This is a genomic window from Pseudomonas sp. PAMC 29040, assembly GCF_003994535.1.
In the GTDB taxonomy this organism is placed as follows: Bacteria; Pseudomonadota; Gammaproteobacteria; order Pseudomonadales; family Pseudomonadaceae; genus Aquipseudomonas; species Aquipseudomonas paraversuta.
Genome location: NZ_RZAA01000003.1, coordinates 230,687 through 286,514, shown reverse-complemented (window position 1 = coordinate 286,514; position 55,828 = coordinate 230,687). Strand labels below are relative to the sequence as shown.

Here is a 55,828-nt window from a genome sequence, read left to right as displayed (position 1 = left end):
GTAACGCTGGTTACCATATCCAAACTCCCGCCAGAACAATCATCACTACAGAAATGACGATTACGATTTTCGAGCCCAGTCGGCCGCCTTCAAGCGTCTCACCGATGCCCATGTCCATGATCAAGTGGCGCACACCGGCAACCAGGTGATACAGCAAGGCAGAGAGCAGGCCCCACGCAACGAATTTGGCCAGCGGGCTGGTCAAGCATGCCTTCACCTCGGCAAAACCTTCTTCGGAACCCAGGGATTTGCTCAATGCATAAAGCATGAAGCCCAGGCCGAGAAAAAGAATGATGCCCGATACACGGTGCAGAAATGACGTAACGCCGGTGATGGGGAGTTTGATGGTCCTTAGGTCTAGGTTTACAGGTCGTTGGCTATTCACGGCTTTTTTCACACTGAAGAGCCCCTAACAATCAGGGCAAGTTTGTTGGGATGTGCACTGGTCAGGTACCCACCACCCGGGAGTGACGACCCCCATCTAAACAGGCCCAAAAGCCCCTGGCGGTCGGCTGCCGAGTATAGACAGTTAGGTCACTAATGACAACGCAATCACCTTCCCCTAATAGCGCATTGCGCTTCGGGCATAAAAGGCGTAAACGGCAGGGATATTCGCTAAAAATCGCGGTTCAAAGCCTTGTACAGCAAGACTTTAGGCAAATTGACATTCGAATTTATCTCACTATAGTGGTGCGGGCCCTGCGTGGGGGGTCTGTCTGATGATTTCAAGCATAAATAGGAGGCCACATGGCTGACAAAAAAGCGCAGTTGATCATCGAGGGCGCAGCCCCCGTCGAGCTGCCCATTTTAACTGGCACCGTGGGTCCCGATGTAATCGATGTGCGAGGCCTTACGGCCACGGGCCGGTTCACATTTGACCCTGGCTTTATGTCGACCGCATCTTGCGAGTCGAAGATCACCTATATTGATGGTGACAACGGTATCCTGCTGCACCGCGGCTACCCGATTGAACAGCTGGCCGAACACTCTGACTATCTTGAAACCGCTTACCTGCTGCTGAACGGCGAACTGCCGACCGCAGAGCAGAAGGCTCAATTTGTCAGCACCGTGAAGAACCACACCATGGTTCACGAGCAGTTGAAGACCTTCTTCAACGGCTTCCGTCGTGACGCCCACCCGATGGCGGTCATGTGCGGTGTAGTCGGCGCCCTCTCGGCCTTCTACCACGACTCCCTGGACATCAATAACCCGCAGCATCGCGAAATCTCCGCGATCCGTCTGGTTGCCAAGATGCCTACCCTGGCAGCGATGGTTTACAAGTACTCCATGGGTCAACCCATGATGTACCCGCGTAACGACCTGACCTACGCCGAAAACTTCCTGCACATGATGTTCAACACGCCGTGCGAGATCAAACCGATCAGCCCGGTACTGGCCAAGGCAATGGATAAGATCTTTATCCTGCACGCTGACCACGAACAGAATGCTTCGACCTCCACCGTACGCCTGGCAGGTTCTTCGGGTGCCAACCCGTTCGCCTGTATCGCTGCCGGTATCGCTGCACTGTGGGGCCCTGCCCACGGCGGCGCCAACGAAGCCGTGCTGACCATGCTCGACGAAATTGGCGATGTGTCCAACATCGACAAATTCATCGCCAAGGCCAAGGACAAGAACGATCCGTTCAAACTGATGGGCTTCGGTCACCGGGTTTACAAAAACCGCGACCCGCGCGCCACGGTCATGAAGAAGACCTGCGACGAAGTACTCAAAGAGCTGGGCATCAAGAACGATCCGCAACTCGAACTGGCCATGCGCCTGGAAGAGATCGCCCTGACCGACCCGTACTTCATCGAACGCTCGCTGTACCCGAACGTCGACTTCTACTCGGGGATCATCCTCAAGGCGATCGGCATTCCAACCAGCATGTTCACCGTGATCTTCGCCCTGTCGCGTACAGTTGGCTGGATCTCGCACTGGAAAGAAATGCTCTCCAGCCCGTACAAGATTGGCCGCCCGCGCCAGCTGTACACCGGCTACGAGCAGCGTGACCTCACCAAGCTGGAAGACCGCAAGTAAGGCCTGTCCCACGATAGCGTCCTGATTGCAGCCAATACGGCCCCTGCCTCTTGATAAGAGCAGGGGCCGTATTAGTTTGGGCCGAATGTAACTGCCTGCCTGCAGGAGCGAGCTTGCTCGCGAGCTCTTGAAGCGCCGACCAACAGCCCTCGCCTACGCATCACTGAACAGCGACACAAACAAAAATCCCCCGGTCTTGCGACAGGGGGATTTTTTACATCTGCCGTTTATAGCGGATCAATGATCCACCGCCCCGCTCGCCCCCAGACCGGTCTGAGACCGTACAAATTGCGGGAAGAACAGTGCACGCTCCTTCTCTGCCGCCTTGGACTTGTCGGTGATGGAGAAGAACCAGATACCCGCGAACGCGATGATCATCGAGAACAACGCCGGGTACTCGTAAGGGAAGATGGCTTTTTCATGATGCAGGATCTGCACCCAAATGGTCGGACCCAGAATCATCAGGCCAACAGCACTGACCAGCCCCATCCAGCCGCCAATCATTGCACCGCGGGTGGTCAGGTTTTTCCAGTACATGGAAAGCAGCAGTACCGGGAAGTTACAACTGGCAGCGATGGAGAATGCCAGGCCCACCATGAACGCGATGTTCTGGCTTTCGAACAAAATACCCAAGCCAATCGCCAGCACGCCGAGGATTACGGTAGTGATTTTCGAAACGCGGATTTCATCCTTGTCGTTGGCTTTGCCTTTCTTGATCACACTGGCATACAGGTCATGGGACACCGCCGAAGCACCTGCCAGGGTCAAGCCCGCAACCACGGCCAGGATGGTGGCAAAGGCCACTGCCGAGATAAAGCCCAGGAAGATACTGCCGCCCACTGCATCGGCCAGATGCACGGCCGCCATGTTGTTGCCGCCCAGCAAGGCACCGGCCGCGTCCTTGAAGGCAGGGTTGGTGCTCACCAGCAGAATCGCGCCGAAGCCGATAATGAACGTCAGGATATAGAAGTAGCCGATAAAGCCGGTCGCGTAGAGCACGCTTTTACGGGCTTCCTTCGCATCACTGACGGTGAAGAAGCGCATCAGGATATGGGGCAGACCTGCAGTACCGAACATCAGCGCCAGCCCGAGGGAGAATGCCGAAATCGGATCCGTCACCAAGCCACCGGGGCTCATGATCGCCTCGCCTTTAGGGTGAACCTTGACGGCTTCGGCAAACAGCGAGTTGAAGTCAAAGTTAACGTGCTTCATCACCATTACGGCCATGAACGTTGCACCCGACAACAGCAGAACTGCCTTGATGATCTGTACCCAGGTGGTCGCCAGCATGCCGCCGAACAACACGTACAGGCACATCAGGATGCCAACCAGAATCACCGCAACGTGGTAGTCCAGACCGAACAGCAACTGAATCAGCTTGCCCGCCCCCACCATTTGCGCAATCAGATAAAACGCCACCACCACCAGCGAGCCACAGGCCGACAGGGAGCGAATCTGGGCCTGGCCCAATCGATAGGAGGCCACATCGGCAAAGGTGTATTTGCCCAGGTTACGCAGACGCTCCGCAATCAGGAACAGAATGATTGGCCAACCCACAAGGAAGCCGATGGAATAGATCAGACCGTCGTAGCCAGAGGTGTAAACCAGCGCGGAAATACCCAGAAAGGAGGCGGCAGACATATAGTCGCCTGCAATCGCCAGGCCGTTCTGGAAACCGGTGATTTTGCCACCGGCAGCATAATAGTCCGCTGCCGATTTATTGCGCTTGGAAGCCCAATAAGTAATGCATAGCGTTGCCCCGACAAACAGGACAAACATAATGATCGCCGAAATGTTCAGCGGCTGTTTTTGAACTTCCCCGGTCAAGGCTTCGGCTGCCCAGACGCCAGGGGCCAGGGCAGCAACGCCCAGTGTTGCCAGTAGACGCCCGATCATTGCCCCGCCTCCTTGAGAATTGCATTGTTCAGGTCATCAAATTCGCCATTGGCCCGGTGCACATAGATGCCAGTCAGAATAAAAGCCGAAACAATCAGCCCCACGCCGATAGGTATTCCCCAGGTGATGGACGAACCGGGGCTTAGTTTGGCCCCCATGATGTGTGACCCATAAGCAATCAACAGGATAAAGATGGCGTACAACCCGAGCATGATTGCCGAGAGTATCCAGGCGAAGCGTTCTCTTTTTCTAACCAGCTCCTTGAAGAGCGGACTGTTTTGAATAGAGAGGTAAATGCTGTCGTTCATTATTTTTGTCCTCGCAGCACAGATGAGATGGAACGTTTTCACTATTAGGGGGCTTCAAATTCAATTCCAGACGACTTTAGTAGTAGAGCGCCAGATTCGCTCAAGGCCCCGGTTTCTCTAGTCTGCAAGGACGATGTGCAGCCGTGCCGAACCCCGGATATGCAAAAACCGCTTGGTGTAAACACCAAACGGTCTTGTGTGCTGCGAGCTAGACACCTCGTGTTTATTTAGCGGTCCATTCGGCAACTCGCTCAGGGTGCTTGGCGACCCACTCTTTTGCCGCTGCTTCAGGTTTTGCGCCCTCCTGAATGGCCAGCATTACCTCGCCAATCTCGTCTTTGGAGTTCCAGGCAAATTTTTTCAAAAAGGCCGCAACTTCAGGGGCTTTGTTGTCCAGCTCTTTGCTGCCGATGCTGTTGACCGTTTCCGCAGCGCCATACACACCTTTCGGATCATCAAGGAAGCGCAGCTTCCACTTGGCAAACATCCAGTGCGGTACCCAGCCAGTGACGACGATCGGCTCGTTTTTAGCGTAAGCGCGACCCAGCTCCGAGGTCATGGCCGCCCCGGAACTGGCCTGCAGTTTATAGTCCAGCCCGTAGTCCTTGATCGCCTCGTCGGTTTTGAGCATGACGCCGGATCCTGCATCAATGCCGACGATTTTCTTTTTATAACCGGCATCGTCCTTGAGGTCGGCAATGGACTTGGCTGCCACATACTCAGGCACGATCAGACCAATTTTTGCGTCTTTGAAATTAGGCCCGTAATCGACAACCTTGTCCTTGTTCTTGGCCCAGTACTCGCCGTGGGTAACCGGCAACCAGGCCGACAACATGGCATCCAGCTTGCCCGTCGCTACGCCCTGCCACATGATCCCGGTGGCGACCGGCATCAGCTTCACGTCATAGCCCAGCTTCTGCTTGATCACTTCAGCCGCCACATGGGTGGTCGCCACGCTGTCGGACCAGCCGTCAACATAGCCAATATTGAGCGTCGGCTTGCTCTGGGCGTTCGCCAGCCCCGCACTCATCGCCAGCACCAAGGCAGCTCCCGCGCTCAAAATTCGTCGCATCTTCATTAGTGATTCCCCGCAGTGCAGGGCCCGACGAGTGCCGGGCCACATCAACTATTTCAGGGCCCGCCCTGCACCCCGACCCAATATGCCCCTCGATAATCAACCCCGCCCGTTCGCCGGCCTGCTCTGACGACGACCCCCAGGCACCCGCTAGCGACATCGACCGCACTGCGGCAACAGGAACCCCCATTGAATAGCGGGATGCCATCAAGGGTTACATGTCCAAACTTTACCGGGCGCGCTACGCCCTCCAATTGCAGGTAAGATGCGCGGCTTTGCTCCCATACGGCCTGACCATGTCCGCGACTGCCCGCTCCCCCGTCCTGCCCTATCTGTTCGCCTGTGTACTGGGCGTGTTTGCCATTGCCGGTTTCTGGTACGGCCTTGGCCAACCGGTGATCTTGCCCGATGCCGCCACCCCGACCCACAAACTGCAATGTGCGTCTTACACCCCGTTTGACAAGGATCAGTCGCCGTTCGACCAGCCCTTCGTGCCACGGGTTGAGCGGATGGACGCGGATCTGGCATTGCTGGCCACCCGCTTCGAATGCCTTCGCACCTACTCCCAGACAGGCCTTGAACAACTGCCCGAACTGGCACGCAAGCACGGCTTGAAGCTGATGATGGGGGCGTGGGTGAGCAGCAATGCGCAAGCGACCGCCGAAGAAGTGAAGGCACTGATTGCCTCGGCCAATGCCAACCCGGACGTGGTCACGTCTGTGATCGTCGGCAACGAAGCCTTGCTGCGCAAAGAAGTCACCGCGCCACAACTGGTCAAGCTGATCAATCAGGTCAAAAGCCAGATCAAGCAACCCGTTACCTACGCCGATGTCTGGGAGTTCTGGCTGCAACATCCGGAAATTGCCCCGGCCGTGGACTTCCTGACTATCCATCTACTGCCTTATTGGGAAGATGACCCTGCGGGCATCGACCAGGCAGTGAAGCATGTGGCGCAGATTCGCCAGGTGTTCGGCAACAAGTTCGCGCCCAAAGATATCCTGATTGGCGAAACCGGCTGGCCAAGCGAAGGACGCCAGCGTGAGACCGCCCTGCCGAGCCGGGTCAACGAGGCCAAGTTCATCCGTGGCTTCGTCAATCAAGCGGAACAGAATGGCTGGAAGTACAACCTGATCGAAGCCTTCGACCAGCCCTGGAAGCGCGGCAGCGAAGGCGCTGTCGGCGGCTACTGGGGCTTGTTTGATGCCGATCGCCAGGACAAGGGCATTCTGGCCGGACCTGTGTCCAACCTTCCGCACTGGCCCGTCTGGCTGGGACTTGGTGTGGCACTGTTCTTAAGCACCCTGGTGGTTGGCGGGCGGGCTCGCAGCACTCGCTCTGCCCTGCTGCTGCCGGCCCTGGGCGCTATTGCGGGTTGCAGCGTCGTGGCATGGGCCGAACTGGCTTCGGTCACCAGCCGTTACGCCGGAGAATGGCTATGGGCAGGCATTCTGCTCGGCTTGAATCTCATCGTATTGACCCATGGCGCTTTGGCCCTGGGTCAAAAGGATGGCTGGCGCGAGCGCCTGTTCAATGTGCTGGAACGCCGGGCCGGATGGTGGCTTGCCGCCGCGGGCTTCGCCGGAGCCGTGATGATGCTGGGGCTGGTTTTCGAACCGCGCTATCGCAGCTTCCCGAGTGCTGCACTGCTGCTGCCTGCACTGGTTTATCTGTTGCGTCCGGTACGGGGCCCGCGCCGGGAGCTGGGCCTGCTGGCATTTATCATTGGCGCCGGGATACCGATGCAGCTATATCGCGAAGGGCTTGATAATCAACAGGCCTGGGTCTGGGCACTGGTCTGCGTATTGATGGTAGCGGCGCTGTGGCGCAGTCTCAGGATTCGCTGAAAATCTGCAACGGATCGCGGGCAGGCAAGCTTCTACAAAGTGTGCTTGCCCGCGACAGTTCAGGCGCCTAGCGCGCCCTGACCAGGCGCAACCCCGCGATCACCACGGCGAACACCGCCAGACTGGCGTTATACAGCGCCAGCGCAGGAAACCCGAACAGCAAGGCCAAAACTGCCAGCGCACTGCCAACCCGCCCGCGAACAAAAAATGCGATCACCGAGGTGGCCACAGCTACCCAGCCCAGCACCCGGAAATGAATCAGCCAACCCATATTCGCCCGCAACTGGCACTCCCAGCGCGCCGCCTCTGCAACACAGGTCCCGACCCATTGCGAGTCTTCCATAAAGCCATAGCGCAGGCCATAACTGGCAGCCAGCCAAAGAGCCAGGACGGGAAGCAGCAAGATCAACGGCATACGAGCACGCATAAAAAACTCCAAGAGGCAAAACGGCGCCCAGCTTAATCTCCCCTCTTCTGTATGCAAGCCTTGCAATCAGATATCTGTTCACTAAAGTCATTCAACGTGTATCGTCTGCTAGCTTTTTGCCTGCTCTAAACGGAATCGGGGATTTAATCGTGCTGCTCAATGGCACTTTGACGGTAGCCCTGTGGTCATAGCCTGCGAATCTTCTGCGCACCTTCTTAGGGATAGTCTCCATGCTTCGTTCTCTGCCTTTCGCCGCCTTGCTCTGCGGCCTTTTATTGAGTGCGTCCGCACAGGCGGTCGATGTTGACCCCGCCACCTATGGCTACCCCCTGACCAACCCATTCGAAGCCACAATTGCGACTACACCTCCGGAAATGCGTCCGCTGCTTCCGGACGATGACGATATCGACCAGTCGGATTACAGCCTCAAGCTGCGCCCTGAACGCGAGTTCACCTTGCCCGCCAACTTCTGGGCAGTAAAAAAGCTCTCCTACCGCATGGCCAAACAGGATCATCCGGCCCCGCTGATGTTTCTGATTGCAGGCACCGGCGCGCCCTATGACAGCAGCCTCAACGAGTTCCTGAAAAAGCTCTTCTACAAGGCCGGCTACCATGTGGTGCAACTGTCATCGCCGACCAGCTATGACTTTATGAGCGCCGCTTCACGCTACGCCACGCCGGGCATCAGCCAGTACGATGCCGAAGATTTGTACCGGGTAATGCAGGCCGTGCGTGCGCAGCAGGCTAACGTCCCGGTCACCGACTACTACCTGGCCGGCTACAGCCTGGGAGCGCTGGATGCAGCGTTCGTCAGCCATCTGGATGAGACCCGAAAAACCTTCAACTTCAAAAAAGTGTTGCTGCTTAACCCGCCGGTCAATCTCTACACCTCCATCAGCAACCTCGACAAGCTGGTGCAGACCGAGGTTAAAGGCATCAACAACAGCACCACTTTCTATGAATTGCTGCTGAACAAACTGACCCGCTACTTCCAGCAAAAAGGCTATGTCGATATAAATGCCGCCCTGGTCTACGACCTGCAGAACTCCAAGGAACGCCTGACCAACGAACAGATGGCAATGCTGATCGGCACTATGTTCCGCTTCGCATCGGCCGACATCGTGTTCACCTCGGACCTGATCAACCGCCGCGGACTGATTACCCCGCCGAACTATCCGATCACCGAAGGCACCAGCCTCACACCGTTCCTCAAGCGCTCGCTGCAATGCGACTTCGACTGCTATCTCACAGAGCAGGTGATCCCGATGTGGCGCGCCAGGACTGATGGCGGCAGCCTGTTGCAACTGATCGATCAGGTCAGTCTGTACGCGCTCAAGGATTATCTGCAAAACAGCCCGAAGATCTCCGTCATGCATAACGCTGACGACATCATCCTCGGGCCTGGCGATCTTGGATTTTTGCGTAAAACCTTCGGCAATCGCCTGACGGTCTACCCGTATGGTGGCCATTGCGGCAACCTCAACTACCGTGTCAACGCTGACGCTATGCTGGAGTTCTTCCGTGGCTAAACATATTTTGCTTCTCGCCGCCCTGCTCAGCGCCGGCTATGCCCAGGCAGACAACGGCAAGACCCAGACCGAACGCACTCAGGACATCGACGGCTTTACCCAGCCGTTGAAGATGCTGCAGTTCAATCCCGGTCTTGATCAGCGTGAATTTGAACGCGCGACCATGAACGCCCTGAGCGTGTATGACCCGCTGGAGTCCATCAACCGCCGGATTTACCACTTCAACTACCGCTTCGACCAATGGGTCTTCCTGCCAGTGGTTGATGGTTACCGCTATGTCACCCCGAGTTTCCTGCGTACCGGGGTGAGCAACTTTTTCAACAACCTGGGTGATGTACCCAACCTGTTCAACAGCCTGCTGCAACTCAAGGGACATCGCTCCCTGGAGACCACAGGACGCTTGCTGCTGAACACCACGCTGGGCGTGGGCGGCTTGTGGGACCCGGCAACTGCCATGGGCCTGCCACGCCAAAGCGAAGACTTCGGGCAAACCCTGGGCTTTTATGGTGTACCCGGTGGTGCTTACTTGATGCTGCCAATCCTCGGCCCTTCAAACCTGCGTGACACCACGGGCCTGGTGGTTGACTACGGCGTGAATCAGGAAATCAACTTCCTCAACGTGCCTCACGAAAGCACCCGGCATCCGGAAATCTGGGTACTGGGCGCTGTCGACAAGCGCTACAACACCAGCTTCCGCTATGGGCAGTTCGACTCGCCGTTTGAGTACGACAAGTTGCGCTACATCTATACCGAAGCCCGCAAACTGCAGATCGCTGAATAATCAGGTTCACAGGGCTGCATGCCAGTGCAGCCCTGCCCTGAGGTTAAACCCGCAAAAATCGGCATAGCGCTTCGCGCTTGGCCATCGCATCACGCCGCCCAAGCTCAATCAATTCCCGACAATAGCCTGACTCAAACAGCAAGTAGCTCAGCACCCCTGCGCCGCTGGTTTGGGTGGCGCCCGGACCGCGCAAAAACATGCGCAACGCCGACGGCAGTTCATGCCGGTGGCGGGCCGCTATTTCGTCGATCGGCTGACTCGGGGCGATGATCAGCACCTCTACCGGCGCCAGCCCCAGATTGTCTGACTGATGCGGCAACAGGCGGGCGAAGTGGTTCATGCGCTCGAGCAGTTCAATATCACTCTCGAGGCTGTCAATGAAGGTACTGTTGAGCATGTGCCCGCCAATCTGCGCCAGCGTGGGTTGCTGAGCGTTGGAGTAGAGTTGCTGGTCGACTTGCGGGTCAGGCCCGCGCGGATTGCCGCTCACCCCCACCACCAGTACACGACTGGCCCCCAGGTGCAGGGCGGGACTGATGGGCGCAGATTGACGCACCGCGCCGTCACCGAAGTACTCCTGCCCGACCTTGACCGGGGCAAACAATAGCGGGATGGCGGAGCTGGCCAGCAGATGATCCACCGTCAATGCCGTAGGCAAACCAATACGCCGGTGGCGCAACCAGCCATCGATTGCCACCTGCCCTTGATAGAAGGTCACCGCCTGGCCCGAGGTATAACCAAACGCCGTCACCGCCACAGCCCGCAACTGCTGCTCGGCAATTGCCTGATCAATCCCGGCGAAATTGATTTTATCGGCAAGCAAACTGCGCAAGGGTGAACTGTTGAGCAAGGCCACGGGAACATGGGAGCCCAGCCCGAGCAGGCTGTGACTCAGAAAGCGGGCAGCCTGGTGGATCACCCCCGGCCAGTCGCTGCGCAACACCAGATGGCTCTCGAAGCCCTGCCAGAACTCAGTCAAGTGCTCGACCGCCCTGGCAAAGTCCAGCGCCCCGCTCGCCAGACTGACCGCATTTATTGCCCCGGCCGAAGTGCCGACAATGACCGGGAACGGATTAGCGCAACCGGCAGGCAGCAACTCGGCAATCGCTGCCAGTACGCCAACCTGATAAGCCGCCCGCGCACCACCTCCGGACAGGATCAGGCCCGTAACCGGAGCCAGCGGCCTCAAGGCAGCTCGCCCTTGCAGCAGACAGGCTCAACGGCGCTTGTCGTAGAGCTTGGGCTCGCCCGGCGGACGGGTTTTGAAGCGTCTATGGGCCCACAGGTATTGTTCCGGACATTCGCGTATCGCGCGCTCGACCCATTGATTGATTCGCAGGCAATCAGCCTCATCGCTTTCTCCGGGGAAATTGCTCAGGGGCGGATGAATCACCAATTTATAACCACTGCCATCCGCCAGTCTCTGCTGAGTAAAGGGCACAACCTGCGCTTTGCCCAGTTTGGCGAACTTGCTGGTAGCGGTCACAGTTGCGGCCTGAATCCCGAACAGCGGCACAAAGATACTTTGCTTGGCGCCATAGTCCTGGTCAGGTGCGTACCAGATAGCCCTTCCTGAGCGCAGCAGCTTGAGCATGCCGCGCACATCGTCGCGCTCCACTGCCAGCGAGTCGAGGTTATGTCGCTCACGCCCGCGGCGCTGGATAAAATCGAAGAGCGGGTTTTTGTGTTCGCGGTACATGCCATCAATGGTGTGTTGCTGGCCGAGCAAGGCGGCACCGATTTCCAGTGTGGTGAAGTGGAACGCCATTAAAATAACGCCCTTGCCATCCCGTTGCGCCTGCTTGAGGTGCTCCAGGCCTTCAATATGGGCCAGCCTGGCCAGGCGCGGCCTGGACCACCACCAGCTCATGGCCATTTCAAAGAAAGCGATACCGGTCGAGGCAAAATTGTCTTTGAGCAACTGCTCGCGCTCGGCGGCAGATTTCTCAGGGAAACACAGCTCAAGGTTACGCGCGGCAATGCGCCGACGCTCACCGGCTACCCGATACATCAGGGCACCCAGCACCCGGCCGATGCACAACTGCGCTTTATAGGGCAGTTGCACCACCAGCCACAGCACGCCTAAACCCAGCCACAGCAGCCAGAAACGCGGATGAAAAAAAGCAGCACGAAATTGCGGGCGATCCATTAATGATTCCGGACAGACACATGGCCGACCATTCTACATCGTTCGACCCCGCTTGCGGCCCGCGGGCGATCTCGTTATAAGTCTCAGCACTTTAAGTTACAAGCCGCGTTAAACAGACCATGAGCCCAACCGAATCGCTAGACCAAGCCCCTGTGTTCCAGCTAAAGGGCAGTATGCTCGCCATTACGGTGCTGGAACTGGCCAAAAACAACCTTGAAACCCTTGATCGCCAACTGGCAGCCAAAGTGGCTCAAGCGCCGAATTTTTTCAGCAACACCCCACTGGTGCTGGCCCTGGACAAACTGCCAGCCGGTGAAGGCGCGATCGATTTGCCCGGGCTGATGCGCGTGTGTCGCCAGCATGGCCTGCGCACCCTGGCCATTCGGGCCAGCCGCATCGAAGACATTGCCGCAGCCATCGCCATCGACCTGCCGGTCTTGCCGCCTTCAGGCGCCCGTGAGCGACCGATCGACCCGGTCGAAGTCGTAGAGCCGAAGAAACCCGAAAAACCGCCTGAACCCGTGATCAAGCCGACCAAGATCATCACCAGCCCGGTACGCGGCGGCCAGACCGTTTATGCAGAAGGCTGTGACCTGGTAGTCATCGCTTCAGTCAGCCCCGGTGCGGAACTTATGGCCGATGGCAACATCCATGTTTACGGGCCAATGCGCGGTCGTGCGCTGGCTGGACATAAAGGCAACACCAAGGCACGGATTTTTTGCCAGCAGCTGAGCGCCGAGCTGGTGTCCATTGCCGGCAAGTACAAGGTTTCGGAAGATTTGCGTCGCGACCCCTTGTGGGGTTCAGGGGTGCAAATCAGTCTGTCAAGTGACATGTTGAACATCACCCGTCTTTAACGGATACTCTCGCCATTTTCCAAGCATCTCCAAAGCGTAGGAACTCAGACTCAACCTTGTAGGAAATCAATACTCAGGCAGTGCTTATGCTGTGTAAGCCTGACCCGCAAAGATGACCCACCAGGGCTGCTCACCTGCCGTCGTGTACAGAGATGTTATTCAGGGGCTAAAAAGTCCTTTTTCCTTAGGGGTGAAACACCTTGGCCAAGATTCTAGTGGTTACATCCGGCAAGGGTGGTGTGGGTAAGACCACCACCAGCGCCGCTATCGGTACCGGCCTCGCTCTGCGCGGCCACAAAACAGTGATCGTCGACTTCGACGTCGGCCTGCGTAACCTCGACCTGATCATGGGTTGTGAGCGCCGCGTGGTGTATGACTTCGTTAACGTAGTCAACGGCGAAGCCAACCTGCAACAGGCCCTGATCAAAGACAAGCGTCTGGAAAACCTGTACGTGCTGGCTGCCAGCCAGACACGCGACAAGGATGCCCTGACCAAGGAAGGCGTCGAAAAAGTTCTTATGGAACTTAAAGAGACCTTCGAGTACGTGGTCTGCGACTCACCTGCAGGTATCGAAACCGGTGCTCACCTGGCCATGTACTTCGCCGATGAAGCGATTGTCGTGACTAACCCGGAAGTATCCTCGGTGCGTGACTCCGACCGCATGCTGGGCCTTCTGGCGAGCAAGTCGCGCCGCGCCGAACTGGGCGAAGAGCCGATCAAGGAACACCTGCTGCTGACCCGCTACAACCCTGAGCGTGTAAGCAAAGGCGAAATGCTCGGCGTTGAAGACGTCAAAGAAATTCTGGCCGTGACCCTGCTCGGTGTCATTCCCGAATCCCAGGCAGTACTCAAGGCATCCAACCAGGGCGTGCCCGTGATCCTCGATGATCAGAGTGACGCCGGACAGGCCTACGGCGACGCAGTTGATCGCTTGCTGGGCAAAACCGTGGAGCATCGGTTCCTCGATGCACAGAAGAAGGGATTCTTCGAGCGCCTGTTTGGAGGCAACTAAGCAATGAATATTTTTGACTTCTTTCGTGCCAACAAAAAGGTAAGTACCGCGTCGGTCGCGAAAGAGCGTCTACAGATCATCGTGGCGCACGAACGCGGCCAACGCAGCACCCCGGACTACTTGCCGGCTCTGCAAAAAGAGCTGGTGGAAGTAATCCGCAAGTACGTCAATATCGAGTCTGATCAAGTACAGGTTGCGCTGGAAAACCAGGGCAGCTGCTCGATTCTGGAACTCAACATCACGCTGCCAGATCGTTAATCAATCCGGCTGAAACCACGGCGACCTGGAAGTTTCTCTGCAAAGGGAAACATCCAGGTCGCCGTTGGCGTTTGTTAAGAGGCTGTTTTAATGCCGTTGTCGAACATCCACATTATCCATCAGGACGCTGGCGTTCTGGTCGTCAACAAGCCGACCCTGCTGCTTTCCGTGCCAGGCCGGGCTGAAGACAACAAAGACTGTCTGATCACCCGCCTGCAAGAGAACGGCTATCCCGAGGCGCGCATCGTCCATCGCCTGGACTGGGAAACCTCGGGGATCATTTTGCTGGCCCGTGATGCCGATACCCATCGCGAGTTGTCGCGACAGTTTCACGACCGCGAAACCGAAAAAGCCTACACCGCGCTGGCCTGGGGTCAGCCCGAACTGGACAGCGGCAGCATTGACTTGCCATTGCGTTACGATCCGCCGACCAAACCCCGGCATGTGGTCGACCACGAGTTCGGCAAAAACGCCCTGACCTTCTGGAAAGTGCTGGAGCGATGCGGCGACTACTGCCGGGTTGAACTGACGCCGATCACCGGTCGCTCGCACCAGTTGCGCGTGCATATGCTGTCTATCGGCCACCCGTTGTTGGGCGACGGCCTGTACGCCCACCCCCAGGCACTGGCAGCCTGGCCGCGCCTGTGTCTGCACGCCAGCATGCTCAGCTTCACCCACCCGCAAACGGGCGAGCGCCTGCGCTTTGAGTGCCCGGCACCTTTCTGACCGATGATGCAATCGCTGGCAAGCCGGCTCCCACAGGTGGTGTCGGCCTACCAAAAGCACCTCATTGCGGGAGCTGGCTTGCCAGCGATTCAGGCGGCGCGTCCTGCCTGAAAACAAGGTAAAGCCATCACACCCAGGCCTGCGCCCAAAGAGCCCCGCGCAGGTTTTTACACAGCAACAAATCTTCTGATCAATGCGCTAAACTCGCGGCCTTGCTGTCTGGAGTAACTTATGCGCGAAGAGTTGAACCAAGGCCTGATCGACTTTCTGAAGGCCTCCCCTACCCCGTTCCATGCCACTGCCAGTCTTGTTCAGCGTCTGGAGGCCGCCGGTTATCAGCGCCTCGACGAACGCGAAACCTGGTTCACCGAAGCCAACGGTCGCTATTACGTCACCCGCAATGACTCTTCCATTGTTGCTTTCAAGCTGGGTCGCCACTCGCCCCTGCAAGGTGGCATCCGCATGGTGGGTGCACACACAGACAGCCCGTGCCTGCGGGTCAAGCCACAACCGGAATTACAGCGCCAGGGCTTCTGGCAACTGGGCGTCGAAGTCTACGGCGGTGCCTTGCTGGCCCCCTGGTTCGACCGCGACCTGTCGTTGGCCGGGCGCGTCACCTTCCGCCGCGATGGCAAGGTCGAAAGCCAGCTGATCGACTTCCGCGCGCCTATCGCCACCATCCCCAACCTGGCCATCCATCTTAATCGCACCGCCAACGAAGGCTGGGCGATCAACCCGCAGACCGAACTGCCGCCGATTCTGGCCCAGGTTGCAGGGGATGAGCGCGCAGACTTCCGCGCCCTGCTCACTGATCAACTGGCCCGCGAGCACGGCCTGAACGCTGACGTGGTGCTGGATTACGAGCTGAGTTTCTACGACACCCAAAGTGCTGCGGTCATCGGCCTCAACGGCGATTTCATTGCCGGTGCACGCCTGGACAACCTGCTGTCGTGCTACGCAGGCCTGCAAGCCCTGCTCAACACCGAAACCGAAGAAAGCTGCCTGTTTGTGGCCAACGACCACGAAGAAGTCGGCTCGTGCTCGGCCTGCGGTGCCGACGGTCCGATGCTGGAACAAATCCTCCAGCGCCTGCTGCCTGAAGGTGACGAGTACGTACGCACCATTCAGAAATCGCTGCTGGTTTCGGCTGACAACGCCCACGGCGTGCACCCGAACTACGCCGACAAACACGACGCCAACCACGGCCCGAAACTGAATGCCGGACCGGTGATCAAAGTCAACAGCAACCAGCGCTACGCCACCAACAGCGAGACAGCCGGGTTCTTCCGTCATCTGTGCATGGCCGAAGAAGTGCCGGTACAAAGTTTCGTAGTGCGCAGCGACATGGGCTGCGGCTCGACCATTGGCCCGATTACCGCCAGCCATTTGGGTGTTCGCACCGTGGACATCGGCCTGCCGACATTCGCCATGCACTCCATTCGCGAACTGGCGGGCAGCCATGACCTGGCACACCTGGTCAAAGTGTTGAGCGCGTTTTACGCCAGCAACCAACTGCCATAAGAACTGCCCCGCAGGAGCGGGCTTGTCTGGCGATGATCTCGAGAGCGACGTTTTTAACCTGTAAGCACGTATTCTCGTAAACCATCATCGCCAGACAAGCTCGCGCCTACAAAGGCAGGGTTTACTGATGTGAGCATCATGCACCCTGGGGCAGTTGATTCATTTTTGATATATGTCACCGCACTTTCCGGGAAAGCGACCTAGACTCATGGGCATTAATTCCTTCAGGTCATTACCCATGATTGAGCTGTCCGCGTTTCACTCCATGATGATTCCAATTGTCTGCGGCATGCTGTTGCTGACCATTGGCTTCACCCTCCGTGACCGGCCCAGCGGCGTCGGCGTATTGATGATCTGGTGCGGCATGCTGCTGATTTTCGGCACTATCATCTTCAAGATTGTGGCCAAGCTCAACGAATCCTCGCTCTGACTTTCACCCTGGATCCGCGATCACTGATTTATACAAATGAATGATTGCGGGCCCTAGCGTACACTCGGCAAATCCGCACCCCTCGAGGTTGATCGCCCAGTGTTTCTTCGTCTTTTAGCCCTGCCCTATTGCCTGCTTGTCTGCTTGCTGACCCTGCTGCCCATGTCTTCGGCCCAGGCCGCCGGCATCACCAGCCTGCTCGGCAGTTCAGATAAAACCCAGGCGCAACCGACCGAGCCGCTGGGCCAGTCGCTGGACGAGGTGATCAAAAATCTCGAAAACGACCAGCAGCGCAGCAAGTTGCTGACTGACCTGAAAAAACTGCGCGACGCCACAAAAAAAGCCCAGCCCGAAGCTGAAATCGGCGTTCTGGGCCTGATCGGCAGCACCCTTTCCGACCTTGAAAAACAGTTCTCGGGCGCAGACAGCCCCACCTCTCGCTGGTCCAGGGAAATTGGCCTGGCCAAGGACGAACTGGTGGCCTTGATGCTGCCGGCAAGTCAGTGGCTGCCGATCATTTTTGCCTTCGCCTTGATCATCATGGTCTGGAGCCTGCTGGCAGCCCTGCTGATCTGGGTCAGCCACCGCGTACGCCTGCGTTTTGGCCTGAGCGAAGAACTGCCGCAACATCCCAAGGCTGTGGACATGCTGCGCTTTGCCTTGCGCAAACTGGGGCCGTGGCTGGTGGCGCTGGTGATCACGGTTTACGGCAGTTACGCCCTGCCGTCTTCGCTGGGTAAAGACCTGGCCATGGTGCTGGCCTACGCACTGGTGATCGGCACCTGCTTCTCGGCCATTTGCGTCATCGCCTTCTCGCTGCTGGACGGACCGCACCGCCATCGCGCCTTGCATATTCTGCGGCATCAGGCCTTTCGCCCGTTGTGGTGGATCGGCAGCTTCGCGGCCTTTGGCGAAGCCCTGAGCGACCCGCGACTGGTGGCCACCCTCGGCGTGCACCTGGCCCACACGGCCGCCACCTTTGCCAATGTGATGGCGGCACTGTCCACCGGTTTGTTCATCATCCGTTTCCGCCGGCCCATTGCCCACTTGATCCGCAACCAGCCATTGTCCCGGCGCCTGACCCGGCGCGCCTTGAGCGACAGCATCGAGATACTCGGTACTTACTGGTATATCGCGGCGCTGATCCTGGTGGGCATTTCTCTGTTCGCGACCTTTCTGTCAGCAGGCGATACCAGTACCGCACTGCGCCAGTCACTGATCTGCACGGTGCTGGTGGTGTTGTGCATGGTCATCAACGGGCTGGTACGACGGCATTCGCAAAGGCCCCAGCGCGGGCACAAACGCCACGCACTGTATTCCGAGCGCCTGAAAAGCTTCATCTACACCCTGGCACATCTGGTGGTGTGGCTGGTCTTCATCGAGCTGGGACTGCGGGTGTGGGGTTTGTCACTGATCAGCTTTACCGAAGGTGAAGGACATGAGATCAGCGTCAAACTGTTCGGCCTTGCCGGCACGTTACTGTTTGCCTGGCTGATCTGGATTCTCTCCGACACCGCGATCCACCATGCCCTGACCCGCTCACGCAAAGGCCTGGCCAATGCGCGTGCGCAAACCATGATGCCGCTGATCCGCAACGTTCTGTTTGCGACAATTGCCATCATTGCCCTGATCGTCGCCCTGGCCAACATGGGCATGAACGTCACCCCCCTGCTGGCTGGTGCGGGTGTGATCGGTCTGGCCATTGGTTTCGGTGCACAGTCACTGGTAGCCGACCTGATTACCGGTCTGTTCATCATCATCGAGGACTCGCTGGCCATCGACGATTACGTGGATGTCGGCGGGCATCTGGGTACGGTTGAAGGCCTGACGATCCGTACCGTGCGCCTGCGGGACATCGACGGCATCGTGCACACCATTCCGTTCAGCGAAATCAAAAGCATCAAGAACTACTCCCGTGAATTCGGCTACGCGATCTTCCGTGTGGCGATCCCCTACAACATGGAAATCGACGATGCGATCAAGCTGATGCGCGAGGTCGGTCAAAAGATGCGCACCGATCCGCTGCAGCGCCGCAACATCTGGTCGCCGCTTGAGATCCAGGGGGTTGAAAGTTTTGAATCGGGCAGCGCGATTTTGCGCGCCCGCTTCAAGACTGCGCCGATCAAGCAATGGGAAGTGTCGCGGGCGTTCAACCTGTCACTCAAACGCCATCTGGACGAAGCCGGACTGGACCTGGCCACACCGCGCCTTAGCGTACAGGTGGTGACGGCCGGCAGCGGCATATTGCAGAAGGATTGATCCATACACCAACCCGGTAACCTGTCGACGCTCGCTTGTAGACGCTGAGGGAGCTGGCTTGCCAGCGATGGAATCCAGCGAATGCCATCGCGAGGCAAGCTCGCTCCTGCAGAGTACGGGGCGGCGCTTGCAGATCCTGTGGGAGCTGGCTTGCCAGCGATGGAGTCCTGCGAATGCCATCGCGAGGCAAGCTCGCTCCTGCAGAGTGCGGGGTGTCGCTTGTAGCTCCTGTGGGAGCTGGCTTGCCAGCGATGGAATTCAGCGGTTGCCATCGCGAGGCAAGCTCGCTCCTGCAGAGTGCGGGGCGTCGCTTGCAGATCCTGTGGGAGCTGGCTTGCCAGCGATGGAATCCAGCGAATGCCATCGCGAGACAAGCTCGCTCCTGCAGAGTGCGGGGCGTCGCATGCAGATCCTGTGGGAGCTGGCTTGCCAGCGATGGAATCCAGCGAATGCCATCGCGAGGCAAGCTCGCTCCTACAAAGTACGGGGCGTCGCTTGCAGATCCTGTGGGAGCTGGCTTGCCAGCGATGGGATTCAGCGGTTGCCATCGCAAGGCAAGCTCGCTCCTGCAGAGTGCGGGGTGTCGCTTGCAGACCCTGTGGGAGCTGGCTTGCCAGCGATGGAATTCAGCGAATGCCATCGCGAGGCAAGCTCGCTCCTGCAGAGTGCGGGGCGTCGCTTGCAGACGCCTGTGGGAGCTGGCTTGCCAGCGATGGAATCCAGCGAATGCCATCGCGAGACAAGCTCGCTCCTACAAAGTACGGGGCGTCGCTTGCAGATCCTGTGGGAGCTGGCTTGCCAGCGATGGGATTCAGCGAATGCCATCGCGAGACAAGCTCGCTCCTACAGAGTGCGGGGCGTCGCTTGTAGCTCCTGTGGGAGCTGGCTTGCCAGGGATGGGATTCAGCGAATGCCATCGCGAGGCAAGCTCGCTCCTACAGAGTGCGGGGCGTCGCTTGCAGATCCTGTGGGAGCTGGCTTGCCAGCGATGGGATTCAGCGGTTGCCATCGCAAGGCAAGCTCAATCGGGGTTCAACGTTCGGCGACGTCCACTCCGATATGAATTGCATCATGTCGCCAGTACTCCAGATCGCAGTCGATCAGACGCTCGTGCTGGTCGTAATTGATCCGGGCAATTCTCAGGCCCGGACTGCCCGCAGATACTTTGAGCGTGGCCGCAGCTTCCAGCGGCAATGCGGTGGGCACTATCTCAAATCGCACCCGACCGTAATGCAAGTCGTAATGCCGGGCATACAGCTCGGTGATCGACTGCGTGAGGTCATACGCCAGGATCTGCGGGAAGTATTGCGGGTTCAGGTAGTGCTCTACATACAACACCAGGCGACCATCAATCCGCCGCCCCCGACATATGCGGATCACGCTGGACAGCGCCGGCAGTTGCAGGCGCTCACACACCGCAGCAGAAGCCGGCTGCAAACGCGCCGAAATCACCTCGGTGGTCGGCACCCTGCCCTGGGCACTGACCATGGCGTGAAAGTGACTGCGCTGCATAAGGTTGTAGGCCAGGCGCGGCGGCGACACAAACCAGCCACGCCGTTCCTCACGATAGACCAGGCCCTGGGATTCGAGCTGTAACAACGCCTCGCGCACGGTGACCCGGGTGGTGGCAAACAACTCACTGAGTTTGCGCTCCGCCGGCAGTTGGCTGCCACACGCCAGCAGGCCGTGTTCAATTTGCTCTTGCAGCGCGCGGCCGATCGCTGTCACCGCTTTGGGTGCACCCTCTCGCATCAATGTTACCTATCTGGACTAGTCCAGCACCAAATGTGGGCAGGCTTGGCCTGCGAAACCATCAACTCTTGAAGCTAGCAGCCTAGGCAGTGCAGATGACTGTTGGATGACACTCACCTTCAGTTTATCCGCCAAGGCCATACCATCCGGGGCTTTAGCCATGGTCTACGCTAAGCCGGTGCCTCAGGAAGGGCCATTAAATCGAGTTGCACAATCAATGCCGACATCAAAGTGTCATGACCGCCCCTTAACTTGGCTCAGGTATTGCTGACCTAGACCAACCCACCGCAAAAGAGCAATAAAACCCAGCGTTGAAAACGCCCAAGGAGCTTCGGATGAAACAGTTTTTCCTGGCATCACTGTTAGGCACCAGCATCGCCCTATGCACTTCGGCCATGGCTGGCGATGTGGACTTGAAAACCCTCGAAGCCGCTGCTAGGGCCGAAGGGGCAGTCAACAGTGTCGGCATGCCCGATGACTGGGCCAACTGGAAAGGCACTTGGGCTGACCTGAACAAGCTGTATGGCCTCAAGCACATCGACACCGACATGAGTTCGGCCCAGGAAGTGGCCAAGTTCGATGCTGAAAAAGACAATGCCAGCGCCGATATCGGTGACGTCGGTGCTGCCTTCGGCCCCATTGCCGTGGCCAAGGGCGTGACCCAGCCGTACAAGCCGACTACCTGGGAGCAGATCCCCGAGTGGGCCAAGGACAAGGACGGCAACTGGGCCCTGGCGTATACCGGCACCATCGCGTTCATCATCAACAAAAAACTGCTGCATGGCTCCGAAGCCCCCACCAAGTGGTCCGACCTGAAGACCGGCAAATACAAAGTCTCCATCGGTGACGTCAGCACCGCAGCCCAGGCGGCAAACGGTGTACTGGCGGCAGCCCTGGCCAACGGCGGGGATGAAAAAAACATTCAGCCTGCCTTGCTGATGTTTGCCGACATTGCCAAGCAAGGTCGCCTGTCGCTGGCCAACCCGACCATCGCCACCATGGAAAAAGGCGAAGTGGAAGTGGGCGTGGTCTGGGACTTCAACGGTCTGAGCTACCGCGACAAGATGGTCAAGCCGGATGACTACATTGTGCTGATCCCTTCTGATGGCTCGGTGATTTCCGGCTACACCACCATCATCAACAAGTACGCCAAGCATCCGAATGCCGCCAAGCTGACCCGGGAATTCATTTTCAGCGATGCCGGCCAGACCAATCTGGCGCGGGGCAATGCACGGCCGATTCGCGCCGAGCACCTGAAGCTGCCGGCTGAGGTCCAGGCCAAGTTGCTGCCTAACGAGCAGTACAAAACCGTGACTCCGATCAAAGACCCCGCCGCATGGGAAAAAACCTCCAAGGCGCTGCCACAGCAGTGGCAGGAAGAAGTCATTATCAATATGCAGTAACCCTGCAGCTTTGATCTGTGCAGGAGCGAGCTTGCTCACGAGCTCTTTCAACGCAACAACGTAAAGCTCGCGAGCAAGCTCGCTCCTACAGGTTTTGTGGAGTCGTCGTACATGAAACACAACGTCATCCTGGTTGTACTCGACGGCCTGAACTATGAGGTCGCCCGCCTGGCCATGGGGCATTTACAGGCCTATGTCGGGGCAGGACGCGCCGCCCTTTATAAACTCACCTGCGAACTGCCTGCTCTGTCGCGGCCGCTCTATGAGTGCATCCTCACCGGGGTGCCACCCATTGCAAGCGGCATCGTGCACAACAATGTGTCGCGCCTGTCCAGTCAACGCAGCGTGTTCCATTACGCCCGTGAAGGTGGACTGACCACCGCAGCGGCGGCCTATCACTGGGTCAGTGAACTGTATAACCGCTCGCCCTTCGTGATCGCGCGCGACCGTCATACCCGGGGCGCCGATTTGCCGATCCAGCACGGGCATTTCTACTGGAGCGACCATTACCCCGACTCTCACCTGTTCGCCGACGCTGAAAGCCTGCGTCTTGAGTGTTCACCGAATTTTCTGCTGGTCCACCCCATGAATATCGACGACGCCGGGCACAAGCACGGTCTCGACACCCCGCAATACCGCAACAGTGCCCGCTCGGCCGACATCATTCTGGCCGACTACCTGCAAGGCTGGCTTGAGGCCGGCTATCAGGTACTGGTCACCGCCGACCATGGCATGAACAACGACCGCTCGCACAACGGCATCTTGCCCGAAGAGCGGGAGGTACCGCTGTTCGTGCTCGGCGAGGCGTTCAGCCTGAACCCGGATGTCACGCCCGGGCAGACAGAGCTGTGCGGCACCATCTGCGAACTGCTGGGGGTTACCCATGACAAACCGGTCTGCCGCGACTTGCTGAGGCCCACAGCATGAGCCGGGGTAAATGGCTGGCGCTGTTGTGCTTGGTACCCTTCGCAGTATTTTTTTTCGTATTTCAAATCGCTCCGCTGCTGTGGGTACTGATTCACAGCGTGCAATCGCAGGACAGCGGCTGGGGCCTGGCCAACTTCAACAAGATTTTCAACTCGAAGTTCTACTTGCAAGCCATCCAGCACAGTCTGGAAATCAGTTTCTGGTCCAGCCTGTTCGGCATCGTGATCGCCGTTCTGGGCAGTTACTCGCTGCGCAAGGTGGACTCGCGGCTGCGCAACTTCGTCAACGCATTCGCCAACATGACCAGCAACTTTTCAGGGGTGCCGCTGGCTTTCGCATTCATCATTTTGCTGGGCTTCAACGGCAGCATAACGATCATGCTCAAACAGGCGGGGATCATCGAGGATTTCAACCTCTATTCCAAAACCGGCCTGATCATTCTGTACACCTATTTCCAGATCCCCCTCGGCGTATTGCTGCTGTATCCGGCGTTTGATGCCCTGCGCGAAGATTGGCGCGAATCGGCTTCATTGCTGGGCGCCAGCAGCTGGCAATTCTGGCGGCATATCGGCCTGCCGGTATTGACTCCGGCCCTGCTCGGCACCTTTGTCATTCTGCTGGCCAACGCCCTTGGCGCCTATGCCACGGTCTACGCCCTGACCACCGGCAACTTCAACGTATTGCCAATCCGGATTGCGGCAATGGTCTCGGGCGACATCAGCCTTGATCCCAACATGGCCAGCGCCCTGGCGGTGATTCTGCTGGGGTTGATGACTCTGGTAACCCTGGTGCATCAGTGGCTGTTAAAGAGGAGCTACCATGTCGCGCGCTGAATCCGCCCCGGCCAGCCTTTACCACCGCAGCGTGGTGTATGTGCTGCTGCTCATTCTGATCCTGCCGCTGGCCGGCACCCTGATTTACTCCATCGCCAGCAGTTGGTCGGCGACCGTATTGCCCAGCGGTTTCACCTTCAAGTGGTACAACCAGCTATGGGGCGATCCGCGTTTTCTGGCGGCCTTCGGCCAGTCACTGCTGGTCTGCGTGGCAGCGCTGGTGCTGTCGGTGATCCTGATTTTGCCGTTGCTGTTTGTGGTGCATTACCACTTCCCCAAACTCGACGCGCTGATGAACATCCTGATCCTGCTGCCCTTCGCCGTACCACCGGTGGTGTCATCGGTGGGCCTGCTGCAACTCTATGGCTCGGGCCCGCTAGCCATGGTCGGTACGCCGTGGATTCTGATTGGCTGCTACTTCACCGTGGCGCTGCCGTTCATGTACCGGGCAATCACCAACAACCTGCAGGCGATTAATCTGCGCGACCTGATGGATGCCGCCCAACTGCTCGGCGCCAGCACCTGGCAGGCCGCCTTCCTGGTGGTTCTGCCCAACTTGCGTAAAGGCCTGATGGTGGCCCTGCTGCTGTCGTTCTCGTTCCTGTTCGGCGAGTTTGTGTTTGCCAATATTCTGGTGGGCACCCGCTACGAAACCCTGCAGGTGTTCCTGAACAACATGCGTAACAGCAGTGGTCACTTCACCAGTGCGCTGGTGATCTCCTACTTCCTCTTTGTACTGGTGCTGACCTGGGTTGCCACCTTCCTGAACAAGGACAAAAGCCAATGAGCTTCGTCAGCGTTGAACACCTGCAGAAATCCTATTCCGGCACCCCGGTCTTCAGCGATATCAATTGCAGCATCGCCAAAGGCGAGTTCGTCACCCTGCTCGGCCCCTCGGGCTGCGGCAAGTCCACGCTGCTGCGCTGCATCGCCGGGCTTACCCCGGTGGACGGCGGCCGGATCCTCCTCGATGGCGAGGACATTGTGCCGCTGAGCCCGCAAAAGCGCGGGATCGGCATGGTGTTCCAGAGTTATGCCCTGTTCCCCAACATGACCGTCGAGCAAAACGTGGCGTTTGGCTTGCGCATGCAAAAAGTCAAACCCGATGACAGCCACAAACGCGTGGCCGAGGTGTTGCAACTGGTGGAGCTCAATGACTTCGCCAAGCGCTATCCCCATCAGCTGTCAGGCGGCCAGTGCCAGCGTGTGGCCCTGGCCCGCTCGCTGGTCACCCGCCCTCGCCTGTTGCTGCTGGATGAGCCGCTGTCGGCGCTGGACGCACGTATTCGCAAGCACCTGCGTGAGCAGATCCGCAACATTCAGCGCGAGCTGGGGCTGACCACCATTTTCGTCACCCACGACCAGGAAGAAGCGCTGGTCATGAGTGACCGCATCTTTTTGATGAACCAGGGGCGCATTGTGCAGAGCGGCAATGCGCAAACCCTGTACGCCGCGCCGGTGGATGTATTCGCCGCCGGGTTTATCGGCAACTACAACCTGCTGGACGCCGACACTGCCAGCCGCCTGCTGCAGCGTCCGGTCAACAGCCGCATCGCCATACGCCCGGAAACCCTGGGCCTGAGCCTGCAAGGCGAGGCAGACACCCTTATCCGCAACCACAGCCTGTTGGGCAATGTGATTCGCTATCGCGTAGAGGTCCGTGGCGTGGAATTGATCGTTGACGTGCTCAACCGCTCTCCCGCAGATCTGTATCCGGATGGTCAGCGCGTGGCATTGTCCATCGATAGCAGCACCCTTTGTGAGGTAGCCTGATGCCTTTAAACACTTTGAAGAGAGAGTTGCGCTGATGGCCCTGGCAATTTTTGATCTGGACGAAACCCTGATTCACGGCGACTGCGCCACCTTGTGGAGCGAGCAGATGGGCCGCCTGGGCTGGGTCGATCCGCAGTCGTTCATGCAGCGCAACAACCAACTGATGGAGGCCTATGGCCAGGGCAAACTGGCGATGGAGGACTTCATGGACTTTAGCCTGGAGCCGTTGATAGGTCGCACTCCCGAAGAAGTCGCGCACTTGGTCGGGCCCTGGGTTGAGGACTACATCGAGCCGATCATCTTCAGCGACGCAACTAAAACCATTGCTGCACATCGCAAGGCCGGTGACCGGATTCTGGTGATCTCGGCCTCGGGCACACACCTGGTCAAACCCATTGCCGAGCGGCTGGGAATCGATGAAGTGCTCGGGATCGAGCTTGAAGTAAAGGGTGGCATCTATACGGGCAAAACCCTGGGCACCCTGACTTACCGCGAAGGCAAGATCACCCGCTTGCTTGAATGGCTGGACGCCGAAGAAGAAAACCTCGAAGGCGCGAGCTTCTACTCCGATTCACGCAACGACTTGCCGCTGTTGCTCAAGGTCGATCACCCGCACGCGGTCAACCCCGATCCGGTGCTACGAGCACATGCAGAAGAGGCCGGGTGGCCGGTCCATCACTGGAAATAACCTTCCCTCCTGCCGGAGCGAGCGTGCCCACGAGCTCTTCGTGGGCGTTTTGAGCAGCTCGCTCCTGCAGAGAAGAAAAGGCGGTTTAGATCAGACTCGGGTCAATGACCACCACCAGTTTGCCCGATACCTGATTGCTGGCCAATTCGGCATACGCCTGCTGGGCCTCTTCCATCGGGTAAGCCCTGGCCAATTGCGGGCTTAGACGACCTTCGCTAAACAATGGCCATACCTGCTGGTTCAGATCGCTGAGCAAGTCAGCCTTGAACTGATCGTCTCGAGTGCGCAGGGTCGAACCCAGCAACTGGATACGTTTGCCCAGCACCAGGGCCAGATCCAGCTCGGCCTTGCGACCGCCCATCAAACCGATCAGCACCCAGCGTCCGTCCAGGGCCAGCAGTTTGAGGTTGGATTCGGCGTAGTTGGCACCCACCGGGTCCAGTACCACATCGAACGGCCCAAAGGCTTTCAACCCCTCAAGCCCATCGGCCCGAAGCACACCGCCCTGGGCTCCCAGCGCCTCGCAGTAGGCCAGTCGCTCAGCGGAACCGACGCTCACCCAGCACGGGCTGCCAAACGCCTTGCACAGCTGAATGGCCGCTGAACCAACACCACTCGCACCGGCGTGCAATAACACTTTCTCTCCCGGCTTGAGACCCGCCAGTTGAAACAGGTTCAGCCACGCAGTGCTGTACACCTCAGGCAATGCTGCCGCCTGCGCCAGTGACAATCCTTCAGGCACCGGCAGGGCGTGACGGGCATCCACGACCACTTCCTGGGCCATGCCGCCGCCGGCCAACAGGGCACAAACCCGGTCACCGACTTGCCACGAAGAACCGGGGCCAACTTCACTGACCACCCCCGAACACTCAAGGCCCAGAAACTGACTGGCGCCAGGCGGCGGCGGATACATCCCCGCGCTTTGCAGCAAGTCGGCCCGATTGAGGCCCGCTGCCGCCACGCGAATCCGAATTTGCCCTACATCACAGGTGGGGCTTGGCTCTTCAACCCACTTCACTTGACCTTCAACGCCTTGCAATGCTTTCACAGTGCCTCCATAGTGAGTCTGGACTGAGCCCGGCGCTGTTGCACCGGGCTTCTTGCATTATGCGGCCGGTCCTTAACGGAACCGGCGACTTCAAAGACGGCCTAATATGCGTTATCAATTGCCCCCGCGTCGAATCAGCATGAAGCATTTATTCCCTAGCACCGCACTTGCCCTATTCATTGGCCTGGGCGTATTGCCGTTTTCGGCCAATACGTTCGCCGCTAACAGTTGGGATAACCTTCAGCCCGATCGTGATGAGGTAATTGCCAGTCTTAACGTCGTTGAGCTGCTCAAACGCCATCATTACAGCAAGCCGCCTCTGGATGATGCGCGTTCCGCGATCATCTATGACAGCTATCTGAAACTGCTCGACCCTTCACGCAGTTACTTCCTGGCCAGCGATATTACCGAGTTCGACAAATGGAAATTCCAGTTTGACGACTTCCTCAAAAGCGGCGACCTGAACCCCGGCTTCATCATCTACAAGCGCTACCTGGATCGTGTTAAATCGCGTCTGGACTTCGCACTTGCCGAGCTGAACAAGGGTGTTGATTCGTTCGACTTCAACGCCAAGGAAACCTTGCAGATCGACCGCAAGGACGCTCCATGGCTCAAGACCGAAGCCGAGCTCGATGACCTGTGGCGCAAACGCATCAAGGACGAAGTCCTGCGCCTGAAGATCGCCGGCAAAGAGCCTGCGAAAATTCAGGAACTGCTGACCAAGCGCTACAAGAACCAGCTGTCGCGCCTGGATCAGACCCGCAGTGAAGACATCTTCCAGGCCTACATCAACACCTTCGCCATGTCTTACGATCCGCACACCAACTATCTGTCACCGGATAACGCGGAAAACTTCGACATCAACATGAGCCTGTCGCTGGAAGGCATTGGCGCCGTGTTGCAGAGCGATAACGACCAGGTGAAAATCGTGCGTCTGGTGCCCGCGGGCCCTGCCGACAAAACCAAGCAGGTGGCTCCGGCCGACAAGATCATCGGTGTCGCCCAAGGCGATAAAGAGATGGTCGACGTCATTGGCTGGCGCCTGGACGAAGTGGTCAAACTGATTCGTGGCCCTAAAGGCTCCGTGGTCCGCCTGGAAGTGATTCCGGCGAGCAACGCGCCAAATGACCAGACCAGCAAGATTGTGTCCATTACCCGCGAAGCGGTGAAACTTGAAGAGCAGGCGGCGAAAAAGTCGATCCTGAACCTCAAGCAGGATGGCAAGAACTACAAGCTGGGGGTCATTGAAATTCCAGCCTTCTACCTGGACTTCAAAGCCTTCCGTGCGGGCGACCCGAACTACAAGAGCACCACCCGCGACGTTAAAAAACTGCTGACCGAGTTGCAGAAAGAAAAAGTCGATGGCGTGATCATCGACCTGCGCAACAACGGCGGTGGTTCGCTGCAGGAAGCTACCGAGCTGACCAGCCTGTTTATCGACAAAGGGCCAACGGTGCTGGTGCGTAATGCCGACGGCAAGGTGGACGTCCTTGAAGACGAAAATCCGGGCGCCTTCTACAAAGGCCCGATGGCGTTGCTGGTCAATCGCCTGTCAGCTTCGGCCTCGGAGATTTTCGCCGGTGCCATGCAGGACTACCATCGTGCGCTGATTATCGGCGGTCAAACGTTCGGCAAAGGGACGGTGCAAACCATCCAGCCGCTGAACCATGGCGAGCTGAAACTGACCCTGGCCAAGTTCTACCGGGTTTCCGGCCAGAGCACCCAGCATCAGGGGGTACTGCCTGACGTGGCCTTCCCGTCGATAATCGACACCAAGGAAATTGGCGAAAGCGCTCTGCCTGAAGCGATGCCGTGGGACACCATTCGTCCTGCCATCAAGCCGGCTGTTGACCCGTTCAAACCCTACATTGATCAGCTCAAAGCCGAGCACGATGCACGGGTGGCCAAAGATGCCGAGTTCATCTTCATTCGCGACAAGCTGGCCCTGGCCGATAAATTGATGGCCGAGAAAACCGTCAGCCTGAACGAAGCCGAACGTCGTGCCCAGCACGCCGATATCGATGCCAAGCAGCTGGTGATGGAGAACGCCCGTCGCAAGGCCAAAGGCGAAGCGCCACTCAAGGAAATGAAGAAAGAAGACGAAGATGCACTGCCGGTTGAACCTGAAAAGACCAAACCGGAAGACGACGCCTACCTGAGTGAGACCGGGCGGATTCTGCTGGACTACCTCAAGCTCAGCTCGCAGGTAGCCAAGAAATAAAACCCGCCACACAGCTGCAGGAGCGAGCTCCTGCAGGGCGGGGACAACGATGTAAAAAGGGCGGACCGCATAACACGGCCCGCCCTTTTTATTGGCAAAAATATACCCTAAGGCTGGTAGTGCCTGGCCAGTTGCGGATCAGGCAACAAACCAGGCCCACCCCGCTGATACAACTCAGCCAGTTTAAGGGTGGCCAGTGGATGTCCGGCCTTGGCCGCCATCGCCCACCAGCGCGCCGCTTCTGATGCATCCGGGCGATTAACGGTGGTACCCGCCAGGCTGAACACCCCTAGCTGGTACGCCGCCTTGGCATCACCGCCCTGAGCCGCCAGGCGCAACAAGCGCACGCCCTCCTCTCGAGCCCCCAGCCCCTGGCCGCGAAAAGCCAGGATATGGCCATAGAAGCTTTGAGCCCCGGTATCCCCCAGGTTGGACATCCGTGCAAACTGCCCCTCCATCCAGCCCCAGATGCGCGGCTGACGCACACACCAGGACTGGTGGAACAACTTGCGGGCAACCCCGTAGCCCAGACGTGCCTTGAGCCGACCTAGCACTCAGGCCTCCTCATGTTCGTAAGTGTATTCAAACACTCGAACCACTTCAGACGCGTGCCACGACGCGGCAGCAACACCATCCGGCGGCCCGGCAAAGCGACCCAGGCGCTCCACGCACTCAAAAAAACCGGTGCGGGGCAAACGACTGGCACCCTGGCTGATCACCAGTGAACTGCGTAACGGCTGATCAGCCTTGGCATCCATTGCCGCCAGATGTTCAAGGGCGGCAGTCAGCGTCAACATCGCCGGGCTCGGTAACTGCAATCGCTCCAGCAATGCACGGTAAGTCAGCAAGTGGCGTTGTTGACGTGCTTTATCAAGCTCAGCCAGTAACCCATCCCAGTGTTGACGACTGATGCGTACATTCATGATGTTTCCCTCCAGCCCGGAACACCCATCTCCCAGGCCAAGCTGCGACGAATGGCGAGATCAGGCAGACGCTCACCGGTTTCAATCATTACCAGATAGGAAGGGCTAATGCCTACAGTACGGGCCAGGACTTCAAGGGCCAGGCCCTTGCTTTCGCGAAGACCACGCAACTGATCGAGCCCGGGCAACACCTGATCGGGTTCAGGTGGCTGTGATTCGGTCTCAGGTGTTTGTAGTGCCGTAGGGGGGGCCGCCTGATCATCGAGACCTGCGGCTTTGAGTAGCGCCTGATAGCTTGCCCATGGCAGGACTGCGTATTCAGGTTCGCCATTAAGCTTGATTACTTGGACATCCATTTACCAAACCCCGTCAGACTTCTTTGTAAATCGAGTCGGAACTTTCCTTAGAAGCTTAATCCTAACAGCCGCCAAGGTCTCTGGGGTTTTTGATCTGGAGGAGCGAATTCATGCAAGACAGGCGAAAACCTGGGGATAGCCGGCAAATGTTATCCACACAAATTGTGGATAACCTTGTGAACAGAGCTGATTTTCACGGCTGAAAGCCACGTTCTATAAGGGCTGCGCTCAGATCGGGCATTTTTTACACACATAAAAAATCCCATAAATTCATTGACTTGGCGGTCAGCAACCACTAGCCAGCAAGCATCTGGGACATTTTGTCGCTGACTGATCAGGCCGGCATGGATCGCCAATGGCACTGCAGAAACGACAACGCCCCGTCGAGACGGGGCGTTGTGCGGGCAAAAGCAGATTACTGGGCTGCGTTTTGCTCAGGCTTTGCAGGGTCTTTGATACCCAGCAGTTCCAGATCGAATACCAGCACCGAGTTGGCCGGGATCGCCGGGCTCGGGCTTTGCGCGCCGTAAGCCAGCTCGCTAGGAATGTACAGCTTGTACTTCTCGCCAACATGCATCAGTTGCAGACCTTCAACCCAACCCGGAATCACGCCACTCACTGGCAGATCAATCGGGCTGCCACGCTCAACCGAGCTGTCGAAAACCTTGCCGTCGATCAGCTTGCCTTCGTAGTGAACAGTCACTACGTCGGTAGCTTTAGGCTGTGGGCCGTCGGCTTTTTTGATCACTTCGTATTGCAGGCCCGAAGCGGTAGTTACAACACCGGCTTTCTTGCCATTTTCTTCCAGGAATTTTTTGCCTGCAGTAGAGGCTTCTTCACTCATTTTGGTCAGACGTTCTTCCGCACGTTTTTGCAGGGCTGCAAACGCTTCGATCAGTTCGTCATCTTTAAGCTTTTGATCTTTCTTGCCGACGGCGTCTTCGATACCCAGGGCTACTGCCTTGGAATCCAGATCGTCCATGCCTTCCTGAGCCAGGCTTTTGCCCATGTTCAGGCCGATGCCGTAAGAGGCTTTTTGCGCCGGGGTTTTCAGCTCTACGCTGGTCTGCGAATCACAACCCGCCAGTACCAGGCTTACCAGGGCCACAGCTGCCGCCAACCTATGCTGTTTCATGCTTTTTCCTTGTTCATGCGCCAAATGGGCAATCGAGTAAAGCCGCGAGCTTATCAGGCGGCCGCGACCAATGGCTACCGGCATGAGAGGGCCTAATCGTGGATAAGTTCACGGCCTGAGCTCTGTCCGGGCACAATTCATATTTCCCGTATCTTTTACTTACATATCAGAGAAGCTGTAAACCTCGCTCATATCATAGGCATGAGATTACATGGCTGCTTGCTGCCAGACAGCAGCTCAGGCATAAGACTGTGAAAAATTTTACAAGGAGCGTTACTGTGCGTTTGTTTTACCGTGTTCTGCTAGTGCTGTTCGTGGCACTGGCGCTGTGTCTGGGCCTGGTGCTTTACTTCATCGCCAACCCGAAACTACCTGCCTACCAAGCCCCGCAGCAGCTGCACTTCCTCGATCAATGGAGCCCGGCTGACCGGCAAGCCTATTACTACACGCCCCAGGGCACGCAAGTTAAAGGCCTGCATTACGACTGGTTCAGCGCCCTTGAACTGCCCTTTTCCAAACAATCGTTCGCCGCGCCCGAATATCTGGCCCGCTTCGGATTTTTGATCGATCCCCAACAGCAAGCCAGTGCCGCCAATCCCGGCAACTTGCCAGTGGGTTTCACCCGCCATCAAAACCCGGGCAGCAAGGTGCAATATCTGGATATCACCTGCGCCGCCTGCCATACCGGTGAACTGCGCTTCAAAGGCCAGGCCCTGCGCATCGATGGTGCCCCCGCACAACACGTATTGCCCTCCAGCGTTCCGACCCTGCGTGGCGGCAGCTTCGGCCAGGCGCTGGTCGCCAGCCTCGCAGCCACCTACTACAACCCATGGAAATTCGAGCGCTTCGCCCGCAAGGTTCTGGGCGATCAGTACCCAGCGCAGCACCAACAACTGCGCAAAGACTTCAAGGTGTCGCTGGATAACTTCCTGGCCGTGGCCTGGAATGACACCCATCGCGGACTCTATCCAACCCTGGAGGGGCCGGGCCGTACCGATGCCTTCGGCCGGATTGCCAATGCCAGCTTCGGCGATGCGATTTCACCCGACAACTACCGGGTGGCCAACGCCCCAGTGGACTACCCGCACCTGTGGGACATGTGGACGTTCGACTGGGTACAGTGGAACGGCTCGGCCAAGCAACCGATGGCACGTAATATCGGCGAAGCGCTGGGGGTCGGCGCGACCCTGAACTTCTTTGATGACCACGGCCAACCCCTGCAGGGCGATGCGCGTTATCCATCGAGTGTGCGGGTTCAAGACTTGCACCTGATCGAACAAACCCTGCAAAGGCTCAAGCCCCCGGTCTGGCCCGAAGAACTGTTCGGCGCCATTGATCGCCCCCTGGCGGCCAAAGGGCGTGCGCTGTTCACTGAAAATTGCGCCGGCTGCCATGTGCCTGCCGTAGTTGAAGAGAACGGCCGGCTGGTCAAGCAACTGAAAATGCTGCCTGTAGAAGTGATAGGTACCGACCCCAATACCGCCAACAACATCGCTGACAATCGTTACGACCTGCGCGCCCTGCAATGGGACCCGGCCGAGCTGGCCAGCATGAATGTGGACCTGTATCCCAAGAGCGATGCGCCGCTGGACCTGGGCAAACTGTCGGTGGCCAAAGGCCTGGCCTATGTCACCGCCTTTGTTGAAAAACATGCCTACCAAGAGGCCGGCATCGGCCCGCAGGAACAGGACCGTCTGAATGGCTTTGGCCTGCCGATCGGGGTGATGGAACTGCGCGCCTACAAGGCACGGCCGCTGGACGGGATCTGGGCCACGGCGCCGTTCCTGCACAATGGCTCGGTGCCTACGGTGTATCAGTTGCTTTCGCCACAGTCAGAGCGCGCCGAAACCTTCTATCGCGGCAGTTTCGAGTACGACCCCCGCCACCTGGGCTATCGCACGGAAGCCTTTGACGGCGGATTTGTGCTCGATACCCGCATCAGTGGCAACCACAACAGCGGTCACGAGTTCCGCGCCGGCCCCCGTGGTAACGGGGTGATCGGCCGCCTGCTGCAACCCCAGGAGCGCTGGGCATTGCTGGAGTACCTGAAAGTACTCGGTGGCCCGCTCGAACAACAGTTACCCAACGAATGAAGGGCCTTCAACGCCCCCAGGATTTTGCTAAAAGGATATCTGCATGTTGACCGCACTCTGGCTTCGCCTCGGCTCCTGGCTGGGCAAGCTGCTGCTGATTGTAATAACCCTGGGACTGCTCGGCTGGGCATTGGCCACCGGCTGGTTTGCCTGGCAGCACCGTGGCCCGGTGGCGGCCCAGGAGCAGATCCCGGCTGGTGAAGCGGCGATGACTCAGGACACCATCCGCACGGCGATCAAGATCGTCGACCAGCACCGCGAGAACACCCGGTATTTGCGTGATGCCCACGCCAAGGCCCATGGCTGCGTCAAGGCGCAAGTACAGGTACTGGATGACCTGGAGCCGGCATTGCGCCAAGGGGTGTTTGCCACCCCGGGTCATACCTGGCAAGCCGTAATGCGTCTGTCCAACGGCAACGCTTACCCGCAATTCGACAGCATCCGCGATGCGCGGGGCATGGCGATCAAGTTGCAGGACGTTCCGGGGGCTCAGTTATTACCCGGCCAGCAGGGTCGGGCCGAACAAGACTTTGTGATGTTTAACCATGCCAATTTCTTCGTCAGCGACGTCGCCGAGTATCGTCAGAACATAGCTGCCCAGGCCGATGGTCAGAAGGCTATGGCATTCTTCCCTTCATGGGACCCGCGCAGCTGGCAAGTCCGTCACTTGTTTATCGCGCTGGCCACCCTGGCGCCTGCCCCGGCCAGCCCGACGCAAACAACCTACTTTTCGGTTTCGCCTTACAAGTTCGGCAGCGCCAATGCCAAATACCGCGTGGCACCTGATCCTGACAGCTGCCCGGCCTACACCCTGGCGGAGCAAAATCAGAAGCTGCCCAACTTCCTGCGCAATGCCTTGAGCCAGCAGTTGTCCACTGACCGGGTGCCGGCGTGTTTCGTGTTGCAAATCCAGCGCCAGAATGCCAACCGCTTCATGCCGATCGAAGACACCAGCATTGAATGGAAAGAGTCAGACGCGCCTTTCGAAACGGTGGCCAGGATCAAGGTGCCTGCCCAGGACTTCGACACGCCAGCGCAGAATCTGGCCTGTGACAACCTGTCCTTCAGCCCCTGGCATGGCATTGAAGAACATCGGCCGATTGGCGGCATCAACCGCCTGCGCAAGGCGGTCTATGACGCCGTGAGCCAGTACCGGCACACGCGCAACGCAGAGCAATAAAATCGGGGGGGGGGGGCCTGTAGCCGCTGCCAGGGCAGCGGCTACAGCCAGCCTTAGTGCACCGGCAGTTCAACGCCTTCAAACAGGTCTTCCAGTTCCTGTTTGTTGTGGCACTGGATGGCTTTGGCCATCACTTCGCGGGTCAGGTGCGGCGCGAATTTTTCAATAAAGTCGCACATGAAACCGCGCAGGAACGTACCACGGCGGAAGCCGATTTTGGTGATGCTGGACTCAAACAGTTCGCTGGCATCCAGTACCACCAGATCCTTGTCGAGATTGGCATCCACGGCCATTTTGGCCACGATGCCTACACCCAGGCCCAGACGCACGTAGGTTTTGATCACGTCAGCATCCGCGGCGGTAAACACCACTTTCGGAGTCAAACCGCGATGGCTGAATGCTTCGTCGAGTTTGGAACGACCGGTGAAGCCAAATACGTAGGTCACGATCGGGTATTCAGCCAGCGCTTCGAGTGTCAGCTTTGGCAACTTGGCCAGCGGGTGACCCTGAGGCACCACTACGCAGCGGTTCCAGCGATAGCAAGGCATCATCACCAGATCGCCGAACAGTTCCAGGGCCTCAGTGGCAATTGCAAAGTCGACGGTACCGTCAGCGGCCATCTCGGCAATTTGCATTGGCGAACCCTGATGCATATGCAGGGCAACATCCGGGTACTGCTTGATGAAATTGCTGATCACCGGCGGCAATGCATAGCGCGCCTGAGTGTGGGTTGTGGCAATCGACAGGGTGCCTTTTTTCTCGTTGGAAAATTCCTGGGCAATTTGCTTGATGCTTTCGACCTTGCGCAAAATCTCGCCGGCGGTGGTGATGATGCGCTCACCAGCAGGCGTCACGCGGGTCAGATGTTTACCACTGCGGGCAAACACCTCCACGCCCAACTCGTCTTCAAGCAAGCGGATCTGTTTGCTGATACCCGGCTGTGAGGTGTAAAGGCTCTGCGCGGTGGCCGAAACGTTGAGGTCGTGGTGCGCCACTTCCCAGATGTAGCGCAATTGTTGAAGCTTCATATGCATCCCTCAAAGCAAATAGGCGCCAGGGTATCGGCGGCGATATATAACTATATGGAAGGTAAGAACAATAAATCTAGAACTTTTTTATCAATTTTCTGCTCTACACCTTCACCCGTCTGTGGGACGGCGACGCTGCAACAGCGGTACCAGATACACCGGCATCTGCGCCAACTCGACAACCCGGGCAGCTGTGCGCCCTAGATGGGTAATGTCCCCCGATGGCTGGCCATGACTGCCGAGAATCAGCAGATCCACTGCAAGCCTTTGCGACTGTTCCAGAATGACCTGCGAAGGCTCCCCCTGAATCACCTTGACCGAGCGAATCAAGGCCAGTTCCTGCTGCCTCTCGGCCAATTCGTCACGCAGGCTATCAACTATCCGGTGTTCAATATTGCCAAGCATGGTGCTGATACCCTGCTGGTGCAGTGCGTTCAGAGCCTGTTCATCGAGATAGCTTTGCAATACCGACTCGGCAAACAGCCCCATGGGCTCAACCACATGCACCACATACAAATCGGCATTGAAGCTGTGGGCCAGCCCCAATGCATGCTGCATTACAACCGGAGCGTAAATTCCGAGGTCCGTGGCATACAGTATCGAGCGAATCATGCGACCTCCCCGACTGCCTGAATGGGCCGAGATGGAGTCAGCTTAGCAGCGCCCGGACAAGTACGATGAGCCACACGATGACTTACACCTTGCCCCTACTCAGGGGCAAGGTCCCTGGACTCATTGCTTATGCCGTGGGGTACATGGCCGGTGGCGACAACTTGACGCGCCCTTTCACAATGACCCGCCTGATCATCAAAAAACACATCGGCAGCAAAGGCCTCGAGAAACGCGGATTTATCCAGACCACCGAGAAACAGGGATTCGTCCAGACGAATGTCCCAATCGCGCAATGTACGGATCACCCGCTCGTGGGCGGGCGCCGAGCGCGCAGTCACCAGCGCGGTACGGATCGGGCAGGTATCGTCAGGGAACTCGCGCTGCAACAGGTTCAAGGCCTCCAGGAAGCCCTTGAACGGTCCGCCACGCAACGGGCTGCGAGCCGCTTCACGCTCCAGGGATTGAAACGCCTCAAGGCCCCCGGACTGGAAAACCCGCTCGGATTCATCGGAAAACAAAACCGCATCACCGTCGAAGGCGATACGCAATTCGTTGCTCTCGGCACGTCGCGCGCCTCCGGAAAGGATCGTTGCCGCCGCAAAGCCGGCGTCCAGCGCGCTGCGCACATCCTGGGCATGGGTCGACAGAAACAGGTCACAACCAAACGCACTGAGATACGCATGGGGGTTGCGGCCACCGGAAAATGCCGCCCGGGAGATACCCAGGCCATAGTGCTGGATAGAATTGAATACCCGCAGCCCGGTGTCTGCACTGTTGCGCGACACCAGTACCACCTCGACCCGCTCATGGCCGAGGCTGGCGTTGAAACTGAGGAGTTTTTTGACCAGCGCGAATGCATCGCCCGGCTCCAGCACCTCATCTTCATGCTCGATCTGATACTGACGGTAAGCCTCGATGCCTTGCGCCAGATACACCTGGTGGCTAACGCTCAGATCGAACAGCGCCCTGGAAGATATGGCCAGCACCAGCTTGCCCTTTAAGCCTTTGCTCATGTCGCCTCCACAGGTTCAGTCCGGCTTGAAACACCGATTCAAGGTAGCTCGTCAGGCTCAAGCAGCAAAGCCAGGCGAATGTGGTGCGCCAGCTCACCCTCGCTCAAACGCGATTTCAATTCACCATAAAACGCCCCGTCACACACAACGAACAGGCTCGGCAGATGAAAAATCCCGTACCGCTGGACCAGACCGCCATTGTCACCTGCGTCAATCCAGCACAGTCGATCGATGGGTAACTGCATCTCGGGCAACATTTTGCGCGCCGTGCGACACGCCGAGCATCCGGCGCCGGTAAACACCACCAGCGAGGTCCCGGGCAGCGCCAGTAGACGCTGATCCGCATCAAAGTCAGTCAGTTCCATTTCAATCACTATACTCACGAAAACAATATCAAAGTGCTGGCACTGGGAGTGTGCATACATGGGTCGTTTCTTACCTCACCCGGATGATGTTCCTGTTGAGATAACACCCCGCGAACAACCTTCTCTTTCACGCCAGAAGCTGCACTCTATCAGCCTCGGCGGCGTGTCATGCAATAGCGACAGAGGCTGGCGCCGGGGCACGGCCGTAGACATGTGCATGCCTACCCTCGGTGAAACCGCACGCTACCCGGGCTATATAGCCTGGTGCGAGAAACAGCCTGCAGGTTATCGGGTCGGCGTCGTTTTTACCGATGAGCAGACACTGTTTGGTGCGCGCATGGGCGAACAGGTGTGCCAGATCGAGCACTATTACCGCCTCCAGCATCCACAGAGCCTGCCCCTTGAAAATATCGAGACCCTGGCCCTGGAGTGGGTCAGCCGGCACGCCGTGGAGTTCTCCCAAGCCACACTCGATCGCGCGCTTGCCCGCACAGCACAGGATTAAAGCTGCGGATGCCCATTGTCGAATAAGCGGATAACGCGTTAAGGTTCGGCTCCCCGGTGCGCTCAATCATGCTGTGCTCCGCCGCTCGGGGATCGCTGGCGGCCGGCACCCGTGACCTGACGAGTAACACGATGGCTGATTTACCGATTGACGACCTAAACGTTGCCTCCAACGAAACCCTGATCACACCTGAACAGCTCAAGCGCGAGATGCCTTTGCGTGCAACGGCGCTGCAGACTGTGACCAAAGGGCGTGAGGTAATTCGCAACATCCTGGATGGCACAGACCATCGACTGTTTGTTGTCATCGGGCCTTGCTCGATTCACGATATCAAGGCTGCCCACGAGTATGCCGAGCGCCTCAAGGTGCTGGCCGCAGAAGTCAGCGACACCCTGTATCTGGTGATGCGCGTCTATTTCGAAAAACCACGGACAACGGTCGGCTGGAAAGGCCTGATCAACGACCCGTATCTGGATGACTCGTTCAAGATCGAAGACGGCCTGCATATCGGTCGCAAATTGCTGCTGGACCTGGCCGAAATGGGCCTGCCAACCGCAACCGAAGCCCTTGATCCGATTTCACCGCAGTACCTGCAGGACCTCATCAGCTGGTCAGCCATCGGCGCGCGTACCACCGAGTCGCAGACTCACCGCGAAATGGCTTCCGGCCTGTCCTCGGCCGTGGGCTTCAAGAACGGCACCGATGGCGGCCTGACAGTTGCAATCAACGCACTGCAGTCGGTTTCCAGCCCCCACCGCTTCCTGGGTATCAACCAGGAAGGTGGCGTGTCGATCGTTACCACCAAGGGCAACGCTTACGGGCACGTCGTCTTGCGCGGCGGCAACGGCAAGCCGAACTATGATTCGGTCAGCGTGGCCTTGTGCGAACAAGCACTGAACAAGGCAAAAATCACCCCGAACATCATGGTCGACTGCAGCCACGCCAACTCCAACAAGGACCCGGCCCTGCAACCGCTGGTGATGGACAACGTGGCCAACCAGATCGTCGAAGGCAACCAGTCGATTATCGGCCTGATGGTCGAAAGCAATCTGAACTGGGGCTGCCAGGCCATTCCTAAAAACCTCGAAGACTTGCAGTACGGTGTCTCCATTACCGATGCCTGCATCGACTGGGCCAGCACTGAAACCACCTTGCGCAGCATGCACGCCAAGCTCAAGGATGTACTGCCCAAGCGTACTCGCGGCTGATCGATAACATCTCTTGGCGGGGCGGGCCTGCTCACCCCGCCAAGGGATGGACGCGTAACACCGGAGCCGGCACTCGCCGGCACCAGCCATCTGCTTGCTTCACCCCGGCCACCGCCTGCCCCCGTTTCTTTGCGGACGCCTGAATGCCACGGCGCGTTCATAGACAGGAGAGCAGCATGAGCACAGGTTTCCCGTCACACCGCAGCTTTACCCGCCAACGTGAACAGTTTTTGGCCGCCGCCACTGCGGCAGGCGCACGCCTGTACCACTATCCTCACCCCCTGTGCGGTCCGTTTGGCGAAGCCCTGGGCACCGATGTCGCACTGATCGGCAACCCCCAGGCAAAACACCTGTTGATCGCCCTGAGCGGCACCCATGGGGTCGAAGGCTTTTATGGCTCGGATTGCCAAAGCCGGTGGCTGCAGACATTCAACCCGCAAACCCTGCCTGACGAAGTGGCGGTGTTGATGATTCACCTGATCAACCCGTGGGGCACCGCGTGGATACGCCGGGTCAATGAAGACAATATCGACCTGAACCGCAATTTTCTGGATTTCAGCCAGGCACCGCCGGACAACCAGGCGTATGAGGCGCTGCATGCCATCTACACCTGCGATCAATTACGCGGCCCGCACCGGGAACAGGCCGACGCCCGGCTCAATGAGCGGGTGCAGGGTGAGGGCTGGCCGGCCGTGATGTCGATTGTCGAGGCTGGCCAGTACCGCCATCCCGACGGACTGTTTTATGGCGGCAACAGTGCCAGTTGGTCTAACCGGACGCTGCACGAAATTTTGCGCGAGCACCTTGCCAGCGCCAGCGTCGCCATGTGCTTCGACCTGCATACCGGCGCGGGTGATTATGGTCATCCAATGCTGCTGACCATCGCCCAGGCTGCCTATCCGGCGCTTGCCGATGCCCGGCAGCTGTTTGGTCCATGGTTATTCACCCTGATCACCGGCGCCGACAGCCAAAGCGCTACCGGGGTTGCCGCGACGGCCACCGGATATGCCTCGCAAGCAATCATCGACGCCCTGCCCCGGGTGCGCCTGATGCCCTTTGTAATCGAATGCGGCACCTATCCTGGCGAGCAGGTTCACGGTGTTCTGCGCGATGACCAGTGGCTGCATCTGCACGGCGACCTGGACAGCCCGCAGGCGCGTCAGATCAAGCTGCAATTGCTTGAACAGTTCTGTCCGGCCGACAGCGACTGGCAAGAACTGGTGTGGGTACGCACGCGCCAGATCTGGGAGCGGGCGCTGGGGGCATTGATCAAGATGGCGGGCTGAGGAGGCCGCCGGGGTTCGATCAGGGTTTTGCGGCCCACAAAAAAACGCCGGGCTGTTGGCCCGGCGTTTCTGTGAGTCTGGTTTCAGGTTTTCGCCTGGGCACGCTTGTGACGTTCCATATAACGCTCTACATAAGAGCAAGAGGGAATCACTTCGTATCCCATCTTTTCGGCGTAATCGAGCGCCTGCTCCGTCAATGCTGCCGCAATACCCCGGCCACGCAAGGCATTGGGTACAAAGGTGCGATAGATATCCAGAGTCTGCTTGCCCAGATCCATGTAGGTCAGGTAAGCACGATGACCGTCGACAGTGGTCTCAAACTGGTGACCTGCCTGGTCATGGTGGATAGACAACGCCTCGCTCATCATTGCTCCTTAGCGGGTCTTGAACCGTGACCTCTACATTACTGTTGTTTTTGTGCCGAGGGAACCACTTCGCCATCAGGGGTACGCTATGGACACCAAACCTGTGGCCAGCCCGATAACTTGCCAGCACCCTTAACATTTTTCTGAAAGTTAAGCCTATGACGCACAACCGAACTTAAAGTCACGCCATCAAGCGGCGGGCTCGACCCGCGGCCAGGGCTTTAAACTGGCTGTTTTTCAAGCACAATCTGTTAAAGCTAGTCCATCCGCATTGATTGCCAAATATTTTTTTTGGTTCTTGCGCTAGGTCAGTTTACTTACTACAAGTAATGGGTAGTATGTACGCCGGCTGTTTCCTCGCTTTGAAGGAGCAGCTTCAAATAGAAAGTCCTTGAAGGGGAACACGATGAACAACGTTCTGAAATTCTCTGCTCTGGCATTGGCCGCAGTTCTGGCTACCGGTTGCAGCAGCGTATCTAAAGAAACTGAAGCCCGCCTGACTGCAACTGAAGACGCAGCAGCTCGCTCCCAGGCTCGTGCTGACGAAGCATACCGTAAAGCTGACGAAGCTCTGGCTGCTGCTCAAAAAGCACAGCAGACTGCTGATGAAGCTAACGAACGTGCTCTGCGCATGCTTGAAAAAGCAAGCCGCAAGTAATAATCCTTCGGGGTTATTATCAAGCCGACCCATTTATGGGTCGGCTTTTTTATTGCCCGCAACTAAGCGGGCAATAAAAAACCGCCAGGGCATTAACCGTGGCGGTTTTTTTTAACGTGAATTTACTGCACGTAATCCAGCGACTGGCCAACTGGCTCAGCTGAATTAGCAACGCCTATTTCTTCCGGGATACCGGTCTCGGCACCCACAACAGGGAAGGCTTTGTCCTTGTCGATCTGAATGCTGTTCTCCAGGTCTTTGTGCTTGAGCAAAAAGTTGATAAACCCCGCGTACTTGTTCTGCAAGTCTTCAGGGGTCAAATGCGACTTGTCGCTGACGGCCACCAGAGAGCCATCTTTGACATTCAGCGGCTCATGAACCTCAAGGTAGACCTTGCCACCACTCAAACCCAGCTTATAGGGTTCGTTGATGATTCTGACCGGGGTTCCCACCGGCACCATTTGCGCCATTTCCAGCACGTTCTTGTTAAGCATGCGGAAACAACCATGGCTGGTACCCGTGCCAATGCCAAACTTTGCGTTCGAGCCGTGGATCAGGTAACCCGGCATGCCGAGCGTGAACTTGAAGGGCCCCAGCGGGTTATCCGGCCCTGCAGGCACCACGTTGGGCAGCGGGTCGCCGTTCCTGGCGTGTTCGGCCTTGATCGAAGCCGGCGGCGTCCAGGTCGGGTTAGGCGTCTTGGCAGTGACCTTGGTGAACCCCAGAGGCGAACCCCAACCTTCGCGACCGATCCCCAGCGGAAAGGTGTAAACCTTGTTCTGGTCCTTGGGGAAGTAGTACAGCCGGTACTCTGCCAGGTTGATCACAATCCCTTCACGCTTGCCCGGCGGCAGGATGAACTGGGTCGGCAACACGATATTGGTATCGACAAGCGTGCCATCCGGATTCTTTTTGACCGGCAACCAGGCGTCCACCCCCGGGTTGGCCGCGATCATTTCCGAGTACCCAAGTTCGTACTGGTTGCCCAGATCGGCAAAGGAGTCCTCGTACTTGCCCTTGATCACCTGCACCTCACCCACCACATCTTCACCCGGCGGTGGCAGCGGGAATTCAAGCGCAGAAACGGGACCCGCAACACACAATGCGGCAACTGACAGGTAGCGGGTGACTGCAGGTAGGCGCGACAACATCCGGAACATCCTTCGCATAATCAACGGGGATAAAAAAGGGAGTGTACACCGCGCCCACGGTGACCGTGGGCCGGTTCAGGTGCCAGACAAGTTAGATCATAGTTCAAAGCGCAATTCAGGCCAGATCGGCTCGGTGCCGCGGCGTTGCGACTCGATGATTGCCCGGCACAACGGGCACAGCCGGTGGTCCTGGAAGACCTTGCGCGTGACATCTGACCAACGTGGCTGCGCAGGCAACAACGAGCCGCATAACGTGCGGTCAATGGTGCCTCCCAGCTCCAGTTGGCGCGTCACCAGATGCACCCGTACCTCCTGGCAGGCGAACAAATCGAGCTGCTCATCGGGCTCGATCAGTTGATAGGCATATAAAGACCAGGCAGGACGCGACATCAGGGGCTCCAAATCGGGGGGGCGCCACCTTAGCCGAAACACTGCAACTAGAAAAGCATCAAAGCAGCGGTTTTAGCACCGGCCACACATTATCCAGCAAACGGCCCTGCGCTCCGACCGCCGGATGTATGCCATCGGCCTGCATCAGCTCAGGATGACCACCAATACCCTCGAGGAAAAAAGGCAACAGCTCGACCTTTTTCTCCTCCCCCAACTCGCTGTAGACCCGGGCAAACGCCGTTGTATAACGCGCACCATAATTAGGCGGCAGCTGCATGCCCAACAGCAGCACTTTGGCCCCCGCCTCCAGGGACTGATCAATCATGCCAGCAAGATTTTGTTTCAATTGCGCCGGTAACTGGCCGCGCAGGCCGTCATTACCGCCCAATTCGACAATCACCACATCGGGTTTATGCTCTGCAAGCAGTGCCGGCAGCCGCGCGAGCCCTCCTGCACTGGTGTCACCGCTGACCGAGGCATTGATCACCTGGTCATCGTAGCCTTGCTGCCTGAGCCGCTGCTCCAGCAACGACACCCACCCCAGACGGGTATCCAGGCCGAAAGCCGCGCTGATACTATCGCCAACAATCAAGATTGTTCCTGCCGCTGCATTCTGTGCCATACACATCAGGGCCAGGGCAGCACTTAAAAACCACACACGCATTGGATTCTCCATGGGCGAAAGTATTCTCACCGCGCAGAACCTTAGCAAAGTGGTCCCCAGCGCGGAAGGCGAACTAACCATCCTGCACCCTTTGAGCCTTGAGCTGAACAAGGGCGACAGTCTGGCGATCGTGGGCGCATCGGGCTCCGGAAAATCCACCCTCCTGGGCCTGCTGGCCGGCCTCGACCTGCCAAGCCAGGGCGAAGTGATTCTGGCCGGACGTGCCCTCAGCAGTCTGGACGAAGATCAGCGCGCACGCGTCAGAGCCGAACACGTCGGGTTTGTGTTCCAGTCATTCCAGTTGCTCGACAGCCTCAATGCGCTGGAGAACGTCATGTTGCCGCTGGAGCTCGAGGGCCGTAGAGATGCTCGCGAGCACGCCCGCCACCTGCTGGAACGGGTCGGCCTGGGGCAACGCCTGAGCCATTCGCCGCGCCAGCTTTCCGGTGGCGAACAGCAACGGGTAGCCATAGCCCGGGCATTTGCCGCCAACCCGGACGTACTGTTTGCCGATGAGCCCACCGGCAATCTGGACAGTCACACCGGTGAGCGCATTACCGAGCTGCTCTTCGAATTGAACAAGGAGCGTGGCACCACCCTGGTGCTGGTGACCCACGATGAACGCCTGGCCCATCGTTGCCGGCGCCTGATCCGTCTTGAAGCCGGCCATTTGGTCGGCCCCCTGGAGCCTTGATGGCACGCTTGCCGCTGTTGCGCCTGTTCAGCCTCGCTGTGCGCCAGCTCCTGCGCGATGCCCGCGCCGGGGAGTTACGCGTGCTGTTTTTTGCGCTGCTGGTCGCCGTCGCCGCCAGCACGGCCATCGGCTATTTCGGTGCCCGCCTCAATGGCGCGATGTTACTGCGTGCCACCGAGTTTCTGGGCGCCGACCTGGTGCTCGATGGCAGCTCACCGGCACGTGAAGAGCAAATCAGGGTGGGCAGGGAATTGGGCCTGCAGCACGCCCGGGTCGTGGAGTTTTCCAGTGTCATCGCCACTGACAACGGCATTCAGCTGTCCAGCATCAAGGCGGCTGACAGTGCTTACCCCTTGCGGGGCGAGCTGAAAAGCGCAGCGCAACCCTACGCCGAGGAACAACCCGGCGGTGGCCCCGCGCCCGGGGAAGCCTGGGCAGAAGCCAGACTGCTGACGGCCCTGGACCTGAAAGTCGGCGACCCCATCGATGTCGGCTCCAAAACTGTGCGTATCACCCGCGTCCTGACCTACGAGCCAGACCGCGCCGGCAACTTCTACAGCCTCACCCCACGGGTACTGATCAACCTGGACGACCTCGCCGCCACCGGTATCGTACAGCCCGGCAGCCGGGTCAGCTTTCGCGAACTGTGGCGCGGTGACGCCCCGGCTCTTGAATCCTATCGCCAGGTCATCAAACCCGGCCTCGACGCCAACCAGCGCCTGCTGGACGGGCGTGATGGCAACCAGCAGATTGGCGGCGCGCTCGGCAAGGCCGAACGTTATCTGAATATGGCCAGTCTGGTGGCGGTGCTGCTCTCTGGCGTCGCAGTGGCGTTGTCTGCAACCCGCTTTGCCAATCGCCGTTTTGATGCCAGCGCCCTGCTGCGCTGTCTGGGCCTGTCCCGGCGCGAAACCCTCTGGCTGTTTACCCTGCAACTAACGGTACTCGGCTTGCTGGCCAGCCTTGCGGGGGCTCTGCTCGGCTGGGTGGCGCAGCTTGGTTTGTTTGCACTGTTGCATGATTTATTGCCTGCCGATGTGCCGGCCGGCGGCCTGATGCCGGCCATTGCCGGGATGGGTACCGGGCTGGTAGCACTGGCCGGTTTCGCCTTGCCGCCACTGGCTGCGCTGGGGCGCGTCCCGCCGCTACGGGTATTGCGCCGTGACATATTGCCGATCCCGGCCAGTACCTGGACGGTTTACGGCGCCGCCTTGCTGGCACTCGGGCTGATCATGTGGCGCATGAGCCTCGATCTGGTGCTGACGTTCGCCCTGCTCGGCGGTGGCATAATTGCCGCGCTGGTGCTCGGCGGTCTATTGCTGCTGGGCCTGCAAAGCCTTCGCCGCCTGCTGGCCGGGGCCTCGTTGCCGTGGCGTCTGGGGCTGGGCCAGTTACTGCGCCATCCACTGGCCGCTGCCGGTCAGGCCCTGGCCTTTGGCCTGATTCTACTGTCTATGGCGTTGATTGCCCTGCTGCGTGGCGAGCTGCTCGACACCTGGCAAAACCAGTTGCCCAAAGATGCCCCCAACTACTTCGCCCTGAACATCCTGCCAGCGGATAAAGACGCGTTCAGCAAGCGCCTGCACGAACTGCAAGCGCAGGCGGCGCCACTGTACCCGGTGGTGCCCGGACGCTTGATCAGTATCAATGGCGAGCCCGTGCAGGAACTCGTCAGCAAAGACTCCCCTGGCGACAAAGCGATCCAGCGCGACCTGAGCCTGACCTGGGCCGCCGACCTGCCTGCCGGCAACCAGCTGACTGCGGGCACATGGTGGACAGCTCAGCCGGGGGGCGATGTACCCGGTGTGTCAGTGGAGGCAAAAGTAGCCGAAAGCCTGAAACTCAAACTGGGCGATCACCTGGTCTTTACCGTTGCCGGGGTAAATCGCGAGGCCCAGGTCAGCAGTTTGCGCAGCATCAACTGGGACAATTTCCAGCCGAACTTCTTCATGATCTTCCAGCCGGGCACCTTGCAGGACTTGCCCGCCACCTATCTCACCAGCTTTTATCTGGCCCCGGGCCATGACCGGGAAATCATCGATCTGTCGCGCAGCTTTCCGGCCGTGACCATTCTGCCTATCGAAGCCCTGCTGGCGCAGCTGCGCAGCATCCTTGCGCAAGTCACCATCGCCGTGGAATACGTGCTGCTGTTTGTCCTGGCTGCCGGTATGGCAGTGCTGTTCTCCGGTTTGCAGTCCACCCTGGACGAGCGTATCCGCCAAGGCGCCTTGCTGCGGGCCCTGGGGGCAGAACGGCAACTGTTGATCAAAACCCGGCGCATAGAGTTCGGCCTGCTGGGTGCTACCAGCGGTTTACTGGCCGCCCTGGGCACCGAGCTGGTGAGCCTGGTGCTGTATCGCTTCGCCTTCGACCTGCCATGGCATCCACACCCGTGGTTGCTGGTGCTGCCTGTACTAGGGGCATTGATGGTCGGTGGTGCCGGGGTGTTTGGCACCCGCCGGGCACTTAATGCCAGCCCGCTAACCGTGTTGCGCGAGGGCTGATAGACTCGCGTTTTTCATATGCCAACGGATGCCCATGAGCCGCTATCGCCCTCCCCGCCCTGCCGGCACCGCGCTGATCACCCCCGAAGGTGAAGCGCGAATGCGTGCCGAGCTGCACGAGTTGTGGCACGTGCGCAGACCGCAAGTCACACAGTCGGTCAGCGAGGCTGCGGCCCAGGGCGATCGTTCGGAAAACGCCGAATACACTTACGGCAAAAAAATGCTGCGCGAAATCGACAGTCGCGTTCGCTTTCTGACCAAGCGTCTGGAAAGCCTCAAGGTCGTCAGCGAAAAGCCCAGTGACCCGAACAAGGTTTACTTCGGGGCATGGGTCACGATTGAAGATGAAGACGCAAAGCAGTCGCGCTACCGCATCGTCGGCCCCGACGAGCTGGACCTCAAACAGGGCCTGATCAGTATCGACTCGCCCCTGGCCCGGGCGCTGATCGGAAAATCGCTGGATGCTGAAGTACAGGTGCAAACACCCACCGGTGAACAGTGGGTGTACATCGTGGCGATTGAATATCCCTGAGTTCAGCGCAGAGTGATCAGGCCCTGACGCGACACACGGGTAAGGTTGCCAATCACCAGCTCGGCGTTCTCGGCACTGGGGGATTGAATCACTGCCAGATCGAAGCTGTTGCTGGCAAAGCGTGCCAGGCTGTCACCTTCTTCGACAAACTGAATCAGAAACGCCGAAGCCCGGCCTTTGCGACGCGGCCAGCCGTCCAGATAACGCAGCAGCGTAGGCTGATGTTTACCGCTCAGAAGGATTTTTGGATTGCGCAGGTTCAGATTGGCCGTGATCGGCTCAAGACGTACAAGGGGACGCGTCTGACTCATGTTTCGGTTCTCCGCCTCAAGGTTCTGCGTGGCAGGTGAGAGGCAACACCGAACCAGCGCTTTAGCGGTATTTCGAGGCCTGCTTCAAGCCTCTTAGAAGGTCTTGCAACCCTCTGGCGCCCCGCAAGTAGCTGTTTAAATCGGCGCAAGAAAACATCCTAGATAAACCGGCTTGTAGCTGTCAACAATCCTGTACAACGAAAAAGGCCCGCTTGCGGCGCAATGCTGTTCACACAAGTAAACCCTGCCTTGCCGGAGCAACCTTGTCTCGCGATGTTCTCGAGAACATCGCGAGACAAGCTCGCTCCTACAGTTGAGACAGCAGTGGTTCAAGTGAACAGCATTGCGCTTGCGGCGGGCCTTTTAGTGAACGTTGCACTTTATTTGGCGATAGCACCATCGATGGACAACTTGCCCGCGCCTTCCAGCAGCACGGCCACCGTACCGCCCAACAGCGCCAGGGCAAACTCATAACCATTGTTGGCCATGAACAAACCGTTATGGATATGCACCGAGAAAATCGCCACCAGCAAGGTGAATGACAGGCCCAGGGCTGCCGGACGGGCCAGCAAACCGACAATCAGGGCCAGGCCGCCAAAAAACTCGGTGCCGCCAGACAGCAGTGCCATCAAGGTGCCCGGCGTCAGGCCAATGCTTTCCATCCATTGCGCAGTACCGGCAAGTCCACCACCACCGAACCAGCCGAAGAGTTTTTGTGAGCCATGGGCAGCAAAAATAATGCCCACGAAAACCCGCAACACTGTCAGGCCATAGCCTGCACGGGTGCCCAAAACGGTTTGGATCAATTTGCTCATGCTGTAGTCCTTTAGATCATCAGGTGGGGAATGCTCGCCATACTAATCAGTTTTCATCATGTTAAAAGTCGAATAAACCCGACATAACAATCAAATTATCCGATCATTTCCGGGAGACCAGCTCAGGCTTTACTGGCTCCAGCGAGTCACGCTCCCGGTCAAAGGCCAAATAGTATTTATTCACACTATTAACATAGCTGACCGCACCCATTCCAACCTGCTCCATGGCAATCCGCTCGACCTGGAAGAACCATTGATCAGGGTTCAAACCACGCCGCCTGGCCTCGGCCCGCATGCCCTGCACCCGTTCCGGGCCCATGTTGTAGGCCGCCAGCACAAAAGCCATGCGCTCACGCTCATTGAGCTTGGGGCTGGCAAAGAACTTGCGGCGGATCATCGCCAGGTACTTGGCCCCTGCTTGCACATTGTTATCTACATTCTGAATGTTGCTGACCCCCACTCTCTGGGCAGCCGAAGGGGTAATTTGCAGCAACCCCGTAGCCCCGCCAGAGCCCCGGGCATCAGGGTCAAGGGTTGACTCCTTGAACGCCAGCGCCGCCAGGTTCAACCAGTCCATCCCCTGCTGGCGCGCATGCTTTTGCAGAATCGGCCGCAGCTTTTCAAGCTTCTGGCGATCGGCCCGGGCCAACGGGTAATGCACCCGATACAAGCGTCGGTACACCCGCTCGAAGGCTACGTCCTGATCGGACGGGGCCTTGTAGCTCAGCACAAAGCGGTCAATGCTGGCACGCAACATCGATGCATCACGGCGCACATACCAGCGCATGGCAGCAGGCTCGCTGACCAGTACCTTGCGGTCAAAACGCAGCTTGGGCATCAAGGTCGCCCAGCGTTCGGCAATAGGTCGCTCAACAATGGTCAGATGAAAAATACCGGCCTGAACCATCTCCAGCACATCTTCGACGGCCAAGCTGGGGTCCACCCATTCGATTTTTACCGCCGGCAGTTTTCGCAGGGCCAGCTTCTGATTGATCATGTTGACCGCCGCTCCGGCTGCGCTGCCGGTGGTCAATGTCACAGTCCGGCCTGAGAGCTGTTCGAAACGGCTGAACCTGCGCTCACCCTTGACCCCCACCAGCAGCAAAGGCACGTCATCGACGATCGGGTCGCTGGGGCTGATGGCATGGTTGGCTTTAAAGTCGAGCAACTCGCCCGGGGCTACCAGATCACCTTCACCACGGGACAAGGCGCCCAGCAGTTGATCCTTGGCTTTGGGGATGATTTTGAGGGTGATTTCCTGGCCATCGCGGGCGTGGCCATTGAGGTAGCGCTCGAATGCGTGCAACCGATGATATTCAACACCGATCGCCTGGCCTTGCACCTCTCCCGAGCTATTGCGGCTTTGGTTGACCAGCACCCGTAACACCTGACTGCTGCGGATTTGCGCCAGATCGCGGACCTGACTGGGCTGCCCGACCTGTAACGGTCCGGCCAGGCGCGCCAGTACCGGTAGTGGCAGCAGCATCAGGCACAGCGCAATCAATAGTGTTGGTCTTGTCATCCGTTCTCCGGAAAGAATACAGCCCGGCGCCGTGTCGGATTACCCGACAACCGGTGCCCCTTTTGGGGGATTTAAGCGCTGGGAACAGCGCGCAATACAGTCAATGCGTCCTGTAGAAAACCGGGCATTGCGTTGTTGCGGCATTCAAAGACAACCATAACTGTCTGTAGTTCTTGGTTTTTCTTATAAATCTACAGCTCTGATATGCTTCTCGGCCTGTGGCCTGAGGTAGCACCATGCAACTCATCGATATCGGCGTCAACCTGACCAACCCTAGCTTCGACGGCAAACACCAGGCGGTTTTAGACCGTGCTTACGCAGCTGGCGTGGCGCAACTGATCCTCACGGGCACCAGCATTGAAGGCAGTGAACTGGCCTTGCAACTGTGCCGCGAGCTTGACCAGAGCGGTCAGCGACTGTTCGCCACGGCGGGGATTCACCCGCACTCGGCCAGTGACTGGAACAGCGACAGTGCCCAGCGTTTACTGGCCCTGCTCAAAGACCCCAACGTGCGTGCCGTGGGTGAATGCGGGCTGGACTTCAACCGCGATTTCTCACCGCGCCCGCAACAGGAGAAAGTGCTGGAAGAACATCTGGCGCTGGCGGTAGAGCTGCAGTTACCGGTGTTCCTGCACGAACGTGATGCCAGTCAGCGTCTGCTGGAAATCCTGCGCAACTATCGCGACCACTTGCCCGCTGCCGTGGTGCACTGCTTTACCGGAGAAAAGAAGGCGCTGTTCAGCTACCTGGACCTGGACTTGCACATCGGTATCACGGGCTGGATTTGCGACGAGCGCCGCGGTACCCATTTACACCCATTGGTGCGGGATATTCCCCGGGGTCGCCTGATGCTTGAAAGCGATGCGCCGTACTTGTTGCCGCGGACCTTGCGACCAAAACCGAAAAATGGTCGTAATGAACCGGCTTATTTAACAGAAGTTCTGCGGGAAGTGGCGGTGCATCGGGAAGAGAGCGAACAGGACCTGGCCGAACATACGACGGCATGCGCGCGGGCGTTTTTTGGATTGCCGGGTTAGCAGCAAGCCTCAAACCTGTAGCTTGCAGCCTCCCATACGGGCAGTTAGATCAACAACAAAACAACAGTATCCTTGACCCATATCAGCAGGTCTTCCTCGGGTAGCGGCACAATGATGGCACCTTGCCAATATTGTTTCCGCAAAATCAGAGAAGACCTTCCATGGGTACCTGGCTTAGCAACATCTCGCTCAAATACAAATTCTGGGCCGTCAATGCGGTGGCTTTCATCACTACGTTGCTGCTGGTGCTGTACGCCGTACAGCTTGAGCAGCAATCGCGCGGTGAAGCTGCTCAGGCCAGCGCCCGGGCCCAGGCCCATCTGCTGGCTGCATGGCCCGCCGGTCAGGCGCTGCCTGTAGCCAGTCATGTCTTGCTGTTACCAACCGATAAGGCCCCCAATCTTGATCCGCGCTCACTCGGGCAACTGAACAATGGCAATGGCTGGGTTTCTATCAATGCCATGCCACTGTTCGGGCAAAATCCGTTGCTGGGCGCCGAGGTGGTGACCCGCGGCGACAACCAGAAAATCGCGGTGCTGGCCTATGCCCCCAGCCTGGCGCAGGTATTCATGGAGCGCCTGCCCAACTATGCAGGGGCTGTGCTGATTCTGATGCTGGCGATGCTCGGCGCCTCGCAATTGCTGATCCGCTTTTTGCTCAGCCAGCTCAATACCCTCAAGGATGTGATGCTGCATGTCGAGCAAACGGGCGACTTGTCTGCCCGTGTACCCCTGGCCTGTACCGATGAAGTCGGGCAAATGGCCAGCGCCTTTAATGCCATGCAGGCCGGCTACCAGCGCGTGGTGCATACCGTCGCCGACACTGCCGCGCAACTGGACGCCGGCGCCGAGCGCCTGGCCAGCAGCATGGATGAGGTACGCCAGGGCATGCTCGGCCAGCAGAGCGAAACCGATCAGGCGGCCACTGCAATCAACCAGATGTCAGCCACTGTTTTCCACATCGCGCAGCACGCCGGCGCTACCCGCGACCTGTCTCAAACCGCCGATGACCTGGCCGGTAGCGGGCAGCAGGTGGTCAGTCGCGTGCAGCAATCCATCGCCAGCCTGTCCACCGGGGTGCAAACAACCGCCGAGATGATTCAGCAACTCGCCCAGGACAGCCAGAAAATCAACAGTGTGGTCGGCGTGATTCACAGCATTGCCGAACAAACCAACCTGTTGGCGCTAAACGCCGCAATTGAAGCTGCCCGCGCCGGAGAAATGGGCCGGGGGTTTGCAGTGGTCGCCGATGAAGTGCGACATCTGGCCAAGCGCGTCCAGACCTCCACTGACGAAATCACCGCAATGGTATCGGCCCTGCAGGCAGGCACCCGGGACGCGGTGGACTTTATGCAGGAAAGCTCATTCAAGGCCGATGACTGTGTACAGCAAGCCCAGGAAGCCGGGGTAGCCCTGGCCGAGATCACCCGCGCAGTGGCGCAAATGCGCGAAAGCAACACCCAGATCGCCGTTGCCGCGGAGCAACAGAGCCAGGTCGCAGAAGAAATGAATCGGGCCGTGGTCAGCATCCGCGACGTTACCGAAAACACCGTGCAGCAAACCGTAGATTCCGCCACCACCAGCAACCAGCTGGCGACTCTGGCTGGTGAGCTGAATCGGGCCATCGGGCAGTTGAAACTATAGAAAAGACCCTATCGGGCCAATAGCCACAGTTGATTCGCCCCGCCCGCAACCCGGGCTTATGCTTTGTTCATAGGGTTCAGCCAAGGCTGAACCTCTGAATAAAACAAGGAGAGCAATCATGGGCAAACGTCACCCCAACCTGCCGGCCTGGCAATGGCGCTCCAACCCGCAGAGCCATCAAAGCTCCGCGCATCAGGCACTCAACCTGATCGCAATACCCATGATGGTGCTGGCTTTTCTGTTGCTGGTATCCGGCGTATTCAGTGAAAACGCCGTAAGTGCCAGCATCGGGCTGCTGGCCTTGTTCGCAGGCATGGCGTTGCAACACCAGGGGCGCAAGCTCGAAGCCAGGGCCGGGAATGCGCAACGCAGCCAGACATTTTGACTAACCGAACACCGCTACCGTCTGGCGGCTGATCGCAACCAGTTCGCCATTGGGCGCCCACAGATTGGCCGCCACATGACCGTAGCCGTCACGGGCATGCTCAATCACTGCCAGGTACTGACACCATTCAAGCGTGCTGACTTGTGGCAGGGGCTGCACAAACTCGATGGTCCAGGTCAGCGTGCTGCCCGCTGTAGGTTTGTTCAATAACGGCAGCAATGCAGGTGGCCAGGTATCGACCAGGGCCAGCAAATGGGTTTCAGTCAGCGGCTCGTCCTTGACATCACCGGCAAAACGCACCCAACCACCCATCTCCCGTGTGCCACGCCCGGTGAAAGGCAGCGCACCCACGGCCCAGGCCATGGACATGTGCCGCATGAACTCCGGGGTCACGCCCTTGATATAGGGCAGCAACGGGCTGTCTTCAGGCGCCTTGATCTGCGGCGCGGGCACTCCTTCGAGGTTGATGACCGACTCGCGCGGGGCACCAAAACTGCCTTGCACCAGGGTCACGACCTGACCATTCTGCACCGCCCGCCCCAGGACCTGGCTGACCGCCTTGCCTTCACGCAGTACTTCGACTTCAAAACTGATCGACACATCCGGCTCGGCAGGGCCGACAAAGGTCACCGCCAGCGAACGCAAGGCACGCCCGGCGGGGACCTGCGCGCGCATGGCTTCGTACTGCAAGGCAACCATCAGGCCGCCGAAGCTGGCACGCCCCTGACCCCAGTCCGGGGTAATGGTGACGTCCAGTGGATTGCGGCGAACCGCTTCGACCAATTCACAAAACTGCATGAGCACCTCGATACAGAAAAATATGCAGCGATACTACTCATCCATCCGCCACTGCACAGTGTTGTATCCGCCAAATAGCCAGCCGAAAGGGCCTAGCGAAAACTGGCCGCGCTCAACTTGACCAGTGCCCGGTCTGCGCGCTTCTCGCCGCGAGCCAGCGCGGCCTGCCATTGCTCCACACAAGGCTGCAGGTCGGGCTGCTGCTCGGCCTGAACCAGCCACTGCCAGGCGTCATGCCATTCCCCCAGGGCCTTTTGCGCCTCCTTCAACCGGGCCAGTACCAGCACCGGCAAGCGATCCAGCTGTGGATAGGCTTCGGCGGCGTAACGCACGCGCTTGATCAGCAGCCGCACCCGATGCCGGTCATGCCCCGGATCATTCAGGGCCTTTTCCAGGGTCTGCCACTGTTTATCCAGAACCGTCCCGATCCGCTTGCGCAAGCCTTGCAGCAACCCTTCACGCTGAGCCGCGCGGATAAAGCGCGGGAAGACATCGAGGATCATCAGCAACTGTGCCAGTTGGGCACTGTCGGCCACCGCCGCATAACTGCCTGACAGCTGCTCCAGACGCCGCGCGGCCTGCACCCGATAGCCTTGCTGCTGCAAGTGCGCAGCCAGCACTTCAAGATCGCGCAGCGGCGTCGTCAGGAGACCTACCTGGGAGGCGGACATTTCCAGTTGCACCACGCCCGGCAAACCGCGCAACGGGCGCAACAGGCTGCGCAAACGACGTACCGTAGTACGCAAATCGTGCAGTGCCTCGGGATCGGTGTCAGCCTGCAAACGCGCCTGGCAGGCCAGCAACCTGACCTCCAGGCGCACAATTTTGCCGATTATCCGGTCTACCAATTGAGACATCCTTACCCTCCCCCTTCACCGCAACGGCTCAACGTCCTGCGCG

The 55,828-nt window shown here is 58.5% G+C and carries 58 protein-coding genes (2 of these 58 cut by a window edge); 30 read left to right on the top strand and 28 right to left on the bottom strand.

Annotation, left to right across the window (positions count from 1 at the left end; genetic code table 11):
- Both sdhD and sdhC read right to left on the bottom strand, forming a co-directional pair.
- On the bottom strand, positions 1-17 hold the start of the coding sequence (sdhD, locus tag WG29040_RS06710; RefSeq protein ID WP_003446906.1) for a succinate dehydrogenase, hydrophobic membrane anchor protein. It extends 352 nt beyond the left edge of the window; the window shows 17 of its 369 coding nt (coding positions 1-17); the start codon lies at positions 15-17; its stop codon lies off the left edge, out of view.
- On the bottom strand, positions 11-397 hold the full coding sequence (sdhC, locus tag WG29040_RS06705) for a succinate dehydrogenase, cytochrome b556 subunit (RefSeq protein WP_085985560.1): 387 nt from the start codon (positions 395-397) through the stop codon (positions 11-13). Before sdhC ends, sdhD begins: the two co-directional genes overlap by 7 nt.
- A gap of 350 nt (positions 398-747) precedes the next feature.
- Here sdhC and gltA point away from each other — a divergent pair, with 350 nt between their 5' ends.
- Positions 748-2,037, top strand: a complete 1,290-nt coding sequence (gene gltA, locus WG29040_RS06700; protein WP_003446901.1) for a citrate synthase — start codon at positions 748-750, stop codon at positions 2,035-2,037.
- 237 nt (positions 2,038-2,274) lie between these two features.
- On the opposite strand, the gene WG29040_RS06695 is transcribed toward gltA, so the two are convergent.
- The 3 genes from WG29040_RS06695 to WG29040_RS06685 all read right to left on the bottom strand — a co-directional run bounded on the left by WG29040_RS06695 (position 2,275) and on the right by WG29040_RS06685 (position 5,319).
- Positions 2,275-3,933 carry a cation acetate symporter gene (locus WG29040_RS06695; RefSeq protein ID WP_003446898.1) on the bottom strand — a complete coding sequence of 553 codons (1,659 nt, stop codon included), beginning with the start codon at positions 3,931-3,933 and terminating at the stop codon, positions 2,275-2,277.
- Complete coding sequence (locus tag WG29040_RS06690; RefSeq protein WP_003446897.1) at positions 3,930-4,241, bottom strand: DUF485 domain-containing protein; 312 nt, start codon at positions 4,239-4,241, stop codon at positions 3,930-3,932. Before WG29040_RS06690 ends, WG29040_RS06695 begins: the two co-directional genes overlap by 4 nt.
- 223 nt (positions 4,242-4,464) lie before the next feature.
- The gene (locus WG29040_RS06685) at positions 4,465-5,319 is read right to left on the bottom strand and encodes a glycine betaine ABC transporter substrate-binding protein (RefSeq protein WP_003446895.1); all 855 of its coding nucleotides are present in this window, start codon (positions 5,317-5,319) and stop codon (positions 4,465-4,467) included.
- Positions 5,320-5,612: 293 nt separating this feature from the next.
- Here WG29040_RS06685 and WG29040_RS06680 point away from each other — a divergent pair, with 293 nt between their 5' ends.
- Positions 5,613-7,160 (top strand): beta (1-6) glucans synthase, encoded by a 1,548-nt coding sequence (locus WG29040_RS06680; protein WP_127195892.1) that lies wholly within the window; start codon positions 5,613-5,615, stop codon positions 7,158-7,160.
- A gap of 67 nt (positions 7,161-7,227) precedes the next feature.
- Here WG29040_RS06680 and WG29040_RS06675 read toward each other — a convergent pair whose 3' ends face one another.
- Positions 7,228-7,587, bottom strand: coding sequence for a hypothetical protein (locus WG29040_RS06675; RefSeq protein WP_003446892.1), 360 nt, complete (start codon positions 7,585-7,587; stop codon positions 7,228-7,230).
- Positions 7,588-7,817: 230 nt separating this feature from the next.
- Here WG29040_RS06675 and WG29040_RS06670 point away from each other — a divergent pair, with 230 nt between their 5' ends.
- Together WG29040_RS06670 and WG29040_RS06665 are read left to right on the top strand one after the other, a co-directional pair.
- A complete protein-coding gene (locus WG29040_RS06670; RefSeq protein WP_127195891.1) occupies positions 7,818-9,116 on the top strand; it encodes a serine/threonine protein kinase in 1,299 nt (432 codons plus the stop codon).
- Positions 9,109-9,897: a VacJ family lipoprotein gene (locus WG29040_RS06665; protein ID WP_003446888.1), complete on the top strand. Its 789-nt coding sequence runs from the start codon at positions 9,109-9,111 to the stop codon at positions 9,895-9,897. The genes WG29040_RS06670 and WG29040_RS06665 overlap by 8 nt, the downstream gene beginning before the upstream one ends.
- Before the next feature lie 43 nt (positions 9,898-9,940).
- On the opposite strand, the gene WG29040_RS06660 is transcribed toward WG29040_RS06665, so the two are convergent.
- Entirely contained in the window at positions 9,941-11,086 is a 1,146-nt protein-coding gene (locus WG29040_RS06660; protein WP_003446887.1) for a patatin-like phospholipase family protein, read from the bottom strand.
- A gap of 27 nt (positions 11,087-11,113) precedes the next feature.
- Positions 11,114-12,046, bottom strand: a complete 933-nt coding sequence (locus WG29040_RS06655; RefSeq protein ID WP_003446885.1) for a lipid A biosynthesis lauroyl acyltransferase — start codon at positions 12,044-12,046, stop codon at positions 11,114-11,116.
- A 119-nt stretch (positions 12,047-12,165) separates the two neighbouring features.
- On the opposite strand from WG29040_RS06655, the gene minC reads away from it, so the two are divergent.
- The 7 genes from minC (at position 12,166) to WG29040_RS06620 (ending at position 19,110) form a co-directional block, all read left to right on the top strand.
- Positions 12,166-12,903, top strand: coding sequence for a septum site-determining protein MinC (gene minC, locus WG29040_RS06650; RefSeq protein WP_127195890.1), 738 nt, complete (start codon positions 12,166-12,168; stop codon positions 12,901-12,903).
- A 200-nt stretch (positions 12,904-13,103) separates the two neighbouring features.
- The gene (gene minD / locus WG29040_RS06645; protein WP_003446882.1) at positions 13,104-13,916 is read left to right on the top strand and encodes a septum site-determining protein MinD; all 813 of its coding nucleotides are present in this window, start codon (positions 13,104-13,106) and stop codon (positions 13,914-13,916) included.
- A gap of 3 nt (positions 13,917-13,919) precedes the next feature.
- The gene (minE, locus tag WG29040_RS06640; RefSeq protein WP_003446880.1) at positions 13,920-14,174 is read left to right on the top strand and encodes a cell division topological specificity factor MinE; all 255 of its coding nucleotides are present in this window, start codon (positions 13,920-13,922) and stop codon (positions 14,172-14,174) included.
- Positions 14,175-14,264: 90 nt separating this feature from the next.
- Positions 14,265-14,900, top strand: a complete 636-nt coding sequence (locus WG29040_RS06635) for an RluA family pseudouridine synthase (protein WP_003446879.1) — start codon at positions 14,265-14,267, stop codon at positions 14,898-14,900.
- A 231-nt stretch (positions 14,901-15,131) separates the two neighbouring features.
- The gene (locus WG29040_RS06630) at positions 15,132-16,421 is read left to right on the top strand and encodes a M18 family aminopeptidase (RefSeq protein WP_003446878.1); all 1,290 of its coding nucleotides are present in this window, start codon (positions 15,132-15,134) and stop codon (positions 16,419-16,421) included.
- Between the two features lie 238 nt (positions 16,422-16,659).
- Positions 16,660-16,851: a hypothetical protein gene (locus WG29040_RS06625; RefSeq protein ID WP_003446877.1), complete on the top strand. Its 192-nt coding sequence runs from the start codon at positions 16,660-16,662 to the stop codon at positions 16,849-16,851.
- A gap of 99 nt (positions 16,852-16,950) precedes the next feature.
- Complete coding sequence (locus tag WG29040_RS06620) at positions 16,951-19,110, top strand: mechanosensitive ion channel family protein (RefSeq protein ID WP_003446876.1); 2,160 nt, start codon at positions 16,951-16,953, stop codon at positions 19,108-19,110.
- A gap of 1,032 nt (positions 19,111-20,142) precedes the next feature.
- On the opposite strand, the gene WG29040_RS06615 is transcribed toward WG29040_RS06620, so the two are convergent.
- Complete coding sequence (locus WG29040_RS06615; protein WP_003446875.1) at positions 20,143-20,862, bottom strand: UTRA domain-containing protein; 720 nt, start codon at positions 20,860-20,862, stop codon at positions 20,143-20,145.
- A gap of 335 nt (positions 20,863-21,197) precedes the next feature.
- Between WG29040_RS06615 and WG29040_RS06610 the strand changes: the two genes are divergently transcribed.
- From WG29040_RS06610 to WG29040_RS06585, 6 genes are all read left to right on the top strand, one after another.
- On the top strand, positions 21,198-22,265 hold the full coding sequence (locus WG29040_RS06610; protein ID WP_003446874.1) for an ABC transporter substrate-binding protein: 1,068 nt from the start codon (positions 21,198-21,200) through the stop codon (positions 22,263-22,265).
- A 111-nt stretch (positions 22,266-22,376) separates the two neighbouring features.
- Entirely contained in the window at positions 22,377-23,192 is an 816-nt protein-coding gene (locus tag WG29040_RS06605) for an alkaline phosphatase family protein (protein WP_010656988.1), read from the top strand.
- Complete coding sequence (locus WG29040_RS06600) at positions 23,189-24,025, top strand: ABC transporter permease subunit (RefSeq protein ID WP_127195889.1); 837 nt, start codon at positions 23,189-23,191, stop codon at positions 24,023-24,025. Before WG29040_RS06605 ends, WG29040_RS06600 begins: the two co-directional genes overlap by 4 nt.
- The gene (locus WG29040_RS06595; RefSeq protein WP_003446863.1) at positions 24,012-24,812 is read left to right on the top strand and encodes an ABC transporter permease; all 801 of its coding nucleotides are present in this window, start codon (positions 24,012-24,014) and stop codon (positions 24,810-24,812) included. Before WG29040_RS06600 ends, WG29040_RS06595 begins: the two co-directional genes overlap by 14 nt.
- Positions 24,809-25,798 (top strand): ABC transporter ATP-binding protein, encoded by a 990-nt coding sequence (locus WG29040_RS06590; protein WP_003446861.1) that lies wholly within the window; start codon positions 24,809-24,811, stop codon positions 25,796-25,798. Before WG29040_RS06595 ends, WG29040_RS06590 begins: the two co-directional genes overlap by 4 nt.
- A 34-nt stretch (positions 25,799-25,832) precedes the next feature.
- Positions 25,833-26,486, top strand: coding sequence for an HAD family phosphatase (locus WG29040_RS06585; protein ID WP_003446860.1), 654 nt, complete (start codon positions 25,833-25,835; stop codon positions 26,484-26,486).
- A gap of 85 nt (positions 26,487-26,571) precedes the next feature.
- Here the strand turns inward: WG29040_RS06585 and WG29040_RS06580 are convergent, their stop codons facing one another.
- Positions 26,572-27,534 carry an NAD(P)H-quinone oxidoreductase gene (locus WG29040_RS06580; protein WP_003446858.1) on the bottom strand — a complete coding sequence of 321 codons (963 nt, stop codon included), beginning with the start codon at positions 27,532-27,534 and terminating at the stop codon, positions 26,572-26,574.
- Between the two features lie 139 nt (positions 27,535-27,673).
- Between WG29040_RS06580 and WG29040_RS06575 the strand changes: the two genes are divergently transcribed.
- The gene (locus WG29040_RS06575; protein WP_177412934.1) at positions 27,674-29,755 is read left to right on the top strand and encodes a carboxy terminal-processing peptidase; all 2,082 of its coding nucleotides are present in this window, start codon (positions 27,674-27,676) and stop codon (positions 29,753-29,755) included.
- Positions 29,756-29,862: 107 nt separating this feature from the next.
- Here WG29040_RS06575 and WG29040_RS06570 read toward each other — a convergent pair whose 3' ends face one another.
- The 4 genes from WG29040_RS06570 to WG29040_RS06555 all read right to left on the bottom strand — a co-directional run bounded on the left by WG29040_RS06570 (position 29,863) and on the right by WG29040_RS06555 (position 32,169).
- Positions 29,863-30,309, bottom strand: a complete 447-nt coding sequence (locus WG29040_RS06570) for a tetratricopeptide repeat protein (protein WP_003446854.1) — start codon at positions 30,307-30,309, stop codon at positions 29,863-29,865.
- Positions 30,310-30,678 carry a hypothetical protein gene (locus WG29040_RS06565; RefSeq protein WP_003446852.1) on the bottom strand — a complete coding sequence of 123 codons (369 nt, stop codon included), beginning with the start codon at positions 30,676-30,678 and terminating at the stop codon, positions 30,310-30,312. It lies immediately after the preceding gene.
- Entirely contained in the window at positions 30,675-31,034 is a 360-nt protein-coding gene (locus WG29040_RS06560) for a helix-turn-helix transcriptional regulator (protein ID WP_003446850.1), read from the bottom strand. The genes WG29040_RS06565 and WG29040_RS06560 overlap by 4 nt, the downstream gene beginning before the upstream one ends.
- Before the next feature lie 415 nt (positions 31,035-31,449).
- The gene (locus WG29040_RS06555) at positions 31,450-32,169 is read right to left on the bottom strand and encodes an FKBP-type peptidyl-prolyl cis-trans isomerase (protein WP_010656991.1); all 720 of its coding nucleotides are present in this window, start codon (positions 32,167-32,169) and stop codon (positions 31,450-31,452) included.
- Positions 32,170-32,447: 278 nt separating this feature from the next.
- Between WG29040_RS06555 and WG29040_RS06550 the strand changes: the two genes are divergently transcribed.
- Together WG29040_RS06550 and WG29040_RS06545 are read left to right on the top strand one after the other, a co-directional pair.
- A complete protein-coding gene (locus WG29040_RS06550; RefSeq protein WP_127195888.1) occupies positions 32,448-34,262 on the top strand; it encodes a di-heme-cytochrome C peroxidase in 1,815 nt (604 codons plus the stop codon).
- 43 nt (positions 34,263-34,305) lie between these two features.
- The gene (locus WG29040_RS06545) at positions 34,306-35,442 is read left to right on the top strand and encodes a catalase family protein (protein WP_003446846.1); all 1,137 of its coding nucleotides are present in this window, start codon (positions 34,306-34,308) and stop codon (positions 35,440-35,442) included.
- Positions 35,443-35,495: 53 nt separating this feature from the next.
- Here the strand turns inward: WG29040_RS06545 and cysB are convergent, their stop codons facing one another.
- From cysB to WG29040_RS06525, 4 genes are all read right to left on the bottom strand, one after another.
- Positions 35,496-36,470: an HTH-type transcriptional regulator CysB gene (gene cysB / locus WG29040_RS06540; protein ID WP_003446844.1), complete on the bottom strand. Its 975-nt coding sequence runs from the start codon at positions 36,468-36,470 to the stop codon at positions 35,496-35,498.
- A 111-nt stretch (positions 36,471-36,581) separates the two neighbouring features.
- A complete protein-coding gene (locus WG29040_RS06535) occupies positions 36,582-37,082 on the bottom strand; it encodes a universal stress protein (protein ID WP_127195887.1) in 501 nt (166 codons plus the stop codon).
- A gap of 95 nt (positions 37,083-37,177) precedes the next feature.
- Positions 37,178-38,095 (bottom strand): 5'-nucleotidase, encoded by a 918-nt coding sequence (locus WG29040_RS06530; RefSeq protein ID WP_003446840.1) that lies wholly within the window; start codon positions 38,093-38,095, stop codon positions 37,178-37,180.
- Between the two features lie 38 nt (positions 38,096-38,133).
- Positions 38,134-38,520 carry a co-chaperone YbbN gene (locus tag WG29040_RS06525; RefSeq protein WP_003446838.1) on the bottom strand — a complete coding sequence of 129 codons (387 nt, stop codon included), beginning with the start codon at positions 38,518-38,520 and terminating at the stop codon, positions 38,134-38,136.
- On the opposite strand from WG29040_RS06525, the gene WG29040_RS06520 reads away from it, so the two are divergent.
- The 3 genes from WG29040_RS06520 (at position 38,519) to WG29040_RS06510 (ending at position 41,459) form a co-directional block, all read left to right on the top strand.
- Positions 38,519-38,965: a PilZ domain-containing protein gene (locus WG29040_RS06520; RefSeq protein WP_029612824.1), complete on the top strand. Its 447-nt coding sequence runs from the start codon at positions 38,519-38,521 to the stop codon at positions 38,963-38,965. The two genes, WG29040_RS06525 and WG29040_RS06520, sit on opposite strands and share 2 nt — an antisense overlap.
- A gap of 131 nt (positions 38,966-39,096) precedes the next feature.
- Entirely contained in the window at positions 39,097-40,173 is a 1,077-nt protein-coding gene (locus WG29040_RS06515) for a 3-deoxy-7-phosphoheptulonate synthase (protein WP_003446834.1), read from the top strand.
- A gap of 176 nt (positions 40,174-40,349) precedes the next feature.
- Positions 40,350-41,459, top strand: coding sequence for a DUF2817 domain-containing protein (locus WG29040_RS06510; RefSeq protein ID WP_127195886.1), 1,110 nt, complete (start codon positions 40,350-40,352; stop codon positions 41,457-41,459).
- An 83-nt stretch (positions 41,460-41,542) separates the two neighbouring features.
- Here WG29040_RS06510 and WG29040_RS06505 read toward each other — a convergent pair whose 3' ends face one another.
- A complete protein-coding gene (locus tag WG29040_RS06505; protein WP_003446831.1) occupies positions 41,543-41,824 on the bottom strand; it encodes a GNAT family N-acetyltransferase in 282 nt (93 codons plus the stop codon).
- A gap of 406 nt (positions 41,825-42,230) precedes the next feature.
- Between WG29040_RS06505 and oprI the strand changes: the two genes are divergently transcribed.
- A complete protein-coding gene (gene oprI / locus WG29040_RS06500; protein ID WP_003172710.1) occupies positions 42,231-42,482 on the top strand; it encodes an outer membrane lipoprotei OprI in 252 nt (83 codons plus the stop codon).
- 122 nt (positions 42,483-42,604) lie between these two features.
- Here oprI and WG29040_RS06495 read toward each other — a convergent pair whose 3' ends face one another.
- The 3 genes from WG29040_RS06495 to WG29040_RS06485 form a co-directional block, all read right to left on the bottom strand.
- A complete protein-coding gene (locus tag WG29040_RS06495; RefSeq protein WP_127195885.1) occupies positions 42,605-43,633 on the bottom strand; it encodes a L,D-transpeptidase family protein in 1,029 nt (342 codons plus the stop codon).
- Between the two features lie 96 nt (positions 43,634-43,729).
- On the bottom strand, positions 43,730-44,023 hold the full coding sequence (locus tag WG29040_RS06490; RefSeq protein ID WP_003446817.1) for a hypothetical protein: 294 nt from the start codon (positions 44,021-44,023) through the stop codon (positions 43,730-43,732).
- A 58-nt stretch (positions 44,024-44,081) separates the two neighbouring features.
- Entirely contained in the window at positions 44,082-44,687 is a 606-nt protein-coding gene (locus WG29040_RS06485) for an arylesterase (protein WP_003446808.1), read from the bottom strand.
- Between the two features lie 10 nt (positions 44,688-44,697).
- On the opposite strand from WG29040_RS06485, the gene WG29040_RS06480 reads away from it, so the two are divergent.
- The 3 genes from WG29040_RS06480 to greB are packed head-to-tail and all read left to right on the top strand — an operon-like array spanning position 44,698 to position 48,417.
- A complete protein-coding gene (locus WG29040_RS06480; protein ID WP_003446806.1) occupies positions 44,698-45,381 on the top strand; it encodes an ABC transporter ATP-binding protein in 684 nt (227 codons plus the stop codon).
- Positions 45,381-47,885: an ABC transporter permease gene (locus tag WG29040_RS06475; protein ID WP_127195884.1), complete on the top strand. Its 2,505-nt coding sequence runs from the start codon at positions 45,381-45,383 to the stop codon at positions 47,883-47,885. Before WG29040_RS06480 ends, WG29040_RS06475 begins: the two co-directional genes overlap by 1 nt.
- Before the next feature lie 34 nt (positions 47,886-47,919).
- Positions 47,920-48,417 (top strand): transcription elongation factor GreB, encoded by a 498-nt coding sequence (gene greB / locus WG29040_RS06470; RefSeq protein ID WP_010656996.1) that lies wholly within the window; start codon positions 47,920-47,922, stop codon positions 48,415-48,417.
- 2 nt (positions 48,418-48,419) lie between these two features.
- Here the strand turns inward: greB and WG29040_RS06465 are convergent, their stop codons facing one another.
- The 3 genes from WG29040_RS06465 to WG29040_RS06455 all read right to left on the bottom strand — a co-directional run bounded on the left by WG29040_RS06465 (position 48,420) and on the right by WG29040_RS06455 (position 51,065).
- A complete protein-coding gene (locus WG29040_RS06465; protein WP_003446797.1) occupies positions 48,420-48,728 on the bottom strand; it encodes a hypothetical protein in 309 nt (102 codons plus the stop codon).
- 380 nt (positions 48,729-49,108) lie between these two features.
- Positions 49,109-49,543, bottom strand: a complete 435-nt coding sequence (locus WG29040_RS06460; RefSeq protein WP_010656997.1) for a DoxX family protein — start codon at positions 49,541-49,543, stop codon at positions 49,109-49,111.
- 103 nt (positions 49,544-49,646) lie between these two features.
- Positions 49,647-51,065 carry a transglycosylase SLT domain-containing protein gene (locus WG29040_RS06455; RefSeq protein ID WP_037001933.1) on the bottom strand — a complete coding sequence of 473 codons (1,419 nt, stop codon included), beginning with the start codon at positions 51,063-51,065 and terminating at the stop codon, positions 49,647-49,649.
- A 236-nt stretch (positions 51,066-51,301) separates the two neighbouring features.
- On the opposite strand from WG29040_RS06455, the gene WG29040_RS06450 reads away from it, so the two are divergent.
- The 3 genes from WG29040_RS06450 to WG29040_RS06440 all read left to right on the top strand — a co-directional run bounded on the left by WG29040_RS06450 (position 51,302) and on the right by WG29040_RS06440 (position 54,130).
- Positions 51,302-52,102 (top strand): TatD family hydrolase, encoded by an 801-nt coding sequence (locus tag WG29040_RS06450; RefSeq protein WP_003446789.1) that lies wholly within the window; start codon positions 51,302-51,304, stop codon positions 52,100-52,102.
- A gap of 161 nt (positions 52,103-52,263) precedes the next feature.
- Entirely contained in the window at positions 52,264-53,745 is a 1,482-nt protein-coding gene (locus WG29040_RS06445) for a methyl-accepting chemotaxis protein (protein ID WP_127195883.1), read from the top strand.
- A 118-nt stretch (positions 53,746-53,863) separates the two neighbouring features.
- Positions 53,864-54,130, top strand: coding sequence for a terminase (locus WG29040_RS06440; RefSeq protein ID WP_127195882.1), 267 nt, complete (start codon positions 53,864-53,866; stop codon positions 54,128-54,130).
- On the opposite strand, the gene WG29040_RS06435 is transcribed toward WG29040_RS06440, so the two are convergent.
- From WG29040_RS06435 to WG29040_RS06425, 3 genes are all read right to left on the bottom strand, one after another.
- Positions 54,131-54,928: an acyl-CoA thioesterase II gene (locus WG29040_RS06435; RefSeq protein ID WP_127195881.1), complete on the bottom strand. Its 798-nt coding sequence runs from the start codon at positions 54,926-54,928 to the stop codon at positions 54,131-54,133.
- A 92-nt stretch (positions 54,929-55,020) separates the two neighbouring features.
- Positions 55,021-55,785 carry a CHAD domain-containing protein gene (locus tag WG29040_RS06430; protein WP_127195880.1) on the bottom strand — a complete coding sequence of 255 codons (765 nt, stop codon included), beginning with the start codon at positions 55,783-55,785 and terminating at the stop codon, positions 55,021-55,023.
- Positions 55,786-55,813: 28 nt separating this feature from the next.
- Positions 55,814-55,828, bottom strand: the 3' end of a protein-coding gene (locus WG29040_RS06425; protein WP_003446784.1) for a hypothetical protein. The gene runs 267 nt beyond the window's last position; only the last 15 of its 282 coding nucleotides appear in the window; its start codon lies off the right edge, out of view; it ends in the stop codon at positions 55,814-55,816.

Excerpts from the sequence above, each read along its gene's own strand:
- WG29040_RS06485 (WP_003446808.1), bottom strand. The coding sequence starts at position 44,687 with ATGCGTGTGTGGTTTTTAAGTGCTGCCCTGGCCCTGATGTGTATGGCA.
- WG29040_RS06490 (WP_003446817.1), bottom strand. The coding sequence starts at position 44,023 with ATGTCGCGTCCTGCCTGGTCTTTATATGCCTATCAACTGATCGAGCCC.
- WG29040_RS06690 (WP_003446897.1), bottom strand. The coding sequence starts at position 4,241 with ATGAACGACAGCATTTACCTCTCTATTCAAAACAGTCCGCTCTTCAAG.
- WG29040_RS06595 (WP_003446863.1), top strand. The coding sequence starts at position 24,012 with ATGTCGCGCGCTGAATCCGCCCCGGCCAGCCTTTACCACCGCAGCGTG.
- WG29040_RS06560 (WP_003446850.1), bottom strand. The coding sequence starts at position 31,034 with ATGGATGTCCAAGTAATCAAGCTTAATGGCGAACCTGAATACGCAGTC.
- greB (WP_010656996.1), top strand. The coding sequence starts at position 47,920 with ATGAGCCGCTATCGCCCTCCCCGCCCTGCCGGCACCGCGCTGATCACC.
- WG29040_RS06515 (WP_003446834.1), top strand. The coding sequence starts at position 39,097 with ATGGCTGATTTACCGATTGACGACCTAAACGTTGCCTCCAACGAAACC.
- WG29040_RS06575 (WP_177412934.1), top strand. The coding sequence starts at position 27,674 with ATGAAGCATTTATTCCCTAGCACCGCACTTGCCCTATTCATTGGCCTG.
- WG29040_RS06435 (WP_127195881.1), bottom strand. The coding sequence starts at position 54,928 with ATGCAGTTTTGTGAATTGGTCGAAGCGGTTCGCCGCAATCCACTGGAC.
- minE (WP_003446880.1), top strand. The coding sequence starts at position 13,920 with ATGAATATTTTTGACTTCTTTCGTGCCAACAAAAAGGTAAGTACCGCG.
- WG29040_RS06680 (WP_127195892.1), top strand. The coding sequence starts at position 5,613 with ATGTCCGCGACTGCCCGCTCCCCCGTCCTGCCCTATCTGTTCGCCTGT.
- WG29040_RS06440 (WP_127195882.1), top strand. The coding sequence starts at position 53,864 with ATGGGCAAACGTCACCCCAACCTGCCGGCCTGGCAATGGCGCTCCAAC.
- WG29040_RS06465 (WP_003446797.1), bottom strand. The coding sequence starts at position 48,728 with ATGAGTCAGACGCGTCCCCTTGTACGTCTTGAGCCGATCACGGCCAAT.
- WG29040_RS06520 (WP_029612824.1), top strand. The coding sequence starts at position 38,519 with ATGGGTCGTTTCTTACCTCACCCGGATGATGTTCCTGTTGAGATAACA.
- WG29040_RS06505 (WP_003446831.1), bottom strand. The coding sequence starts at position 41,824 with ATGAGCGAGGCGTTGTCTATCCACCATGACCAGGCAGGTCACCAGTTT.
- WG29040_RS06545 (WP_003446846.1), top strand. The coding sequence starts at position 34,306 with ATGTTGACCGCACTCTGGCTTCGCCTCGGCTCCTGGCTGGGCAAGCTG.
- WG29040_RS06460 (WP_010656997.1), bottom strand. The coding sequence starts at position 49,543 with ATGAGCAAATTGATCCAAACCGTTTTGGGCACCCGTGCAGGCTATGGC.
- WG29040_RS06655 (WP_003446885.1), bottom strand. The coding sequence starts at position 12,046 with ATGGATCGCCCGCAATTTCGTGCTGCTTTTTTTCATCCGCGTTTCTGG.
- WG29040_RS06685 (WP_003446895.1), bottom strand. The coding sequence starts at position 5,319 with ATGAAGATGCGACGAATTTTGAGCGCGGGAGCTGCCTTGGTGCTGGCG.
- WG29040_RS06610 (WP_003446874.1), top strand. The coding sequence starts at position 21,198 with ATGAAACAGTTTTTCCTGGCATCACTGTTAGGCACCAGCATCGCCCTA.
- WG29040_RS06455 (WP_037001933.1), bottom strand. The coding sequence starts at position 51,065 with ATGACAAGACCAACACTATTGATTGCGCTGTGCCTGATGCTGCTGCCA.
- oprI (WP_003172710.1), top strand. The coding sequence starts at position 42,231 with ATGAACAACGTTCTGAAATTCTCTGCTCTGGCATTGGCCGCAGTTCTG.
- WG29040_RS06670 (WP_127195891.1), top strand. The coding sequence starts at position 7,818 with ATGCTTCGTTCTCTGCCTTTCGCCGCCTTGCTCTGCGGCCTTTTATTG.
- WG29040_RS06565 (WP_003446852.1), bottom strand. The coding sequence starts at position 30,678 with ATGAATGTACGCATCAGTCGTCAACACTGGGATGGGTTACTGGCTGAG.
- WG29040_RS06450 (WP_003446789.1), top strand. The coding sequence starts at position 51,302 with ATGCAACTCATCGATATCGGCGTCAACCTGACCAACCCTAGCTTCGAC.
- WG29040_RS06430 (WP_127195880.1), bottom strand. The coding sequence starts at position 55,785 with ATGTCTCAATTGGTAGACCGGATAATCGGCAAAATTGTGCGCCTGGAG.
- WG29040_RS06605 (WP_010656988.1), top strand. The coding sequence starts at position 22,377 with ATGAAACACAACGTCATCCTGGTTGTACTCGACGGCCTGAACTATGAG.
- WG29040_RS06600 (WP_127195889.1), top strand. The coding sequence starts at position 23,189 with ATGAGCCGGGGTAAATGGCTGGCGCTGTTGTGCTTGGTACCCTTCGCA.
- WG29040_RS06480 (WP_003446806.1), top strand. The coding sequence starts at position 44,698 with ATGGGCGAAAGTATTCTCACCGCGCAGAACCTTAGCAAAGTGGTCCCC.
- WG29040_RS06535 (WP_127195887.1), bottom strand. The coding sequence starts at position 37,082 with ATGATTCGCTCGATACTGTATGCCACGGACCTCGGAATTTACGCTCCG.
- WG29040_RS06590 (WP_003446861.1), top strand. The coding sequence starts at position 24,809 with ATGAGCTTCGTCAGCGTTGAACACCTGCAGAAATCCTATTCCGGCACC.
- gltA (WP_003446901.1), top strand. The coding sequence starts at position 748 with ATGGCTGACAAAAAAGCGCAGTTGATCATCGAGGGCGCAGCCCCCGTC.
- WG29040_RS06525 (WP_003446838.1), bottom strand. The coding sequence starts at position 38,520 with ATGTATGCACACTCCCAGTGCCAGCACTTTGATATTGTTTTCGTGAGT.
- cysB (WP_003446844.1), bottom strand. The coding sequence starts at position 36,470 with ATGAAGCTTCAACAATTGCGCTACATCTGGGAAGTGGCGCACCACGAC.
- WG29040_RS06635 (WP_003446879.1), top strand. The coding sequence starts at position 14,265 with ATGCCGTTGTCGAACATCCACATTATCCATCAGGACGCTGGCGTTCTG.
- WG29040_RS06495 (WP_127195885.1), bottom strand. The coding sequence starts at position 43,633 with ATGTTGTCGCGCCTACCTGCAGTCACCCGCTACCTGTCAGTTGCCGCA.
- WG29040_RS06530 (WP_003446840.1), bottom strand. The coding sequence starts at position 38,095 with ATGAGCAAAGGCTTAAAGGGCAAGCTGGTGCTGGCCATATCTTCCAGG.
- WG29040_RS06445 (WP_127195883.1), top strand. The coding sequence starts at position 52,264 with ATGGGTACCTGGCTTAGCAACATCTCGCTCAAATACAAATTCTGGGCC.
- WG29040_RS06630 (WP_003446878.1), top strand. The coding sequence starts at position 15,132 with ATGCGCGAAGAGTTGAACCAAGGCCTGATCGACTTTCTGAAGGCCTCC.
- WG29040_RS06695 (WP_003446898.1), bottom strand. The coding sequence starts at position 3,933 with ATGATCGGGCGTCTACTGGCAACACTGGGCGTTGCTGCCCTGGCCCCT.
- WG29040_RS06585 (WP_003446860.1), top strand. The coding sequence starts at position 25,833 with ATGGCCCTGGCAATTTTTGATCTGGACGAAACCCTGATTCACGGCGAC.
- WG29040_RS06615 (WP_003446875.1), bottom strand. The coding sequence starts at position 20,862 with ATGCGAGAGGGTGCACCCAAAGCGGTGACAGCGATCGGCCGCGCGCTG.
- WG29040_RS06510 (WP_127195886.1), top strand. The coding sequence starts at position 40,350 with ATGAGCACAGGTTTCCCGTCACACCGCAGCTTTACCCGCCAACGTGAA.
- WG29040_RS06475 (WP_127195884.1), top strand. The coding sequence starts at position 45,381 with ATGGCACGCTTGCCGCTGTTGCGCCTGTTCAGCCTCGCTGTGCGCCAG.
- WG29040_RS06555 (WP_010656991.1), bottom strand. The coding sequence starts at position 32,169 with ATGAAACAGCATAGGTTGGCGGCAGCTGTGGCCCTGGTAAGCCTGGTA.
- WG29040_RS06625 (WP_003446877.1), top strand. The coding sequence starts at position 16,660 with ATGATTGAGCTGTCCGCGTTTCACTCCATGATGATTCCAATTGTCTGC.
- WG29040_RS06675 (WP_003446892.1), bottom strand. The coding sequence starts at position 7,587 with ATGCGTGCTCGTATGCCGTTGATCTTGCTGCTTCCCGTCCTGGCTCTT.
- minC (WP_127195890.1), top strand. The coding sequence starts at position 12,166 with ATGAGCCCAACCGAATCGCTAGACCAAGCCCCTGTGTTCCAGCTAAAG.